Source organism: Bacteroides sp. HMSC067B03 (assembly GCF_001811315.1).
GTDB lineage: Bacteria > Bacteroidota > Bacteroidia > Bacteroidales > Bacteroidaceae > Bacteroides > Bacteroides faecis.
The window spans coordinates 1-57,671 of record NZ_KV804386.1 but is presented as its reverse complement, the minus strand read 5'-3'; the positions used below and the strand labels follow the sequence as shown (position 1 = coordinate 57,671).

Sequence of the window (57,671 nt, the reverse complement as noted above, 5' to 3'; positions counted from 1 at the left end):
TTGGGATGGTTCATGGAAATTTCGCCCAGACAATCGTTGGGGATTCTTCCCATCAGCGTCATTGGGTTGGCGTATTTCTGAAGAAAATTTTTGGAAAGAAAGCAAACTTGGTGAAATCGTTACTAACTTTAAACTACGTGGTTCATATGGAGAAGTTGGTGATGATGCCGTTTCTGACTATTCTGCTTTTGATTACCTACCTGGTTATAATTACAACAGTGGTGGTGCTGTAATTGATGGGAATTGGGTAGTAGGAACCTCTACTCGCGGACTACCTAACCAGACACTATCCTGGATGACAGCGAAGATTCTAGACATTGGCGTAGATTTAGGTTTTCTCAATAACCGTTTGAATGTTCAATTTGATTATTTTCGTCGTGTACGTGATGGAATTCCTGAAGCCCGTTATGATGTATTAATACCGAATGAAGCAGGTTTTAGTCTACCAAAGGAGAATCTGAAATCAGATATGCATAAAGGTTTTGATGCCTCAATTACGTGGACTGACCATATCAATGACTTCAATTATAGCATTGGTGGCAATATAACCTATTCCAGATTCTGGGATTGGGAACAGTATAAGCCACGTTTCAGTAATTCATGGGATGAATATCGTAACAGCATTTGGCACCGTGTAGGATACGTAAACTGGGGATACGAAGCTATCGGTCGTTTTCAAAACTGGGAACAAATTGCTAATTATCCAATTGATAATGACAGAAAAGGTAATCGTACGGTAGTTCCAGGGGATATTATGTATAAGGATCAAAACAATGATGGTGTAATCAATTATTTAGATGAACGTCCTATTGGATATCGTGTAGATAGTACTCCTACTCTTAATTTTGGAATTAATCTTTCCGCATCATGGAAAGGATTTGATTTGGCTATGGATTGGACTGGCTCTGGTATGACATCATGGAATCAGTGTTATGAGACAGCCCGTCCGTTTCAGAATGATGGAAACAGCCCTGATGAAGTGTTGAAAGACGCATGGCATTTATCTGATATATGGGATGCTAACAGCCCCTTAATTCCGGGTAAATATCCGATGATTCGTCTAAATACTGATGAAACTAGTGCTTATGATAAAAGTTCATATTGGTTACATAATGTAACTTATCTAAAGTTACGTAATCTGGAAGTTGGTTACACATTCCCCAAAACATGGCTAAACAAGACTGGCATTAGTAATTTAAGACTGTTCGTTTCAGGTACAAACTTACTGACTCTATCAAACCTTTCTGTCATGGATCCGGAATGTGCATCTGACAATGGTTTGGATTATCCTCCGATGCGAGTAATAAATATTGGCGTAAACCTAAAATTTTAATAAACAATGAAAAAATATTTATATACAATAATGACTGCTACAATGTTATCATTAGGTAGTTGTAGTGGATTCTTGGATACAAAGCCTGATACATTATTAACCCAAGATCAGACTTTTGGTGACCCTACATTGGTTAAATCAGTATTGGCTAATTTTTATGGACGTGTCACAATAGGACAACGCATTGATGACTGGGATCAATGGACGATGCTGGATGAAGTAATTCATTTCGACACAAATAGTGACGAGAATATTGACAGAAACAAATGGCGTACGTATGATTATACCCTAGTACATGATCTTAATCAGTTCCTAGAAGGCATTAAACCTTCAGACGCCGTAGATGAGGCCACGAAAACAGCTTATATAGGTGAAGTACGTTATATCCGTGCATGGCTTTATTTCTGTATGGGACGTACTTTGGGTGGTGTACCTATAATAAATGATGAGATATTCAATTATACTCCAGGTATGGATATCACAACTCTACAGGTACCTCGTTCTACTGAAGCCGATTTATACGATTATGTTATTTCAGAATGTCAGGAAGCGGCTAAAATGTTAACAAAGGATACTAATAAAAACTCCGCACGCGCTAATTACTGGGTAGCGAAAATGCTGGAGGCACGTGCAGCTTTGACTGCAGCTTCATTAGCGACCTATAATACTGCTGAAGCACATCCGCAATTGCGCACAAATGGCGGAGAAGTGGGGATACCTCCTTCCAAAGCTCAAGAATATTACAAAACAGCACTAGCAGCAGCAAAGGATGTCATAGAGAATGGACCTTACAAACTAATGTTAGCATCAGAACAGACTCACAAAGCATATGCAGACAATTTTTATAAAGCTGTATGTCAAAAAGATGGCAATACGGAAGTCATTTGGTGCCGTGATTATGTTTCTCCAGGACAAACGCATCAGTTTACAAAAGGAAACTTACCCAAAAGTATAGAGCAGGATACAGGAAGTGACCGTTTATCTGTTTTACTAAATCTAGTTGAGGCCTTCGAGCCGCTTGACGCTACGGAAGAGCAAAAAGGAACAAGTGTACCATTTGAAATTGGCACCCCTGAAAATCCGGAATTCTTTACCGAACCAACTGAGCTATTCATGGAGCGTGACCCTCGATTGATGGGCTCCATTATTGTGCCCGGAGCTACTTTTGACAGTAAGGTCATCGAATTACAAGCAGGACAGCTACGAAAAGAAAATGGTTCATGGTCTGAAGTCACTGGAGCCCGTAATTCTTATGACGAAGAAGGGAAGTTAATCACAGCAAATAATGGGCCTTTTGGTGGTAATGACCGCGAAATAAATCGTACTGGTTTCTATGTACGCAAATATCTGGATGCTACCCCTTCTGCAGGTACTATCGGACGTGGTTCTGAAATGTGGAATGTTTATTTCCGTATTGCAGAGGCTTATATGATTGCTGCTGAAGCTAGCTGGGAGCTATCACGAAATAATACTGATACAGAAGCACTGAAATATATTAATGCTGTGCGTAGTCGGGCTGGAATTCTTCCATTAAACACGATTGATCATAAAAAAATCATGCATGAATATCGGGTAGAATTTGCATTTGAAGGTAATCGCTGGTGGGACTTGAAGCGCTGGATGGAAGCGAGTAAAATATGGACTGGTGAACCAACAGCAAGAACTTCACAACGCCTAGGATTATGGCCATTTAAGGTGGTTGCTTCAGGTGATCCTAATGATGGGAAATGGGTATTCATTGAAAAAGATATGCAAAAATTGGATTTATGGCGTCGCCCGTTAAAATGTACAGACGCACAATATTATTCAGAAATTGATAATGGTTGGATTAATAATAATCCGAAGTTAGTGAAAAATCCTTATCAGTAACTTAAAAAGAAAAAATGAAGATGAAAACAATATCGAAAATATTTTCAATGGTCATCTTGTCGGCTTTCTCATTAATGAGCTGTACAAAAGATAATTATGATGAACCAACTTCTTTTATAAAAGGGCGTGTGGTTTATAAAGGAGAGGCTTTACAATTACGTGGCAATGAAGCCGTCAAACTGCAGTTATATCAGCGCGGCTATCAAAAGCATGACCCCGTAGAAGTTTTTGTAAACCAGAATGGAGAGTTCTCCATTTGTATTTTTGATGGGGAATATCAACTGATTACCAAGGCTGGTAATGGTCCTTGGAGCGATAAAGGTCGTGACACTATTGAAATAAAGCTGAATGGACTTGCTACACAAGATGTTGAAGTGACTCCTTATTATTTAGTAGAAGATGCTAAAATGACTCTAAATGGTAATAAGGTTAATGCTTCATTTAAAGTAAATAAAATAGCAGGTACTGGTATTGACCGTATGATCATGTTATTAAGTACCACACAATTTTTGAGTGATGCTGAACATAATGTAGATCGTTATGACGAAACAGAGGATCTTATACAATACGATGAAACTGGTAAAATATATACTTTTGCCACTAGAGACTATAGTAATAATAGTATGTTTCAAACAGCTTTAAAAAGGGGGACATTATTTGGACGTATTTGTCTATGGCCCCAAGGCTCTGATCAAGGAATATATTCGGAAGTATTCAGACTTAAATAGAATAAATTCTATATATGATAAATGAGAGGTTGTGTCAAAACGTTGGCACAACCTCATCTTATTAATATATCAATAAAGAATAAATGCAGCATACCATTCAGCATATATATAAGACACATGACAACGACGGGCTTCTCTATGCCTGGTTCTCATCCATGCATACACGCGTAGATATCATACTCAGTTGTCAGAAATCGGAGAAAGAATTAATGTCTGCAGTCAATCATATATACGACACGCTCTGCCAACTGGAAAGAACAGCCAATTATTATGATCCTTCAAGTGAACTGGCTTTAGTCAATCAGGCAGCTTCTACAACTCCCGTTGTGATAAGCCAGTCTCTCTTTTCGATGATCGCGCTGTGCATAGAATATCATAAAAAAACAATAGGATGTTTCGACATCACCATTCATTCGGAGAACTATAACCAAGATACAATACATTCAATACATCTATCACCTGAAGCATCAAGCATCTTCTTCCACCAAGCAGGTACTGCCATAAATCTATCAGGATTTCTTAAGGGCTATGCTTTGGACAGAATCAAGGAAATAGTAAATACTCATAGAATAGGAAATGCTTTGATAAGCATAGGAAACAGTTCTATACTCGCTTTGGGCAACCATCCTTCCGGTATGGGATGGAAAGTAGGCTTTAGAAATCAGACAAATAGTGTCCAAAGCGACAAAGACCAGTCTATACTCCTCAACAATGAATGCCTGACCACTTCCGGTAATGACTCATGTGAGCGTAAACACATTATTTCTCCTTGGAGTGGCCAGCCACTGGAAGGAGTCAGACAAGTAGCTGTAGTAACAAACGATGGAACAACAGGCGAAGTTCTTTCAACCAGTCTATTTGTGGCAAATCAAGAACAACGCAAAGTACTAACGGCCGAGTTTCTTCCCTCAATAATTATTGATTTGTAACCGTACCGGATGGCTTAGGCAACGGAGTATTCACAGGAAGAGGAATACCCAAATCCGGCATTCCGTTAGCATCCCATCCTATCTTCTGCAATCGTGGATTACGGGTTTCCGACTCTCCTGTATTCCCACTCGGGATGCTCCTCGCCTGATATAACACATACCATTCTGTTCCATCGGGCGAAGGTATAAACGAAAGACCAGCCGGTCCGTATACTCCATCTTCCGGCTTCTGCTGAAATACAGGAACAGGACTTTTCTTCCAAGAAGCAGGGTTCAACAAATCACTGTCCGCATCGGCAGTCAACATTCCGGTACAATAATAGGGAGACCAACAACCACTGGCTGAATAGTATACAATCACCGTTTGATTATCCTTGGAATGGAAATACTGAGGGCTTTCATTCACATAAATCGGATAAGCCGTCCGTCCGCCATCCGGATTAATCCATTGCCGTTCCCATTCATATTCCGGCTGCGAGATCATGACTCTTTTCGTAGCCAATGTCCAGGGATTTTCCATTCGGGCTATATAAATGCATTGTGTTTCACTGCCAATTCTGCGATTAGGCCAGCCTGACCACAGAAGATAAAGTTCCCCTTTATGCTCAAAAGTGGAAGGATGTATCCCCCAATTCCATTCCGGATTGGTCATGATCGCTCCTTTCATACGAAACTCCCCTTGCATTGGATCAGGAGAGTCATTTTCAATCACATAAATTTGGTGATTATCCGTATTCCCGTCATCAGCCGCAAAATAGATATACCATTTGCCATCGATATTTCGGATTTCAGGATTCCAGAGATGATAAGAGTTTGAAGGATCTTTGGGTACCCAAACTTCCTTACAGGTGGAGCGGGGCATGTCAGTAATGTCGGTAGTTACCCATAAGAATATTTGATCATTGGTCTCATGGGTATAATAATATTTTCCATCATGGTAAATCGCATTTGGATTAGGGCCTTCCGTAAACAATGGATTGACATAAGTATCTTTTTCAGCATCTTCTGTCTTCCCGGCATGTTTGGAATTACAAGAAATGTTCAACAGAACAGAGAAGGATAACAGGCATAAATAGATTCTCATAGTTACATTATTTTTAAGATGATACAAAGAAAAGACTTTTTTTCCATTAACCGTTAACAAAGCGAAAATAAAAATCGAATTTAGAATATCATTCTTCCGTCATGCCACAATCTGTTCAGATAATTGACACAAAAAGAGAAAAGATTCTCTGTAAATAAAAAACATTATATCATCAAAGACAAAAAGAATATTTTGAAGTCAGCGCTAGTATTTATTTAAAAAATATCAACCTATGCTGCGTTCATATCCAATCGTTTATTAATAAATTCTTTCATCGTTTATTATAAACGGTATCCAAGTTTATTATAAACATTCATATCTTTCCTACAGGAATAAATATCACTTTTTAGCAACAAAAAGGGCTGTAATCCCTATAAAGAATCACAGCCCTTAGCTTGTAGCAGACCAATCAGCAAGCATTACCCGAAGCAGAAATGCATGCCATCTGTTATTATATTATACTTAAATATACTAATTTTCCATCTATATTATCAATCTTATCGAATTTACAGTCTGTTGCTACTTACAAATATACAATATAAAAAACGGTTTGTCAAGTCCTGCCCCATCTTTCATTAACAGACCAGAATCAGACTTTAGGATCAGCATCCGAAGAAATCTCTGCTGATTCTCCTGAATTCAAAAGCTGGCTAATATATTCCTTAGGAAGAACACCATATTGTACCTTGAAACATTTGGCAAAATAGGAGGAGGAAGTAAATCCTACCTGTGCCGCAACCTCAGAAATACGTGTACCTCCCCGGATTAATTCAGCCGCCTTATTCATACGCAGAGCCTTCAGGTAATCATTGGGCGACATACCCGACAATGCCTTTATCTTTCGATAGAAATTAGAACGGCTCATGTTCATTTGCTCTGCAAGAGTATCAATGGAGAAGTTCTCGTCTGCCAGCTGGTCGGCAATGACTTCCTGTATCTTAGCAACAAATTCACAGTCTCTCTGAGACATCGCAAGCTCTGCTGAAGTCTGAGTCGCATTTCCGGATAAACTAGCCATCAACTTATGGAAAGACTGCCTCAACCGGAGCAGGTTCTCAATCTGCTTGTGCAGTTGCTTGATAGAGAATGGCTTCTCTATATACACATCGGCTCCACATTCAAGGCCTTCCACCTTAGACTCTAAGGTTGTTTTTGCCGTCAGCAGAATAACCGGAATATGTGAGTAATCTATTTCAGATTTTACTTTACTACAGAGTTCCAAACCGTTCATTTCCGGCATCATGACATCACTGACTATAACATCTACACTTTCTTGTTCAAGTATCTCAAGAGCTGCACGTCCATTCGAAGCTTTCAGCACACGGAACCAAGCCAGCAATGAATCGCGTGTCAGGTTCAATAGTTCGACATTGTCTTCCACCAACAATACAGTGAATTTCTTTCCCGAGAATTCCGAAGAAATATTCTCTGTCGTCCCCTCACTTTCAGAATGTACCTCAACGATGTCGGTAGTTTCTTCTACCGCCTCCTTGTTCAAAGGAAGAGATAACACAAACGAAGAGCCTTGCGGTTCGTTATCTTCAAGACGAAGGCTACCTTGATGAGCCTCTGCCAGAGATTTTGCAAAAGCCAATCCGATACCAGTACCTGTTGCCGTGGCTACCTTGTCATCCGGCATCTGATAGAAAGCTTCAAATATTTTCTCTTTCTGCGAGTCAGGTACTCCACGACCATCATCACTCACATATATTTCATACCCCGCATCATTTGCCACAAGTTTCAAATCAATGCGTGCATGGGCATATTTGATAGCATTACTTATCAGGTTCACCAAGATCTTACTCAGCTTTTCCCGATCAACCATCGATACCAATTCCTGATCGGGTACCGTCAACACCAATTCAATGCCTTTCAACTCCGCAGGACTAGTGAACTGGCTATATATATCATTCACAAGCTCCTTTATATCACAGCTTACCAAATTCAATTGCAAAGCTCCGTTTTCCATCTTCTGAAAGTCGAGCAGCTGATTCGTAATGCCTAAAAGGTAATTCACATTCTTATCTATCACAGACAGATATTTCGCTTCTTTTCCTTCATGCTCTATCTCTTGCAACTTTTCAAGAGGTAAACGTATCAGACTGAGAGGGGTACGTATCTCATGTACCAAATTAATAAAAAAGCCGATCTTTGATTTATAAACTTCCTGTTCTTTAGCAATCTGGTATTTCTCCATCCGACGTTTGTATTTGTGCTTGACACGGAGATTCCAACGCCAGGCAATCCAGGCAATCCACCCCATCAGCAGAAGGATATAAATAAAATAAGCGAAAGAACTACGCCACCAAGGGGGAGTAATCACTACCTTCAGAGTAGTGGTTTTCTCGTTCCACTGATGATCATTATTAGAGCCGCGCACTTCAAACTCGTATTCTCCGGGAGGCAGATTGGTGTAAGAAGCGGAGTTGTTCTCGGAATTGGTAATCCATTCCTTATCGACTCCTTTCAATATATAAGAATATCTGTTTCTTGCCGGGTCTTCATAACTAAGTGCCACAAAACGAATCGTGAAACTATTATTTTCATAAGACAAGGTTATCTTGTCAGCCATATAAACCGGTTTTCCCAGTTGAAGCAGTTTCTTCACTTCCTGTTCATCATTCAGGTAAGACAGACGGATATCAGTCACGTATACCGGAGGAATGTAGGCGTTATCGACAAAACGCTCCGGCTGGAAAACATTAAAACCATTAATTCCGCCAAAATACAATTTGCCTTCGGAGGATCTTAAAGAAGACCGTGCCATAAATTGATTTCCCTGCAAGCCATCATTAATCGTGAACTGCCGGAAATGAGCTCTGGATATTGGATTAATCTTAAAAATCCCCGCATTACTGGATATCCAGAAGTCCCCCGTCTGATCTTGTTCAATGGAGTAGATCACTTTGTTGGGAAGTGAAGAATCAAATTCGATGAATGCTTCTGTTTTAGGGTCGAAGGAACATAATCCTCCCCCATTCGTGCCAAACCACATCACCCCTTTATTGTCCTCAAACACGGTGATAACCGAGTTACTGGTAATGGTAGTCGAATCTTCCCGTTCATGCTGGAAATGTTTCCAATGTCCGCTAAGGGTATTGTAGGAGAACACACCGCTATTGGTAGTTGCTATCCACAGATTATTGTACATATCCTCATATATATCGCCAACGGAGATCATAGAACCGATACTGGTGATAGTCATAAAATTGTCGGCATCCGGATTATACCGGCATAAGCCCCAGCTTGTCCCGACGAAAATTTCACCTTTCCGATCCTTATACATGCACAACACATCATTACTACAAATCGTATTGGGGATTCCCCGAGAATGTGTATATTCTTTTATCGAGCCGGTACGTAGATTAAGAACACGTATTCCTTCTGCATAAGTACCAATCCAGAGACAATCACCGTCTAGCATTAAAGAACGAATATCGTATTTCTGCCCCTTTACGCCTCCGATAGGATGCTCCGAAAGTTCCCGTGTAACGGCATTGAAGAAATATAAACCACTCTGGGTACCAATCCAGATGTTTCCGTCCTTATTTTCACAGAATGGTCCGACCACCTCTCCCGCTCCCGGTATCCCCGACAGATAAGCGGGGGAATAGTAATCAAAACGTTTGGTCTGTTTAGACATGTAGTTGATACCGCCCAAGTTCGTCAATACCCATAGAGCACCTTCCGCATCCCACATCATACCGTTGATGGCCTGGTCACTTAAACTTCTCGGATCAGCCGGATTATCTGCACGAAGAAAAGTTTTCAACTCACGATTGAATAGATAGAGTCCGTTATCGGTTCCTACCAGCAATTCATTCTCGGTATATTTGAGGAGGCTGCGAACCGCACCGAAATTCAACGAAGGAGCCATGTAATTCTCTATGATTCCGGTTTCATGATTCAACCTCCCTAGCAAATTGTTACCTGCTCCCAACCATACTTCTCCCTCGATATCCAACACACAATTGATCTTGTAACTATCCGGAGAATTCACATCTGATGAAACTCTATACGATTGCAGAAATTTACCGTTTTCATCGAAACAAAGTAGCCCTTCCTGAAGTGAAGAAGCATATACTTTCTTCTTATCATAACTTTGGCAAACATCCCAGACAAAAGAAGTCTGAATGCTATTCTGAGTCAACACCTCAGTCTTGGGATCATAAATAAAAAGCCCCTGTCCTAACGTGGCAATCCAGAGAAGCCCGTTCTCTGTCTTTATAATCTTCTTGATCTCACTACTGACGTATACACCGTACTGAGTAGTCTTATCGAAATAAGAGAAACGGTCCGTTGCCCGATCATAAATATACAGTCCGGAGTTAGTTCCGACCCATATATTCTGATCTTCCTCAATCAACGCTTCAACGAAGTTGTTCTCCAATGAGAATTTATCGTTCAAGACATTCCGATAAACTTTGTTGCCCCGACCGTCATAGCGGTTCAGACCGTCACTGGTGCCCAGCCAGATAAATCCATAGCTATCCTGTATAGCACACCATACCGTATTATGTGACAAGCCATCTTCCACCTGATATTTCTTAAAGGAGAAATAGGGAGATGCAGACAATGGTTCGAGCCAAAAGGCCAGTAAAAGTATCAGTATTTTTGTTAACTTCATACTAAGTGTGTCTTATATTTAGATTAACGATTCAACCAAGGTTCCGGATTCAATTTTTCTTTCTCTCTGCGCAACTGGAAATGCAATACCGTTCGTCCGTTATCTGCGCCATCAGAAAATATCTGTCCGATAGCCTGCTTTGTACTCACTGTATCACCGGACTTCACCGAAGCAGAAGAAAGATTACAGTAAACGGAAATATAATTACCATGCCGGATCAGAACATTAAATAGTCCGTTCAACTGGAACACAGCTGCTACCTTACCATCAAAGATGGCACGAGCCTGTGCCCCCGGCTTTCCTTGAATATCAATTCCTTTGTTGTCCAGCTTCACATTACGAAGTCCTTCAACAGCGTACTGTCCATAACGGCTGGTTATGATGTAAGGTCCGGATATGGGCATCGGAAGTTTTCCACGGTTAGCAACAAAGCTACCGGACAGCTCACGATCCGCCTTACTCATCGTAAAAGCATCCAATGGTTCCGACTTCGGTCTGGCAACTGTTCCGGTTCCGGAGGAAGTTTTGTCCTTAGCATCTGCCTTCTTACGGGCTGCCGCTTCTCGGCGAGCCTCTTCCTGAGCACGTTTGCGGGCGCGTTCTATTTCTTCTGCGATCAATCGGTCGATACGGGCATTCAGTTGATTTGCTTCCCGTCTCTTCTTATTCACCTCACTCTGCAGCCCTTTCTGTTTCTTTTGCAGATTGGCCACCAGCGTACGCTTCTCTTTCTCCTGAGCCTCGAGTTTCGCCTTTTCGTTCTCACGTTCTTTCAGCAATCCCTCCTTGGCAGCTTTCACTTGCTCACGTTCCGCTTTTTTCTTCCGTATCTGCTCCTGTTTTTTTAAGATTTCCTCTCCCTGCAAACGCTGATAGGTAGCATATTCGCGCACATAACGTAAACGACGGTAGGTTTGCCCCAAATTCTTGGCAGAGAAAATAAACATCAGCTTTTCTTCAATTGATTTATTCTTATAGAGATACTGAACAGAAGCTTCGTACTTCTTCTTTTTCTCTTTCAGATCCTTTTCAAGACTATTCAACTGACGGTTCAGGGATACTAACTCACGTTCGATACTCTCCACATCATTATTGATGGCAAGTATATAACGTTTCCGCTCCTCAATCTGTCCCGTCAATGCCGCCAGACCATTCAACTGACTGCCTACATCCTTCTTTGTATTCTGCAAAATCGACTCTGTCTCGGCGATCTGCTTCTGCAGCGCACCGCGCTTACTCTCCAACTCACGAATCAACTTATTCGATTGGGCAGAAAGCGGAATTGCCAGCCAAAGGCTGCTTATCAGAATTACAAAGAGGCGTTTTTTCATAATAAAGTCATCAACATTTTCATTAGCTCTTCCAAAGAAACCTGACGGTATCTGGAAGTCAGTTCGGTCGGAGTGATCAACACTTCTTTGGTCGAAAACTCATATAATTGTACTTTTGCTTTCTCCAATTTGGGGATTCCCAAATCTTTTCCGGATAGTTCCGTCTTTCCACCGGGACGGGAAGCATCCGTCAGCAGTTTCTCCAACTGAGAAAATTCTACGTTCTTCGACAATATTTCTTTCAGCTCACTCTTGGTTGCACGTACAAACCGCTTGTTCATCCGGTCGACAAACAACAGTTCGGAGGGAGTAACCTCAATGCGCGCCACTTCCGTACGGATAATGGGCATCAACAAGGAGATCTGTACCCGTTCATGACTTTTCATCTTCATGGTACCGCCAACTGACATACTTCCGTTCTTACTTGGAATTGTCAGCTGGAGTTTGGAAGCCAGATAACTGGGTGCCGTCACTTCCGGCACCGTTGTCGTCAGATGCTTTGAGCTTTTACAACCTGCCAATACGACTGCAATCAACAAAAAATAAGCGATTCTTCTCATTCTGCAATGTATTTTTTCTTTTCTATTTTCTGTTTCAATGTTTTCGACTCACTGCCCATCTCCAGTGCTTTCTTCCAATAGGAAAGCGCGCCATCCACATCTCCAGTCATATAATAGATATCCCCGCAATGTTCTACGATCACATCACTCTTTTCATCATCACTTTTCATGGCATTATCTATGTAAATACGAGCTTCCGCATAATTTCCCTTTTCAAAAAGAATCCATGCATATGTATCCAGATAAGTAGCATTATTCGGTTCTGCCTTTACAGTCTTGTAACTCATTTCTTCCGCTTTATCCAGATCACGGCGCTCTACTGACAAGTAATAAGCATAGTTGTTCAACGCACCAATGTTGGAAGGATTGTAGACCAGTGCTGAGTCATAAGCAGCATAAGCCTCCTTCATCTGTTTCTGAGTATGATACATATCACCCAAAATAGAATAGAAGTCTGAGACGACCTCCTTCTTGCTGTCAGCTGTCGTATGTTCCAATGCTCTCTTACAAATACTGACCACACTATCCGGCTGTTCTGCCTGATTATAGGCAATGGCCAGATAATAATAAAATTCCAGCGCATCCGGAGTCGCTTCAATACCCGGCTCGCAAACCTTAATGATCTGCTTGTAATCCTCTTTTCTTACGGCAGTTCCAACCAACATCATACGAGCAGCTTTATTAGTAGGGTCTAAGTCAACCACTTGTTCCAAAACAGGAACTGACTCTGCCTCCATATTCTTCGACAACAGATATTGCGCATAAAGCATCGGGATTTGTGGATCATCCTGCTCCTGCTTCATGATCCGGTCAAACAGAGCTATGATTTGCGTACTGTCTTTATCAGCCTGTTCATTTTCCACAATCATCTGGCGCATGACGTTCACTTTAGTATCAGGTGTTACCTTCTTATTCAGCAATAAAGTATCCAGTTGCTGCTGATAAAGCCCCTCCTGCCCCGTCTGTTTGTAGTAAGAAGCCATCGAAAAGATAGCCATCGGATTATCCGGTTCTGCAGCCAGCACCTTCTGATAAACGTCATAAGCTTCCTGCTTCTTACCATTCTGAAGATATACGTCACCCAATATTACCTGATAACGCATGTCCATCGGATATTCCTGTACCAGACTTTCTATTTCCTGAAAAGCTTTCTTGTCATCCTTCATCTGAAGGTAGATCCGGAACTTCTCCATAGACAACTGTTCATTCTTGCCCATGTGCTTTTCAAGACGGTTCAATGTAGATATGACTTCATCATACTTCTCTTGTCTCCCATACAAGTCCAGAAGATTGAAAAGCGGGTCCTGTTTTCCCGGAAAACGCACTGCCATCTGTTCCAGCAGAGTGATAGCTTTATCCAATTCATTCTGCTGCTGATACAGCGATGCCAGTCCCTGACTATACCAATAGTTATCCGGAGCACTTGCCACCGCTTTTTCCAGCGCCTCCTGTCCTTGCGGCACCTGGCGGAGGAACATATAATACTGTGAAACCTCATAAAGTGCAGAAGCCGCATTCGGGTGAATATCCAGACAATGCTGCAACAATCCGAAAGCAGACGCATAATCTTTCTTCTCTTTCAAGCGCATGGCTTCCAGAAAGAAATAGTCATATTTCCGCTGCTGTTCGGGCGTTAGTGAAGACTGCGCCAAAACGACAGCTGGCTTTTCTTTTGCATTTTTCACCGTTCCGCACGAAACCAATGTCCATACAGCAACCAAAAGCCATATAATATTTTTCTTATTCATTTTCTCTTTTTATGGTACTTATCCTCGTCGGTACTTATCCTCGTCCTGTATGCCCGAAGCCCCCTGCTCCGCGCTCTGTCTCATCCAGCACTTCCACTTCCTGCCATACCGCTTGCTCATGCTTTGCAATCACCATCTGGGCAATACGCTCTCCATCCTCGATCACAAAAGATTCGGAAGAAAGGTTGATCAGAATGATACAGATTTCTCCGCGATAATCCGCATCAATTGTTCCCGGAGAATTGAGTACAGTAATGCCTTTTTTGATAGCCAGCCCACTACGGGGACGAATCTGGGCTTCAAATCCTTGTGGAAGAGCAATATAGATTCCAGTCGGCACCAGGCAACGCTGCAATGGCGCCAATGTGATAGGTTCAGAAAGATTAGCACGGATATCCATTCCTGCAGATAATTCAGTGGCATAAGCCGGAAGCGAATGCTTCGATTTATTGATTACTTGAACGTTCATAAATGCATGTTTACTATTTAACGGGCGAAAATACACATTTTGAACTGAAAATTAGTTAAGTTTGCAGTTAAATAATGTGGTAACAACCAATTTGCAAACTGTAACCTGTGAAATAGTAAATAAAATGATGAACTGGAATCAACTAATATCAGCCAAACGCTTCGGGATGGAAGAATTCCACGAAGAACGGCAAGAGAACCGTTCAGAGTTCCAACGGGACTATGACCGGCTCATATTTTCCGCACCGTTCCGCCGTCTGCAGAACAAAACACAAGTATTCCCGCTACCCGGTAGTATTTTCGTACACAACCGGCTAACACACAGCCTTGAAGTGTCCTGCGTAGGGCGGTCTTTAGGCAATGATGTAGCAAAAGCTATTTTAGAGCGTCAACCGGAACTTGAAAGTTCTTTCTTGCCGGAAATCGGCTCCATTGTATCGGCTGCTTGTCTGGCACACGACCTAGGCAATCCGCCTTTCGGACATTCCGGCGAACGGGCTATCTCGACTTTCTTTTCTGAGGGAAAAGGGCAAAGACTACAAGAAAAGCAACCGGACGGAGAGCAACTTTCTCCGATGGAATGGGAAGATTTGACACATTTTGAAGGAAATGCGAACGCTTTCCGCATACTGACCCATCAGTTTGAAGGACGTCGCAGAGGAGGGTTTGTATTAACATATACAACACTTGCTTCCATCGTAAAATACCCCTTTTCATCGAGCCTTGCCGGCAAAAAATCTAAATTCGGCTTCTTTGTCAGCGAGGAAGAGAGCTATCGCAAAATCGCGACAGACTTGGGCCTTATCCAGCTTAGTAAACATCCGTTAAAGTACGCCCGACACCCGCTAGTATATCTGGTGGAAGCCGCAGACGACATCTGTTATCAAATGATGGACATCGAAGACGCCCACAAGTTAAAGATCCTCACGACAGATGAAACAAAGGAACTTTTGATGTCTTTTTTCTCCGAGGACCGGCGGTCACGCCTTCGAAGCACCTTCCAAATTGTCAACGACACCAATGAACAGATCGCCTATCTGCGTTCTTCCGTTATCGGATTATTAGTCCGTGAGTGTACCCGTGTCTTTCTGGAACACGAGCAAGAGATACTGGCTGGCACTTTCGAAGGGCCACTTATCAAACATATCTCCGAAGATCCGGCAGCCGCCTATAACCATTGTGCGGAAATATCCCTGAAAAGGATATACCGTTCGCAGGACGTCCTGGACATTGAACTGGCCGGCTTCCGCATAATCAGCACCTTACTGGAACTAATGGTAGACGCTGTCACCCTACCCGGAAAAGAGAAAGCCTACTCCGAACTTTTAACCAACCGCGTTTCCGACCAATATAACATAAAATCGCCCGTACTCTACGAAAGAATACAGGCGGTACTTGATTATATATCTGGAATGACCGATGTCTTTGCGCTCGATCTTTACCGGAAAATTAATGGCAACAGCCTTCCTGCGGTGTAACAACCTTAGGAGTAAACACTCCTTCGCTCTCACAAGGCATCTTCAGCGCATCCGGATGACTCTCTATAAACGTCTGGATGTGTCTGATTCGCTTATCTTCAAGGATTTCATCCACAGCAATCAGAATACCAGTCTCTTCCACATCACCAAATTCATAGTTGATAGCTGTCCCGAACATACGCATAGTAGGACTTAAGCTCATATAGGCATTCACCAACGGTGGTATATTATACCCCAGTTTGCGTATCTCCGTATTCAATATCTTATAATCTTCTTTAAAGGTATCCTTGCAGAACAAAGCTTTCAATTCCTCATCAGAAGTTTCCAAAATCAACGGTTTCATCGGTGTAACCAGCTTTTCCCGATCATAAAAATGCTTTTTAAGGAAATACAGAATCATATCGCGTCCACGGCGATGATAACTGGGATACATGGTCACCTTACCAAAGAAATACTTCACATTCGGCATTACGACCGTCAGTGCCCCCAATCCATCCCACAGATTATCCAAAGCGAATAAGCCCTTACTGCCGGCACGTGTAGACTGATATTCCAACGTTACAAAAGAACGCCCCAGTTCAATTGTCTGAGGCAGATATTCCTTAATAAACGCATTCGAGAAATGGAACATGTGAGAAGTAGCCAGAATAGGCGCACCTGCTTCATCAAAGCGCACATCCGTTCCAAGCAAATACCGGTAACCACCTAATATTTCTTCCGCTTCCGGATTCCATACGATCAACTGCTTATATGGGTGTTCCATGGTATCATATTCGTCGATATCCATCGACATGCCTGTTCCTCCACCCGCAGCACGAAAGGCAATTTCCCTCAAACGACCAATTTCACGCATCACATTAGGAGCATTCTGATGGGTAATAATATAAATCTGATTATTACTTTTATTGGTCATTCGCAAGCGCCTATCTTCTGTCAACTCTGCTTTCAGCAGTTCTTTGCTTACCGGTTTAATAATCTCTTCCATATTCTTGTTATAGTGTTCTATCAGTTACAGTTTATATACAATGTCCTTCACATACTCCGCCCACTGAGCAGGAGTCTTCGACTTATCGAAAGTCTGCCAGGGAATCGGTTTACCAAAAGTGACAGTAAAGGTTTTGTGACGGTTCTTAAACATCTCATCCGCCAGATACAGCATAGCGATATTGAATTTAATACCCAATGCCTTACAAACATTCGCCAGATTGTAGAAGAAATCAGAGTTTCTGCCGCCAAAATGCACGGGAACTACGTCTCGCTTCGCCTGTATGCTTTTTATAATGAATGTTTTCTTCCATTCCAGATCCCGGATCACTCCGTTCTGACGCCGCGAGCAAAGCCCCGCAGGAAACATGATCATCTGGTCGTCAGACTGAAATCCGGCTTCCACCATCTTAGGAAAGTCTTTTGCCTGCTTTCCCGTCTTATTAATAGGAACACAAAGAGGAGCCAAACCACGCAAATTCATCAGCAGGTCATTCACCAGATACTTTACTTTCCCATTATAATGGCGTCCCAGCACATAGCCGAGTGCTACTCCATCCTGCCCTCCCAGCGGATGATTGGACACAAAGGTATACAAACCGTCTACAGGCAGGTTCTCAAGACCTTTCACCTCCACCTTCGCATCAAGGAACTCCATGCATGCCTCAAGGAAATCCACTCCCAGTTTATCTTTCGATTCATTCAGGAACACATTAATCTCGTCCTGATGAACAATTTTCTTCAAATAAGAAACCACAAACTTAGGGATGTACTTATATTGCTTCGGAGCTTTCGTCCGAAGTATCTTATCGACATCGATTAAAAATAAAGAGTCATCAGTCATTCTTTTCAAATAAAAATGATGCCACAAAATTAACGGTTCTTTTTTATTAATCGCAATAATTTGGCAGAAAATGCAGGATTTAAGTTCTCAACCTGAAAAAAGGACACCCAAAAACTATCAAATATAACCTAAAAACTATCCGCTGATAGTTTTTCCCCTAAATTTTGTCGGTTCATCCCCTATTCCATTCTCAAAAATGCCGTAAACTTGCATCACCGAAAAAAACAAACGAATATTCACTTTTTAAAAGCAACGTATATGAAAAGTTTAAGCTTCAGAAAAGATTTAGTAGGAGTACAGGAAGAACTGCTCCGTTTCGCATACAAACTGACAACCGACCGCGAAGAAGCAAACGATTTGTTGCAGGAGACATCACTCAAAGCATTAGATAACGAGGACAAATATATGCCCGACACAAATTTTAAAGGATGGATGTATACCATTATGCGCAATATCTTCATCAACAATTACCGTAAAGTAGTTCGCGACCAGACATTCATTGATCAGACAGATAATCTTTATCATCTGAATTTACCGCAGGATGCCGGTTTTGAAAGTACGGAAAGAACGTACGACCTGAAAGAGATGCACCGGGTAGTCAATGCACTCCCTAAAGAATACAGAGTTCCGTTCGCTATGCACGTTTCCGGCTTCAAATACCGCGAAATTGCCGAAAAGCTGAACCTCCCGCTAGGCACCGTGAAAAGCCGTATCTTCTTCACCCGCCAGAAACTGCAGGAAGAACTGAAAGATTTTCGCTAAACCTTTAACTATATTATTTATCAATTCCAAATTAGATATTTTAGTGCAGATTTTTAATTGTATTAGTTTAAGGCAGAAGAGTTACAATCTCTTCTGCCTTTTTTTGCTAATCTATTCTGCATGCCCCCTCCCTTACGAAAGAAAAAAACTCCCGCTCAATAAAAAAAGACTCTTCCTCAATACAAACAAAAAAGCATAGCATCTTTCCTGTTTTCCCCACTAATAAAGCATTTCCCAAACCACATCTTTTTCAAGTAAATAAGCATTTAACAATCGGTTGAAAACTTCTCTAAAAGATTTTTATGGAAAATTGTGGGGAATTGTGGGGAATTTCCTACTTTTACGGTCTCTTTATTATAATAAGGTAAATGATACGTTTTTTAGGCAATATTGAAGTCAGGGCGGACGCAAAAGGAAGAGTGTTCATCCCAGCCACCTTCAGGAAGCAATTGCAAGCTGCCTCCGAAGAGAGACTCATTATGCGTAAAGACGTATTTCAAGACTGCCTGACACTGTACCCCGAGAGCGTGTGGAACGAGGAGTTAAACGAACTCCGGAGCAGGCTGAACAAATGGAATAGTAAACACCAGCTCATTTTCAGACAGTTTGTGAGTGACGTCGAAATAGTTACGCCCGACAGCAACGGACGCATACTAATCCCGAAACGTTACTTACAGATTTGTAATATCCATGGAGATATACGATTTATCGGCATCGACAACAAGATAGAGATATGGGCAAAAGAACGGGCAGAACAACCGTTTATGTCTCCCGAAGAGTTTGGTGCAGCATTAGAAGAGATTATGAACGATGAAAATAGACAAGATGGAGAAAGATGATTTGACATACCACGTACCAGTATTGCTAAAGGAAAGCGTTGACGGAATGAATATTCGTCCGGACGGAACGTATGTAGACGTTACCTTCGGAGGAGCGGGACATTCGCGCGAGATTCTTTCACGCCTTGGAGAAGGCGGACGTCTGCTGGGATTCGACCAGGATGAGGATGCCGAACGGAATATCGTCAATGATACCCACTTCACCTTTGTACGCAGTAATTTTCGTTATTTGCAGAATTTCCTGCGTTATCATGGCATTGAGCAGGTAGACGCTATTCTGGCTGACCTTGGCGTATCCTCCCACCATTTCGACGACAGCGAACGCGGCTTCTCCTTCCGTTTCGACGGAGCACTGGATATGCGCATGAACAAACGTGCAGGAATCACGGCAGCCGACATCATCAACACATACGAAGAAGAACGGCTCGCAAACCTTTTCTACCTGTACGGCGAACTGAAGAACAGCCGTAAACTGGCATCTGTCATTGTAAAAGCCAGAAACGGACAGTCTATCCGGACAATCGGTGAATTTTTGGAAATCATCAAGCCGCTTTTCGGACGCGAACGGGAGAAAAAAGAATTGGCGAAAGTATTTCAAGCACTTCGCATTGAAGTAAATCAGGAGATGGAAGCACTGAAAGAAATGCTGTCAGCTGCTACCGAAGCGCTCAAACCGGGCGGACGCCTTGTGGTTATCACTTATCATTCACTGGAAGACCGGATGGTGAAGAATATAATGAAAACAGGCAACGTGGAAGGCAAAGCGGAAACCGACTTTTTCGGGAATCTGCAAACCCCGTTCCGGTTAGTCAACAATAAGGTGATTGTTCCCGGCGAAGCGGAGATAGAAAGAAACCCACGGTCGAGAAGTGCCAAATTACGAATAGCAGAGAAAAAATAGTCTCAGATATGGAAGAAGAAATAGTAGACAAAAAGACAGAAGAGGGCAAGAAGAAAAAACGCACCTCATTGAAAAGTATTCTGGGAGGAGATATCCTCGCCACAGACTTTTTCCGTCGGCAGACGAAGCTGTTGGTACTGATTATGGTATTCGTTATCTTCTATATCCACAACCGTTATGCCAGCCAGCAACAACAGATTGAAATAGACCGGCTGAAAAAAGAATTAATTGACATTAAATACGATGCGCTGACCCGTAGTTCGGAGCTGATGGAGAAAAGCCGTCAGTCACGTATCGAGGAATATATATCAAACAAGGAAAGTGATTTGCAGACTTCCACCAATCCACCTTATCTTATTAAATAAGGTGTGAGTTGGGAGTTTTAAAAGAAAATAGGCACTGTGGCAGTAAATAAGAAAAATATAATGACCCGTTACTTCTTTGTCATTCTGATAATGGCATTGATAGGAGTAGCAATTGTCGTTAAGGCAGGCGTGACCATGTTTGCCGAACGGCAGTACTGGCAGGATGTAGCCGATCGTTTCGTAAAAGAAAACGTAACGGTGAAGCCTAACCGTGGAAACATTATTTCTTCTGACGGTAAACTAATGGCCAGTTCACTGCCTGAATACAGAATCTACATGGACTTTATGTCCGGTGAAAAGGACGAAAAAAGAAGAAAGAAGGATCAGGCACGCCGGGATTCCATCCTCAAAGCAAATATGGATTCGATCTGTATCGGACTCCACAAGATATTCCCTGATAAGAGTGCGGCACAATTCAAGGCGCACCTTCAGAAAGGACGACAGGCAAAAAGCCGTAACTACCTGATTTATCCGAAGCGTATCTCCTATATACAATATAAAGAGGTGAAACGTCTGCCTGTTTTCTGTCTGAACCGTTATAAAGGAGGATTCAAGGAACTGGCATACAATCAGCGCAAGAAACCTTTCGGCTCATTGGCAGCCCGCACCTTGGGAGATGTATATGCTGATACAGCTCAAGGAGCCAAGAACGGTATAGAACTTGCATTCGATACGATTCTGAAAGGACGTGACGGGCTGACTCACCGCCAGAAAGTAATGAACAAATACCTGAATATTGTCGATGTCGCCCCTATCGACGGCTGCGATCTGATCACTACTATCGATGTAGGCATGCAGGATATTTGCGAAAAAGCATTGGTAGACAAACTGAAAGAGCTGAATGCTACCGTAGGTGTAGTCGTATTGATGGAAGTAACAACCGGAGAGGTAAAAGCCATCGTTAATATGACCCAAGGCAGAGACGGCGAATATTACGAGGTACGCAATAATGCAATCAGTGATATGCTTGAGCCGGGATCTACTTTCAAGACGGCATCTATCATGGTAGCTCTGGAGGACGGAAAAATCACTCCGGACTATATCGTAGACACCGGCAACGGACAAAAGCCGATGCACGGTCGTGTCATGAAAGACCACAACTGGCATCGCGGAGGATATGGCAAACTGACTGTTACCGAGATTCTGGGAGTATCATCCAATGTAGGAACTTCCAGCATCATTGAAAACTTTTACGGAAGTAACCCGCAGAAATTTGTAGACGGACTGAAACGGATGAGCATTGACCAACCTCTCCACCTGCAAATATCAGGAGAAGGAAAACCGAACATTCGCGGTCCGAAAGAACGCTATTTTTCGAAAACGACATTGCCGTGGATGAGTATCGGTTATGAAACTCAGGTTCCGCCGATCAATATTCTGACATTCTACAATGCGATTGCCAACAACGGAGTATCCATTCGTCCGAAGTTTGTAAGAGCCGCTGTCAGAGACGGAGAAGTGGTAAAGGAATACCCGACCGAGGTTATCAATCCGAAAATCTGTTCGGACAAAACGTTGGCACAGATACGGGAAATCCTACGGAAAGTAGTAGGCGAAGGACTCGCCAAACCCGCGGGAAGCAAGCAGTTCCATGTTTCCGGTAAAACCGGAACCGCACAGATTTCGCAGGGAGCAGCGGGATATAAGACGGGAAGAACCAATTATCTCGTCAGTTTCTGCGGATACTTCCCGTCGGAAAAGCCTAAATACAGTATGATTGTCTCTATCCAGAAACCCGGTCTGCCTGCTTCGGGAGGTTTGATGGCGGGTAGCGTATTCAGTAAGATTGCAGAAAGAGTCTATGCAAAAGACCTGCGCTTACCGCTCACCAGTGCCATTGATACAAATACGGTTGTCATCCCGAACGTCAAGGCGGGAGAAATGAGGGAAACGCAACGGGTACTGGAAGAACTGAATATAAAGATACAGGGAAAAATCACCGACTCGGGGAAAGAAGTATGGGGAAGCACTCATCCCGCTCCTCAAGCTGTGGTTCTTGAGAGCCGGGGTATCATGCAGAACTTCGTACCGAGCGTCGTAGGTATGGGAGCAAAAGATGCTGTTTATCTATTGGAAAGTAAAGGATTGAAAGTTAATCTGGTGGGAGTCGGGAAAGTAAAAAGCCAGTCGATAGCCAACGGCAGTGTCGTTAAGAAGGGGCAAACGATTACGCTTACGATGCATTAAGAATTAAATTAAGTAGGACAGATATGTTATTAAACGAGTTACTGAAAGCAATCCAGCCGGTGCAAGTGACCGGAGATTCAAAGATAGAAATCACCGGAGTCAACATCGACTCCCGTCTGGTGGAAGCCGGCCAACTATTTATGGCGATGCGTGGCACGCAGACCGATGGTCATGCCTATATTCCCGCCGCCATTCAGAAAGGAGCCACTGCCATCCTTTGTGAAGACCTTCCGGAGGAGCCCGTAGCAGGAATCACCTATATTCAGGTGAAAGACAGCGAAGATGCAGTAGGAAAGATTGCTACGACATTCTATGGAAATCCGACAGAACAATTCGAACTGGTCGGTGTCACAGGAACAAATGGTAAAACAACCATTGCCACCTTATTATATAATACATTCCGCTACTTCGGTTATAAAGTGGGATTAATCTCTACTGTCTGCAACTATATCGACGACCAGCCGATTCCGACAGAGCATACAACCCCCGACCCTATCACGCTAAACCGTTTATTGGGCCAAATGGCAGATGAAGGATGCAAGTACGTCTTTATGGAAGTCAGCTCTCATTCCATCGCTCAGAAACGTATCAGCGGATTAAAGTTTGCAGGAGGGATTTTCACGAACCTGACCCGCGACCATCTTGATTATCATAAAACCGTAGAGAACTATCTCAAGGCAAAGAAAAAGTTCTTCGACGATATGCCTAAAAACGCTTTCAGTCTCACCAACCTTGACGACAAGAATGGACTGGTGATGACACAGAATACACGTTCCAAGGTTTACACCTATTCGTTAAGAAGCCTCAGCGACTTCAAAGGACGGGTCATTGAGTCCCATTTTGAAGGGATGCTGCTCGATTTCAACAAACATGAACTAGCCGTTCAGTTTATCGGCAAGTTCAATGCCTCCAACCTGCTGGCAGTGTTCGGAGCAGCCGTATTATTAGGCAAAAAAGAGGAAGAGGTACTCATAGCACTTAGTACACTCCATCCGGTAGCCGGACGTTTCGATGCCATCCGTTCTCCGAAAGGAGTGACAGCAATCGTTGACTATGCACATACGCCGGATGCACTGATTAACGTATTGAATGCCATTCACGGAGTACTCGAAGGCAAAGGTAAAGTGATCACCGTAGTAGGTGCCGGCGGCAACCGTGATAAGGGAAAACGCCCTATCATGGCGAAAGAAGCAGCGAAAGCCAGCGACCGGGTGATTATAACATCGGATAATCCCCGCTTTGAAGAGCCACAAGACATCATCAACGATATGCTTGCCGGACTGGATGCGGAAGATATGAGAAAAACGCTTAGTATCGCCGACCGCAAAGAAGCAATCCGTACAGCTTGCATGCTTGCAGAGAAAGGAGATGTAATCCTCGTAGCCGGAAAGGGGCACGAAAATTACCAGGAGATCAGAGGAGTGAAACATCACTTCGATGACAAAGAAGTTTTGAAAGAAATATTTAATTGACAACCTATAATAATTTGCAACAGACAGCTCCTTATCAGGCGTGGGGCATCAATAAGAGACTGTAAATTGCAGACACTAAATTGTAAAGAGAAAAGAGATGTTATATTATCTGTTTGAATGGCTGCATAAGCTCAATTTTCCCGGAGCGGGAATGTTCGGTTACACCTCATTCCGTGCTTTGATGGCTGTTATCCTCGCATTGCTTATATCAAGCATCTGGGGAGATAAATTCATCAATCTGCTGAAAAAGAAGCAAATCACGGAAACACAGCGTGATGCCAAGACCGATCCGTTTGGCGTCAACAAAGTGGGTGTGCCAAGTATGGGAGGGGTTATCATTATCGTAGCCATCCTCATACCATGCCTGCTATTGGGTAAGCTGGACAATATATATATGATATTGATGCTGATAACCACCGTATGGCTGGGATCACTCGGTTTTGCCGACGATTACATCAAAATATTCAAGAAAGACAAGGAAGGTTTGCACGGCAAATTCAAGATCATTGGTCAGGTCGGTCTGGGACTGATTGTAGGACTGACTCTGTATCTAAGCCCGGATGTAGTCATCCGCGAGAACATCGAAGTTCATACGCCGGGACAGGAAATGGAAGTGATCCACGGAACGAATGATTTAAAATCAACCCAAACCACTATCCCTTTCTTCAAAAGCAATAACTTAGATTATGCCGATCTGGTTGGTTTTATGGGCGAACATGCACAGACAGCCGGATGGATACTGTTCGTGATTATCACGATTTTCGTTGTAACTGCCGTATCGAATGGTGCAAACCTCAACGACGGAATGGACGGCATGGCAGCCGGAAACTCCGCCATCATCGGTGCCACACTGGGAGTACTTGCCTATGTATCGTCGCACATCGAGTTTGCCAGTTACTTGAATATCATGTACATTCCGGGATCGGAAGAACTGGTAATTTACATTTGCGCATTTATCGGTGCGTTGATTGGTTTCTTATGGTACAATGCCTATCCGGCACAAGTATTCATGGGAGACACAGGTAGTCTGACCATCGGTGGTATCATTGCCGTTTTTGCCATCATCATCCACAAAGAGCTGCTGATACCGATTCTCTGTGGCGTGTTCCTGATAGAGAACCTGTCGGTCATACTGCAACGTTTCTACTATAAGATAGGAAAACGGAAAGGAGTGAAACAGCGGCTGTTCAAACGGACTCCGATACACGATCATTTCCGTACTTCCATGAGTCTGGTAGAACCGGGATGTACCGTAAAATTCACGAAACCCGACCAGCTGTTCCACGAGTCAAAGATTACCGTCCGTTTCTGGATTGTAACGATTGTACTGGCAGCGATAACGATTATTACATTAAAAATAAGATGAAAATTATCTGGCACGGATGACACGGATAACACGGTTTTAGTAAACCAATAGCTGTGTAAGACCGTGAAATCCGTGTAATCCGTGCCTAATTAAAATTTATTATATAAGAGAGTATTAACCCGATTATTAACTTTAAAAAGATGTGTGCAGCCGATGAGCGAAAAAGAAGGGATGAAAAGGAAGAGAGAAGAGTCTGCCTGTCGGACAGCAAAAGCACATTACTGTAAATGAAAAGAATTGTAATTTTAGGAGCCGGTGAAAGCGGTGCCGGTGCAGCCGTACTCGCCAAAGTAAAAGGACTTGAAACATTTGTTTCGGATATGTCCGTTATCAAGGATAAGTATAAAGAACTCCTTGACAGCCACCATATTGCCTGGGAGGAAGGACATCATACCGAAGAACTCATTCTGAATGCCGATGAGGTGATCAAAAGCCCCGGTATCCCGAATGACGCCCCGTTGATCCTGAAACTGAAAGCCCAGGGTACACCGATCATCTCCGAAATCGAGTTCGCCGGACGCTATACCGATGCCAAAATGATCTGTATCACCGGTTCTAACGGAAAGACAACGACTACTTCCCTGATCTACCATATCTTCAAGAGCGCAGACCTGAATGTAGGTCTCGCCGGTAACATTGGCAAGAGTCTGGCTTTACAAGTAGCCGAAGAACACCATGACTATTACATCATCGAGCTCAGTTCTTTCCAACTGGACAATATGTATAACTTCCGTGCCAATATCGCCGTACTGATGAACATCACACCGGATCATCTGGACCGATACGACCATTGCATGCAGAACTACATCGATGCCAAGTTCCGTATTACACAGAACCAGACCACCGATGACGCCTTCATCTTCTGGAACGATGACCCGATCATCAAACAGGAACTGGCAAAACATGGTCTGAAAGCACATCTGTATCCTTTCGCAGCCATGAAGGAAGACGGAGCCATCGCATACGTAGAAGATCATGAAGTGAAGATCACCGAGCCTATCGCCTTCAACATGGAACAGGAGGAACTGGCATTGACCGGACAGCATAACCTTTACAACTCGTTAGCTGCCGGAATCTCGGCAAACCTCGCAGGTATCACCAAAGAGAATATCCGCAAGGCACTTTCCGACTTCAAGGGAGTGGAACACCGCCTGGAGAAAGTGGCACGTGTACGCGGCATCGACTTCATCAACGATTCCAAAGCGACCAATGTCAACTCCTGCTGGTATGCCCTGCAAAGCATGACTACCAAGACAGTACTGATACTGGGCGGAAAAGACAAAGGCAATGACTATACGGAAATAGAAGATCTGGTACGGGAAAAGTGCTCGGCACTGGTTTACCTGGGACTGCATAACGAAAAGCTACACGAGTTTTTCGACCGCTTCGGACTGCCCGTAGCCGATGTGCAGACCGGAATGAAAGATGCAGTGGAAGCAGCCTATAAACTGGCTAAGAAAGGAGAAACCGTATTGTTAAGCCCCTGCTGCGCCTCTTTCGACCTCTTCAAGAGTTACGAAGACCGCGGCGATCAGTTTAAGAAATATGTAAGAGAGTTATAAAATGGATTTATTAAAGAACATATTTAAAGGTGACAAGGTAATCTGGATTATCTTCCTCTGTCTCTGCCTCATCTCGATTATCGAGGTGTTCTCGGCAGCATCGACGCTGACCTACAAAAGCGGCGATCACTGGGGACCGATTACACAGCACTCCATCATCCTGATGGTGGGTGCCGTAGTAGTAGTGTTTCTGCACAATGTCCCCTACAAATGGTTTCAGGTATTCCCAGTCTTCCTGTATCCGATCTCCCTCGTCCTGCTGGCATTCGTCACACTGATGGGTATCATCACAGGCGACCGTGTCAATGGAGCAGCCCGCTGGATGACCTTTATGGGACTACAGTTCCAGCCCTCGGAACTGGCAAAGATGGCTGTCATCATTGCCGTTTCGTTTATCCTGTCGAAAAGGCAGGATGAAGAAGGAGCCAATCCGAAAGCCTTTAAATACATCATGATTCTTACCGGACTGGTCCTCATTCTGATTGCTCCGGAGAACTTGTCGACAGCCATGTTGTTGTTCGGCGTCGTATTCATGATGATGTTCATCGGACGAGTAGCCGCAAAGAAACTCCTTCTGCTGGCAGGAGGGCTCATTCTGATCGGCGCGCTCGGTGTGGGTACGGTTGTAGCAATTCCTGCTAAGACGTTGCACAGCACCCCCGGACTTCACCGTCTGGAGACTTGGCAGAACCGTATCAAAGGCTTCTTCGATAAAGATGAAGTGCCCGCAGCCAAATTCGATATAGATAAAGACGCACAGATTGCACATGCCCGTATCGCCATCGCTACCAGTCATGTAGTGGGCAAAGGGCCGGGCAACTCCATACAGCGTGACTTCCTCAGCCAGGCATTCTCCGATTTCATCTTCGCGATAGTAATCGAAGAGATGGGACTGATAGGAGGCATATTTGTCGTATTCCTCTATCTCTGGCTGCTGATGCGGGCCGGACGTATCGCGCAAAAGTGCGAACGGACTTTCCCCGCCTTCCTTGTCATGAGCATCGCTTTGCTGTTAGTATCGCAAGCGATACTGAATATGATGGTTGCCGTGGGGCTGTTCCCCGTGACGGGACAACCTTTGCCTCTGGTCAGCAAAGGAGGTACAAGTACATTAATCAACTGCGCCTATATCGGAATGATATTGAGCGTAAGCCGATATACAGCTCATCTGGAAGAACAGAAAGCGCATGACGCACAGATTCAGATGCAGATAGAAGCCGGAACAGCGACTTCGGAGGCTCAGGCTGCTGCCGAACCGACTGCACAGATTCTGAACAGTGATGCCAAGTTCGAAGATGAACATGACAGCAATAAACGATGATGCACGGTTTACGATGAACCGTAAACGGTGAAGAACGGATAAAAAAGGATTATGATGGAAAAAGAACTTAGAATTATCATCAGCGGTGGAGGCACAGGAGGACACATCTTCCCTGCCGTATCCATCGCCAACGCTATAATGGAATTGCGACCGGATGCAAAGATATTGTTTGTAGGTGCCGAAGGCCGCATGGAGATGCAGCGGGTTCCCGATGCAGGCTACCGGATCATCGGACTCCCGATAGCCGGTTTCGACCGCAAACATTTATGGAAAAACGTAGCTGTACTGATTAAGCTGGCACGCAGCCAGTGGAAAGCCCGGAGCATTATCAAAAACTTCCGCCCGCAGGTAGCGGTAGGCGTAGGAGGATATGCCAGCGGCCCCACACTAAAGACTGCCGGTATGATGGGAGTACCGACCTTGATTCAGGAGCAGAACTCTTATGCCGGAGTCACAAACAAGCTGTTGGCACAAAAAGCAAAGGTTATTTGTGTTGCATACGATGGAATGGAAAAGTTCTTTCCTGCCGATAAGATTATAATGACCGGAAACCCCGTTCGCCAGAATCTGACGAAGGATATGCCGGAAAAGAATGCGGCACTGCGCTCCTTCAACCTGTTGCCGAATAAGAAAACAATTCTGATTGTAGGCGGTAGCCTTGGCGCGCGTACTATTAATAATACGCTGACCGCCGCATTAGCTACAATCAAGGCAAACGCCGATATACAGTTCATCTGGCAGACCGGAAAGTATTACTATCCACAGGTGACAGAAGCCGTACGGGCAGCAGGAAAACTTCCGAATCTGTATGTGACGGACTTCATCAAGGATATGGCAGCCGCTTACGCAGCCTCCGACCTAGTAATCTCACGTGCGGGAGCCGGTTCTATTTCAGAGTTTTGTTTGTTGCACAAGCCTGTTGTCCTGGTCCCTTCTCCCAATGTGGCAGAAGATCATCAGACTAAGAATGCACTGGCATTGGTGGACAAACAAGCCGCCATCTATGTAAAAGACAGTGAAGCGGAAGCCAAGCTGATGGATGTAGCACTGAAAACAGTAGCCGACGATCAGAAGCTGAAAGAACTAAGTGACAATATAGCCAAGCTGGCTTTACCCGACTCTGCACGGATCATCGCGCAGGAAGTAATCAAGCTGGCAGAAACAGAAAACAAATAATATTAATTAGGCACGGATTACGCGGATTACACGGTTTAAGAATGATATACGAGAAATTGACAAAAGAAATCATAAGTGCTTTTTATGAAGTACATAACACATTAGGATTTGGGTTCTTAGAACAAGTCTATCAGAATGCACTTTATAAAGAACTCCTAAGAAGAGGACTTTTCTGTCAATCTCAAAAAGAGATGGAAGTTTATTATAAAGGTGAAATGGTGGGAAGATACATTGCAGATATAGTAGTAAACGACGAAATCATTCTTGAGCTAAAAGCTGTAACAACCCTTCGTCCAGAACATGAGTGGCAATTAGTCAATTATCTAAAAGCAACAGGACTAGAAGTAGGTTTATTACTAAATTTTGGTGTAGCAGCTGAAGTAAAACGTAAAATATTAACACATCATTCTTAAACCGTGGAATCCGTGTAATCCGTGCCTAAAATTAATATAGAAACTAAAACAGTATAAAGAAATGAATATTGAAACGATACAATCAGTCTACTTTGTCGGTGCCGGAGGCATCGGTATGAGCGCACTTGTCCGTTATTTCCTTTCCAAAGGAAAAGTGGTAGCCGGATACGACCGTACCCCGACCCCATTGACTGAAAATCTCATCGCCGAAGGCGCACAAATACATTACGAAGAAAACGTCAGCCTGATTCCGGAAGCCTGCAAGGACCCCAAAAGCACTTTAGTCGTATTGACTCCCGCTGTCCCGCAGGAACACGAAGAATTAGTTTATTTCCGCAACAACGGATTCGAAATACAAAAGCGCGCACAAGTACTGGGAACCATCACTCATTCCAGCAAAGGACTGTGTGTAGCCGGTACTCATGGTAAAACGACTACTTCTACCATGACCGCCCACCTGTTCCATCAATCGCATGTAGAATGTACCGCATTCCTCGGAGGCATCTCCAAGAATTACGGCACCAACCTGCTCCTTTCCCAGAAAAGCCCTTATACAGTCATCGAAGCAGACGAGTTCGACCGTTCCTTCCATTGGCTGTCCCCATATATGTCCGTCATCACTGCCACAGACCCTGACCATCTGGACATCTACGGAACAGAAGAGGCATACCTTGAAAGCTTCGAACATTATACAACACTGATCCAGCCGGGTGGTGCACTGATTATCCGCAAAGGCATCTCGCTGCAACCGAAAGTGCAGTCCGGAGTCCGTGTCTATACCTATTCGCGCGACGAGGGCGACTTCCACGCAGAGAACATCCGCATCGGAAACGGTGAAATCTTCATCGACTTCGTTGCCCCCGACACCCGCATCAACGATATCCAGCTGGGAGTTCCGGTAAGCATCAACATCGAAAACGGCGTAGCCGCCATGGCACTTGCACACCTCAACGGAGTGACCGACGAAGAGATCAGACAAGGAATGAACAGCTTCCGCGGTGTAGACCGCCGGTTCGATTTCAAGATCAAGAATGACCAGGTAGTCTTCCTGAGCGACTACGCCCATCATCCTTCGGAAATCAAACAGAGCGTACTGTCTATCCGCGAACTCTATAAAGACAAGAAGATCACAGCCATCTTCCAGCCGCACCTTTACACCCGTACCCGCGACTTCTATCAGGACTTTGCCGATAGCCTGTCGCTACTGGACGAAGTCATTCTGACAGACATCTACCCGGCCCGTGAAACACCGATCCCCGGTGTCACCAGCAAGCTGATATACGACAACCTCCGTCCGGGTATCGAAAAAAGTATGTGCAAAAAGGAAGAAATACTGAACATTCTGAAAGATAAAAACATTGAAGTATTAATCACTCTAGGAGCCGGAGACATCGACAACTATGTCCCCGAAATAAAGAAAGAACTGGAAAGAATGAAGAATGATGAATGAAGAATTGGCTGCGCAACTATGCTATGCTGCATAGAAATTCTTCATTCTTCATTCCTCATTCTTAATTAAAAAAAAGTTATGGTAAAGAGAATCCTTCTATCTATCGTCATGTTGATGCTTATTGCCTACCTCGGCATAGCCATCACCGCTTTCAACCGCAAGCCTGCCGACCAGACCTGCCGTGACGTAGAACTGGTCATCAAGGATACCGCCTATGCCGGCTTCATCACCAAAGAAGAAGTAAAAGGCATCCTCCAGCACAAAGGTATCTACCCTATCGGGAAAAAGATGGAGCGCATCTCTACCAAGTCGCTGGAACGGGAACTGAGCAAACATCCGCTGATAGACGAAGCGGAGTGCTACAAGACCCCCAGCGGTAAAGTCTGTGTGGAAGTGACACAGCGCATACCGATTCTGCGTATCATGAGCGCTAACGGAGAGAATTATTATCTGGATAATAAAGGAACCGTCATGCCACCGGAAGCAAAATGTGTCGCTCACCGGGCAATTGTCACCGGAAACGTAGAAAAGTCGTTTGCAATGAAGGATTTATATAAGTTTGGTGTATTTTTGCAAAACAATAAGTTCTGGAACGCCCAGATAGAACAAATCCATGTGTTGCCCGACCGCAACATCGAACTGGTACCTCGTGTAGGCGACCACCTCGTCTATCTCGGCAAACTTGAAAACTTTGAAGACAAACTGGCACGCCTGAAAGAATTCTATCAGAAAGGACTCAATCAGGTAGGCTGGAACAAATATTCACGTATCAACCTTGAATTCAGCAACCAAATAATCTGCACGAAGAGAGAGTGATGAGATGTGAGTTCCGGGGGATGAGTGATGAGTTATGAGTGACAAGTCTCTCTAAATAGTAAATTGTAAATAATTAAATTGTAAATAAAGAGATGGCAACAACAGAATTTATCGCCGCTATTGAACTTGGTTCATCGAAGATAACCGGTGTGGCCGGAAGAAAGAACAGTGACGGAAGCATGCAAATACTGGCATATGCCCAGGAAGACTCCTCTACGTTTATCCGTAAAGGGGTAATCTTCAATCTGGACAAGACAGCGCAAAGCCTGACTTCTATCATCAACAGACTGGAAGGTGAGTTGAAAAACTCAATCGCCAAGGTATACGTAGGCATTGGCGGACAATCACTCCGCACAGTCCGCAACGTGGTAAGTCGCGACCTGGAAGAAGAAGCGATCATCTCAGAAGAGCTGGTAAGCGCTATCGGTGATGAGAACGTAGCTATTCCGGTAGTCGATATGGATATACTGGACGTAGCGCCGCAAGAATACAAAGTCGGCAATAATCTGCAAGCCAATCCGGTGGGACTGGTAGGAAGCCACATCGAAGGCCGCTTCCTCAATATCGTCGCCCGCTCTTCCGTACGGAAGAATCTGGAACACTGCTTCCAGCAGGCAAAGATCGATATTGCCGACCAACTGATCGCGCCACTGGTAACAGCCAATGCCGTGCTGACAGAGAGCGAACGCCGTTCGGGCTGCGCACTCATCGACTTCGGTGCTGATACCACCACTATTTCGGTTTATAAGAACAACATTCTCCGCTTCCTGACCGTATTGCCGTTGGGAGGAAACAGCATCACCCGCGACATCACCACCCTGCAAATGGAAGAGGAAGAGGCGGAACGACTGAAGAGAACTTACGGAGACGCCCTATACGAAGAAGACGAAAGCGAAGAGCCCGCTACCTGCAAGCTCGAAGACGAAAGCCGCACGATTGAACTGAGCAAGCTCAACAACATCATCGAAGCGCGTACCGAAGAAATCATCGCTAACGTATGGAACCAGATTCAAATCTCCGGCTACGAAGATAAACTGCTGGCCGGCATCATCCTCACAGGAGGAGCCGCCAACCTGAAAAACCTGGAAGAAATGCTTCGCAGACGTTCGAAGATAGAAAAGATGAGAATGGCGAAACTGCCCCGCAACACAGTTCATGCTCCGAGCAACATACTGAAGAAGGACGGTTCGCAGAACACATTGTTCGGACTTCTGTTTGAAGGCAACCAGAACTGCTGCCTGATTGAAACCGCTCCGCAGATACCGGCTACTCCCGTAACTCCCAAACCGGAGCCGGAAGTTCACAAGACCGCAGACATGTTTGAGGACGATCAGGAACTGAAAGAGCAAGCCCGGCTGGCACGCCTCAAAAAAGACGAGGAGGAAAAAGAAGCCCGGGCAGCTGCCAAGGAAGCCGAAAGACTCCGCAAGCAGAAGGAAAAAGAAGAGAAAGAAAGACGGAAGAGAGAAGCCGGTCCCAGCTGGATTCAACGCAAGATCGACTCCCTGACAAAGGAAATCTTCTCTGACGACGATATGAAATAAATTCAAAATTCAATAATATGGACGAGATAGTACAATTCGATTTCCCGACCGACTCACCTAAGATCATCAAAGTGATTGGTGTAGGTGGCGGTGGCGGTAACGCTGTGAACCACATGTACCGGGAAGGCATACATGACGTAACGTTCGTTCTCTGCAACACGGACAACCAGGCATTAGCCGAGTCACCCGTTCCGGTGAAACTGCAACTGGGCCGTAGCATCACACAAGGACTTGGAGCCGGCAACCGTCCCGAACGGGCACGCGACGCCGCCGAAGAAAGTATTGACGATATCAAAGAACAGTTGAACGACGGCACCAAGATGGTATTCATCACTGCCGGAATGGGAGGAGGAACCGGAACCGGAGCCGCCCCTGTCATCGCCCGCATTGCGAAGGAGATGGATATTCTGACAGTAGGTATTGTCACCATTCCATTTATTTTCGAAGGAGAAAAGAAAATCATTCAGGCACTGGACGGCGTCGAACGTATCGCCCAGCACGTAGATGCCTTGCTGGTCATCAACAACGAACGCCTGCGCGAAATATATGCCGACCTTACCTTCATGAATGCTTTCGGCAAAGCTGATGACACGCTTTCCATCGCAGCAAAAAGTATCGCCGAGATTATCACCATGCGTGGTACGGTGAATCTGGACTTTGCCGATGTGAAGACCATCCTGAAAGACGGTGGTGTAGCCATCATGAGTACCGGATTCGGAGAAGGCGAGAACCGTGTCACCAAAGCTATCGACGATGCCCTCCACTCTCCGTTGCTGAACAACAACGACATCTTCAACGCTAAAAAGGTGATGTTGAACGTATCCTTCTGTCCCACGTCCGAACTGATGATGGAAGAAATGAACGAGATACACGAGTTCATGAGCAAGTTCCGCGAAGGTGTGGAAGTAATCTGGGGAGTCGCCGTAGACAACTCTCTGGACACCAAAGTAAAGATCACCGTACTCGCCACCGGATTTGGTGTGGAAGACGTGCCCGGTATGGACACACTGCACGAAGCCCGCAGCCAGGAGGAAGAAGAACGCCAGTTGCAGCTTGAAGAAGAGAAGGAGAAGAATAAAGAGCGTATCCGCAAGGCATACGGTGAAAGTGCCGGCATCGGAAAGAAAAGCCTGCGCAGCCGTCGCCATATCTATATCTTCAATACCGAAGATTTGGACAACGACGACATCATCGCCATGATAGAGGAATCTCCTACTTACACGCGCGATAAAACGAAGCTGTTGAAAATCAAGACGAAAGCGGCTCTTGAAGAGGAAGTTGCCATGGAAGAGGCTACGGACAATGACGGGGTAATCACTTTCTAGATGGTTCTTCCCCTTGCTATTACAAATTGTAAATAATTAAAATATAAATATCATCATGGATTTATTTGACAAAGTCAGCGAAGACATTAAAAACGCAATGAAGGCAAAAGATAAAGTTGCCTTGGAGACTTTAAGAAACATAAAGAAATTCTTCATCGAAGCTAAAACAGCTCCGGGAGCCAACGATACACTGACAGACGAAGCAGCCTTGAAAATCATTCAGAAACTGGTGAAACAAGGTAAGGACTCTGCCGAAATCTATATCGGACAGGGACGCCAGGATCTGGCTGACGGAGAACTGGCACAGGTTGCCGTAATGGAAGCTTATTTGCCCAAACAAATGACTGCTGAAGAACTGGAAGCTGCATTGAAGGAAATCATTGCCGAAACAGGTGCTACCAGCGGAAAAGATATGGGTAAGGTGATGGGAGTTGCCTCCAAGAAGTTGGCAGGACTGGCAGAAGGCCGTGCTATTTCTGCAAAAGTAAAAGAGTTGTTGGGATAAGCCCCCACACCTCCTCCCCAGAAATAAAAAAAACTTTTTGGTCTCACGGTCTCATTCCATTAAGATAAGCCGTAGATAATCAGCAATATAAAGAGTGAGAGATCCTTTTCAAACAGGTGTCTCTCACTCTTTTCTTCATTCAAACAGCTATTTTTCACGTATCTCTCATTGTCTTTAGGGGTATCTCTCATTCATTTACGACTCATTTCTCATGTGCTTTCCGTTTACATTAGCAACACTCCGATTATGTACCGCTATTCTGTGTTTAAATGACCGGTTCTTTAGATGTTATGCTACTTATATCCTTCACTTAAGATACCTAGATCTGCATGTTTTCTTACCAATATCTTCATCGTTTCACCCGAGTGAACAGATCATTGCACTTAGGTGAACCGATCACGTCACGATAGTAAACAGATCGTATCACCCGGGTGAAACGATGAAGATGTCGGTAAGATAATTTAATAATACTAGTTGTAAGACAAGAGAACATAGGGTAGTTGACACTTTAAAGAGCGGCAAACAATAACTTCTTTACCATAAAACAGAATAAGAACAACTAATCGTTTCCCGTTTTTTGAGATTACATGATTTATAAAATCGCTTGATTTGCATCAAATTACAAGAATAAAAACCAAAGAGTATTACCCAAAGAACTATATATAATATTAAAGTAACTGGAAAGACCATATCCTAATAACATATATCTACTACCAATATAAAATATTAATATTTAGCTCGCTAAACTCCCAATTAGTCATAGCCAAGATAGATGTGCTTTCGCTAGCAATAACGATGCTAAGCGGGCTCCTACTACATAAATTATATTAAGCCAAAACGTTGTATTCGGCGACGAGATGATACTCTATCTGCTTTTCCCGAAATATACAGCTATTTTCTTTTAGTTTAATGCTTGAGTCTTACATAGACCATACAAAAATAGTGCAATAAACTTTGTACGTGCTAAATTCATATTCTTCCAAAATTTGTTTGTAGAATAGGAATTAATTCCGTATCTTTACTCCCATTCCTGTTTTTTGTGCAATTCATAGTCAAGAATTTAGCCGTTTAAAACTATAAAAGTACCTCAATTAGGAATTCACATTAATTTTCAAGTTATCTATTTCGCTGATTTTCATATATTTACTACCAATTTTAAGCTTTTATAATGAAGGAAAAGTTTATAATTAAAATTGTAGAAAATATAATCTAGATTTACTGTTTTAGAATAATTTGAATGCTGTGATGCAACTTTATTAGCAAAGATAAACAAACGTAGATACTGTCTGTTATTTAGATCAAATACGAATAACAACTAAGAGAGTGATGAGATTAGTTATATCAATGCGTTTTTTATTATATTTTCACACAAACTATAACATCTAATATTATGACAAAAAAAACTCAATTCTATGGATGCATTTTACTCGTACTTTTTTTATTTCTTACGGTTTCGTGCAAAAATGACAAGAAAGAGAAAAACACGAGCACGTGGGTAGGTAAACAAATTTATTTCCCTCAAAACACACCTTGTATTATGCATGGGAGAGACTCACTAACAAAATTTTGTAAAGATAGTCTTCGTAAAGAATATAAAATATTATTCTATGTTGATTCGACTGGTTGTAACAGTTGTAGAATGAAATTATTAGAATGGAAACAAATAATTTCTGAAGCAGAAATCTTATTTCCAAACAAAGTAGATTTTTTATTTTATTTTCAGCCTAAAAGCATATACGAATTGAAGAATATATTATCGGCTAATCTATTTGATTATCCTATTTTTGTGGATGATGCAGATTCTATTAATAGTTTGAACCAATTTCCTAAAACAAGAAGGTCACGTACAAATCAATTTTCGAAATCCATACAAAATGAATGTTTCTTATTAAATAAGGAAGATAAGGTTTTAGCTCAAGGAAATCCAACATCATCTTTACAAATTTGGGAGTCTTTCAAAGCTATAATTGGAGGGAATCAAAATACAGAAACAAAGATTCAAACAAGTGCTAGTTTAGACAGAACTATTCACAATTTTGGAACTATTACCAAAGATAGTATAAGTTCTACAGTTTTTAAAGTTACGAACAACGGGAATAAACCACTACTTATTACAAGAATATCGCTATCATGTGGGTGTACAGATGTTATATGGGATAAACAACCAATAAAGCCTGGAGAGAGCACAATCATTAAGGCTGAAATTAAGCCTAATGATATTGGGTATTTCAGTAAAAACTTAGTTATATATTGTAATTCTATTAACTCTCCTATTGTATTGACACTTAAAGGCATTGCAAATAACAACATTCAAAATAAACTTAATTAAATAATCTATTCAAATAATTAAAATTATGAAAGTAAACAAGCTATCTTTTTTTGTATTAGCAGTTCTTTGTTGTATTGCTGTAAGTTCTTGTAGCCAACAAGACTATGACATCCAAATTCCTGAAAGAGTTTATGGAGACATGAATCTCTTGAATAAAAATCTCACTAAGGATCTTAATAGTAGTAGTAATTTGTCATTTGAATATCAAATTTCAGATGCTAATGAATACATTAAATATAATGTTTATGTTGAAAACAATCAATTACACTCAAAACTTTCATACAAACAAAACGATGCAAAGTGGGTAGATATAAGCGAAATTGATTTCAACTTTAAAAAAGTGAATTATAAGAATGGAATGAATGATATAGTTGAAAAACATGCCGAAACCTTAAAAAAGAAGTTAGATATAGCAATAATTAATAGAGTAGGTAATATTTTAGAAGGATTGCCAGAAATACTTTATAAAAAATTAGGTAGAAATGAGTACAATAATGAACTTACACTATCTATCTTCTATCATTTGGCAGCATTTAATACATCAATACGAGCTTATGAAGACAAATCTAAAGATTGTCAATGCGGTGTTAACAATAGTTATCTGAGTGGAGAATCCCCATTTTTTTGTGCAGAGGATGTTATGGTTAGTGCCGATGAAGCCTATGATCTTATTAAAGAAAGGTCGATAATAAAAAAATCGGAGGGGTATGAATTTAATCCTAAATCATTATTGCAATATTTGAGCAATGAATCAGGAGAATTTGTTTCGGCAAGTAAACTAGATAGATTATTGAAACATGAATTTGGTTCTTATTTCAAAAAGTTAAATAAAAAAGAAAGATTGCGTATTCGTAATGACTACTATCAATCATCAAATATTATTATGACAAAAACACCTTCTGAATATGACGGTTGGCCTATAGATCCAACTTGTTGGTTATATGGTGCAAGAGCAGGAAGTGATTGTGGTTGCTGTGGCAATTATTCAGGTCCTTGTTATGGTTGTTCTCCCGCATGCTACTTACATGACAAGTCATGTGAAACATGTGAGCCTAGTTGGTATTGCTTGAGTGGATGTGTTCCTGGCCCATGTTAAACTATAAAATAGACTTTTAATCATAGATATGATAACTAAAATAATTTCGGAGAAGAAACTTTTTTGGGTAAGCTTTGCTGTAGTTGGATATTTTTGTTTACTATATTTAAATGCTTACTTCGTAACATCTGATTTAGTTTTTATAGGGTGGTTTCAAGAACTGCTAACGATACCATTTATACTTTTTCAGTTTATACTTTTGATCATATCAATTTTACACTGTATTAAAGACAAATTTCGAGTAAATAAATATTCGTTTTGGAGTTTTTTTATTTTATCGATAAATAATCTATTTGTTATCTGTAGTTTTATTTTCAGATAAAATATAGTTCAAAAGCGAAGTGTTTCCTAAAAACTAATTTACTGTCTAAATTAATGTTTGAAAACATATAGCAATTTAGACTGTGAGGATAATACTTCAAATATGATTAACAATGAAAGTACGTATATATTTGTATAATTCAACTAGAAAAACAATAGCTACTAATTTAGCTTTTGTTTTTCTATTGTTTTATGTGATGTTTCGCTCATCCCAAATATTTATTTCAGAGGAACTATCTAAATGGTATATATTTATTGCAGGAGGTTTGCTATTTTGCTTCTTGCTAATATTAGTTATAAAATCCACAAAAATAGATATTGATCTTGTGACAATATTTACTACTACTCTAGTAGGATATATTCTTATTTCAGAATTTTCTTCACAATCTATGCAGAGTAATATTTATTATTTGTCATTTGCAGTATTTATATTACTGTTTCTTTCATTTAGGATTGTCCCCCTTGATTGCATTGGGGATATTAATACTATAATACTTTCCGTATGTATAATACAAGCTGGCTATGGATTAATGCAATATTTTGGAATATTCCATACTTATAAAGTCTTTAATATAATTGGAAGTTTTGATAATCCTGCTGGTTTTGCAGCTTGTCTTGCAGTTGGATTTCCATTCTGTTTTTCGGCTTTAGATGGGAACAAGCAGAAACGTCACCTAGCCATTATAGCATTAGTAATTATTACACTATCTATTATTCTATCAGGTTCAAGAGCAAGCATTATAGCAATACTTGTTGTATCTAGTATATTTTTAGTAAGTAGATATCACCCTTGTTTTAATCACTATCGCAAATACTTACTTGGGGTTTGTATTGTGATTTTAGTTACAGGTGCTATATTGTTTTTCTTAAAAAAAGATTCTGCAATAGGCCGAATACTTATTTGGATCAATTCGCTTGAGATGATTCTTGATTATCCTATACTGGGAAGTAATTCAGGCTCCTTTTTACGAAACTATATGCTATACCAAGCAGATTATTTTAAGTTAAACCCAAATAGTCAATACATTATGCTAGCAGATAATGTTAAACATCCATTTAATGAGTACCTCCTATTAACTATAAAGTACGGCATTGGGGGATTATTAGCCTTAATTGCAGTTATATTTTCAGTCATAAAATCATTAAATAAAATAAATAATTACCATTTATGCTTGTTGTCTATTGGAATCGTTGCTTTTTTCTCTTATCCACTACGTTATCCTTTTATTGTAGTTATGATTGCATATTGCTTGGCAAATATCAAGTATAAAAGTTTTTTTGCGATTAAAGTAAGATTCGTGACCAAAGTGATAGTGACTGTATTTATTGGAGGTATGTTCTTAATTCTAGCACAGGATATACAATTTGAAAAACGTTGGGGACAAGTAGTACAGATTTCAAGATTCGGCAACTACAACAAACTTCTTGATGAGTACAAAGCACTATACTCTGAATGGAACGGGAATCCGATGTTTTTATATAACTATGGCGTAATTCTCAACAAATCTGAGCACTACAATGAGAGTAATACTATTTTGTTTGAATGCACAAAATACTTTAATGATTACGAAGTGCAGATGCTAATAGCAGATAATTACTCAAAACTAGAAAAATGGGACTATGCAGAAGCATTCTATTATTCTGCACACAATATGATTCCTAACAGATTCATGCCTTTATACAAGTTAATGCTGTTATATAAATACAGTGGGAATACAAAGCAAATCATAGATATTGCGAAAATTATAATTAATCAAGAAGTGAAGGTACCATCAGAAATTGTCAATATGATAAAAATGGAAGCTCAAAATATAGTTGAACAATCTTCTGGTCACACAGTAAGATAATATTTTAATTTAGTTATGAAAAGAAGAACACATACAATTATTTTAATAGTTATATTGGCATGTATTGCAACCCATTTTATTTATCAAACGAATAAACAGATGAGAATAAGTAAAGATTTATACCCTGTACTTCTTTATTTTCTCTACATTGATTGTAACTCTACAAAATATAATGCTGCTGTTTTCTTGTTAGAAAACATGAAGTACCATTATTCTAAAGGTCGAATAATTGAAGTCCCTGAAAATGTTGAGCGATGGCGTTATATGACAGATAGTATTTATTGGAATTTAATAAAGAACACAAGTAATCTTATAGATAATTACCCTTGGAAGGCTCTTAGAGAAATACAAACAGTAAATCGTAAACGGGTTGATAGTATAGAGATTTCTAAGATTCATACCGATGATAACTATTATCTGGATAGCGAACATATATCCTCTAGATTTCTGATTTCACATATTAATCATGCATTCAAAGTCTGGAAAGAATCGAAGTTTGCTCAACACTTAACATTTGATGAATTTAAGGAATATATTCTGCCATATCGTTCAATAAAAGGAGAAGGATATCATTGCAGTGGAGATCATTATTATTCCATCTTTGCTAAATATCTCTCCAAAGATAGTGTTCCATCTTTACGTGGAGTGGTAAATCATTATAATTTAACAATAAGTGCTTGGAGAGGATTAAATGGAAATTTTAGCGAAAGGGGGATAAAAGGAGAATATGCTTTATACGCACATGGCTTACATGATTGTATCGGAAATGCAAATTATGGGTGTAATGTTCTAAGAGCTTTTGGAGTACCCACTGTTGTAGAATACAATATATGCTACGATCGTTGGGCTGGTCGTCATTTTATGTGTGCTATTTATGATACTACTGGAACTTGGATGACATTTACTCCCGAGTTTGATCTTCCAAGTAATCCTAACTGGGAAACGGGAGCAGGGAAAAATACTCTGAACGCTTATAGACAACTTTATGGAGCACAAAAAGACACTCCTTTTTTTCTTAAAAGCAAAGAAGAGTTTGTTCCTGATATGTTAAATGACCCATGTATCAAGGATGTTACATCATACCTCAAGAAAGTTGTACCTATAAATCTACCTTTCAATAAGAAAACAACAAGTCGATTAGCATACCTTGCTACTTTTCATAAGGAAAACGAAGGAACTTTTCCTGTAACATGGGGAATTATAGATTCAGTTTCTAGCATGGTACATTTTAAAAATGTTATTCCTTATAAAATGTATTTTCCTATATATTATGATAATGGGAATATGGAAGCCTTTGGAGAACCATTTTACGTTACACTTGACAGTATAAATGTATCCATTTGTCCACTCACAGAGAATACCCCACAAAAAGATTCTTTAATTACATTAACTCTAAATAGAAAATTTGCAAGAAAGCCAAATATGATTAATGTCGCAGAAAGATTGATAGGTGGACGCTTTGAAGGTGCAAATAAACATGATTTTAGTGACGCAGAGCTCTTACATGAAATAAAAGAAGCTCCAGAGCCATACTTTATACAATATCTTTTTACCAACTATAAAGCATACCGATATTATCGTTTTATCGCACCAGAAAAACATCCAAATGCAAACATTTCTGAATTAGAATGGATTACATATAAACATTACAATTATTCTAATACAATGAAAGCAACTCGCCCTCATATAACAGCGCCCAGTTGTAAGGATATACTAAATAAAGAAAGTAAGTATGTTAAATTACTGGATGTAAAATCATGGGATGACATAACGTGGAAAGCAGAATATGATGGCAATATGCAAACAGCACCAAGTCCTTATAGGACAATACATTTTATGCTCACCTCTCCTCAAAGCGTCATAGGTGTTAGATTCTCACCACTCAATGCAGATAATGGGATTACAGCTGGAGATGAATTTGAACTTTATTATTGGGACAATGGGTGGCAATATGGTGGCTCTAGCAGAGCTGATTATGAATATATATCTTTTGAAAATATTCCTATAAATAAGCTATATTGGTTAGTAAATACAATTGATTGGAAGAGAAGAGTTACCATTTATTGTTATTAACGGAAAGCAGCATTTTGTATATTATGACATTCTCAATAAGTAATAAAGCACTTTGAGATGAATAACTAAATTAACTAGTTATCCATTCACCGCTTATCGTGAAATCTATATCCAATCCCCAGCATTAGATTGTTAGGGTCTTTAAACTTACTCAACTGATACCCCACGTGCAAAAACAAATGGCGGGTAACATAAGTTTTGAGAGCCAAAATTTGATAGAAACCTTCCGTATCATCGCCACTATATATCATATTTCGTCCGATACCGGCATTGATTGAGAAAATGGGCATTACCAATTCTGCCCGAAGCGACAACCCCACCGCAAATTGTTCGCGGAATGGAGGACGGTGAAACTTTATATCGTCCCCATAAGTTCCTACTAGCTTATAGTCCTTAATATTGGCACTCTCGTCAAATTGCGCATCTGCGGAAAGTCCTGCCCGGAAATAGTTATTGAAATTATACATCGGGGCAAAATTGAGACCAACGATTCCGAACGAACCGGGAACCAAAGTGGGTATCCCTTCTTTGACGAATCCTCTTTTGCGAGTGGCGCCGTATACCAACAAGTCGTAGCTGACGTGTGGCTTTATGTAAAGACGTTTGGGAGCAATTGCTCCGGACGCCTTATCTTCGGCATTAAAGGTACGTACAATGCCGACTCTCCCTCCGATAGTATTGAGACCTCCATTGGGATAATGCGTGTTTCCATTGGAGAAATGAGTGAAGTCCACACCTGCTGCAAGTTTCCACTGTGGATAAAACTGCCAGTTTAAGACAAAGCCCAGATTGATATACGCATTGATTTTAGAACCGATAGCATCATTGTACCAATTGCTGTGTTCGTCATATTGTTTCCAACCGAAAGAAGCACCGAAATTCCACTCATAATCCAACGATAAACGGGATGAAAACCGTACAATAGGTGCCCCTTGAAAAGCATATACCGCCACCGGATTTCCCAGTTCAGCGGAATTATAAAATGTATTATGCGAAACACCGATACCTTGATAAGCATGAGGATACAACCTCCCCAAATAGGAATCTTTGCTGAACTGGAAAGCATACTTCAAATGCAGGGAAAGTGACCGGTCAATTTTCTGCCGTTGTGCATTATCGCCTTCGAGGAAACTGTTTGTCGGAGCCACATAGCCCGGACGCACATCAAAACCTATCTGATGGATGAGAGCATGGCTGGTGCTGTCATTCTGTTGTCGGACAGGTTTCACTACTGTCTGAGCGTCCAATTTGTTGCCGACTGCTGAGAGCAGCAGCAAGCAGATTATATACAGAGACCGTCTGGTATTCATATTTCTAATCATTTGATATTCTCGCGTGCTATGTAACATTTTCCGGGCATTTTACTTTGTAACGTACCGGTTATAGTGCGCTGTCTCCCATTCTTAGGGTGAACAGCATAAAGGGTGTACTCTGTTTCGAACCACTCACATTCTAACAGCATAATGATACGTTGGGTAGTATTAGGCGGGATAGAAATCTCCTTCTTCTCCGTATCAGGGAAAGGCAAAGGCAGTGCCTGCTGCTCAGACGTATATTGCGCCTGTACACCGTTCATTCCCAACCATTCATTTTCCATGCTTGGTATCTCTACTGTCGGATGATCTCCTCCCAATAGCCGGAAAGCCTCAGGGTCATCGCTTTTGAACACCACCTCATGGTGGGCATCCTTGTAAGGGAACAACAGGCATGGATAGGGAATATCCCAATAATTAGATTGTATGAAACTCTTTGTTTCTTCCAATCTCCATTCATGAGAATACGCGTTTAAAGAATAAGTGATATGATCGAACACATATCTGTCCGATGGAGTTATTTCAACATATATCTCTTGCGATTCATAATCATTGCTCACTACAAGCATGAATCTAAAGTAGTCGTTGCGGACGTTTTCGCCCACTGTGATCTTTAGTTCTTTGGGATTACTGCGTTGAATGATAAAATCGGTCAGTTTCTCATTGCATACAATCTTACCTAATCCTTTTAGGTAGACATCCTGGTTTTTCATTATCAGATTGTCATCAACATCATAAACTTCATATTGATGGATAAAGTCACTATCGTAAGTATACATCCAAACCAAATCCCAATTGGAGGATGCAAAACGAATAGTTACAGCATCACCATTCCCATCCAAAGTAAATTCGGAATCGGAAATCCGGAAATCGTCGACAAATACATCATCGTTGCACCCATACAGAACTAAAAAGATGAGAATATATGCCGCTAAATTTGTGAATGTTTTCATATTAGTTAATAGCTAGTCATTTTGTTGACGACAAAAGTAATATATATTTTTAGAAGAGTGTTATTATCTACCCTCTTTTAGTTGCCACATAAAGGAAAATAAACTATTTTTGTTCTCAAGATAAAAGAGGGAGCAATTATGGATGCAGCAATAAAGAAAATACCTTATGGGATGACAGATTTCGAGAGAATAATTCTTGAAAACTATTATTATGTAGATAAAACACAATATATCGCCAAAATAGAAAAAGTGACCTCCTTCTTCTTCTTTGTCCGCCCACGTCGCTTTGGTAAGAGCCTTTTCCTAAATATGCTCGGTCTATACTATGACATTAACAAAAAAGATCGGTTTGAGGAAATATTTGGCAATCTTTACATAGGCAAGCATCCTACGCCTGATCGCAACAAATATCTGGTGCTTACACTCAATTTCAGTAGTGTAGCCGCCAATATGGATCGTTTGGAAGAAACATTCAACACCTATTGCAAAATCGTAATGGATGGATTTGCAGAACGAAATGCTCATCTGTTAGGGAAAGAAGCCGTCGAAAAGCTACATGAATTAAAAACAGGAGATGCCTTATTGGGATCACTGTGTCAAAGCGCCCAAAACAAGGGACAAAAGATATATCTGATCCTCGATGAATACGATAATTTTGCCAACAATATTCTGGTAGATTATGGCAATGAGCGTTATCGCAGCATCACTCATGGCAGCGGATTCTTCCGTAGCTTCCTTAAAGTGGTAAAAGACTATTCAAGTTCAGTGATCGAGCGCATCTTCTTGACAGGCGTAAGCCCCGTAACAATGGATGATCTCACCAGCGGATTCAACATTGCGGATAATTATAGCAGTTCACCTATCTTTAATAATATGATGGGATTCAATGAACAAGAAGTACGCACTCTAATCGATTATTACAAAAGTTACCGAGAACTACCGCATACTACAGATGAATTAATAACCATCATGAAGCCATGGTATGACAATTACTGTTTCGCCATAAAAGCACTAAAGGAACCGTCTATGTATAATTCAGATATGGTGCTCTATTTCATGAATCATTATATGCTGAATGAGGATATCCCTGACAATATGCTTGATGCCAATATCCGCACCGACTACAACAAGCTGCGCCACCTCATCCACGTTGACAAAACTTTCGGTGAAAATGCAAGTGTCGTACAAGAGATCGTAGAAAAAGGTGCTACTACCGGAATTATTGCAAATAGTTTTCCAACCGAAGACATTATCAAACCAGAAAATTTCAAAAGTCTGCTCTACTATTACGGTATGCTAACCATCAGCGGAATGGAAATGGGCGAGCCTGTACTGAGTGTCCCCAACTGGGCAGTACGCGAACAACTCTACGGTTACATGGCAGACATCTACAAAGATTCTGCCGGCTTATACCTGGAAACAGATAAGCTGGTAGACCGAATGAAGCGAATGGCATACAAAGGAGAATGGGAGAATTGCTTCACATACATTGCCGACCGCTTGAACGCCCAAAGCAGTGTTCGCGACTTCATAGAAGGTGAAGCTTATGTAAAGACCTTTATTTTGGCTTACCTCGGATTGACACATTATTATATCGCCCGCCCCGAATATGAGAGCAACAAAGGGTATGCGGATATCTTTCTGCAACCTCGGCTGCTACAACTTCCCGACATGGTATACAGCTACTGCATCGAAGTGAAATACGCAAAACGAGATGCTTCCGACACCGAGATAGAAAAATTGCTGTCCAATGCCAAAATACAACTGAAACAGTATGCAGCAAGCGAATGGATTCATCAAGACAAAGGGACTACAGAATTAAAGAGTATCGCATTAGTGTTCCAAGGCTGGAAACTGGTGAGAGTGGAAGAAGTATAAACAGCTAATCAAACAATTCTTTCAGTACATCCAGCGACTTTAATGCAGGAAAATCCGGCAGATGCAAACGATAATAATCATTCATAATCGTCAGGCAGCGAGTGCGTTCCGCACGGCTCATGCCAAATAAGTGCATCGTCTCATAATTCATGCGCATCAACTGGCGAAGACGTCCAGCCTCTTCGGAATTAATATAAGAAGAATGCAACTGCGGACGAGTGGAAGTGAAACAAGCATTCAGCAAGTCAAAGTAATCACCGGTGTGATAATCTTCCAGATTCGGATACAACCCCAAAAAACGGGAAAGACGCATCAGAAAAACCAGATGGAAATTGGCAAACCCTTCGCGACATTCGTCCAGCCAAATGACAGAATGCTGCAAATAAGCGAACAACGGACGATTCTCAGCCTCTTCACGGATAGCACGATACAGAAACTCTGCCAGAAAAAGTGCCATTGAAGACTTGTACGGGTCATAAGGAATAGAAGTGAAAGGATAAAAGGACTTTGCCTCTTTCACCCGGTAGAGTGTGGCATTCGGACGGTAGTCCGCCTCAAACTCGATAAAAGACAAGGGCTGGAAAAGCACTGACTTGACTGCTGACTTCCGCGAACGGGGGACGGGAACCAGAAAAGAAGTCCTGCCGGATAACTCCGTGTACATATCTACAATGATAGAAGTATCATTATATTTAAGCGTATGTAGAACTATTCCTTTCGTCTTTTGCAGCATAACGTGCTCCTCTTTTTATCATTCCGGAACAAAACTACAAAAAAATGTCTGGCAATTGAGAGCTTTTTAGAGGCGTTAACAACAAAAAAGATTGCTATTTTTGTTATACTCCCTGAATAACAAGTAAATATAAACAAGAACATGAAAAGAAAAAGTAATAAAAACAGCTTTATCGGATGCGCAAAAGCATACATCCGAAGTCTTCAAGAAGAAGGCCGTTACTCGACGGCACATGTATACAAAAACGCAATTCTTTCATTTACAAAGTTTTGTGATACTCCCGATGTGGCATTCGGGCAAGTCAACCGCGATAACCTGAGAAGGTATGGACAGTATCTTTATGACTGCGGATTGAAACCAAATACCGTATCGACTTATATGCGTATGCTGCGCAGTATCTACAACCGGGGCGTCGAAGCAGGCACTGCCCGTTTCATTCCCCGACTGTTTCGTGATGTATTCACCGGAGTAGATGTCCGCCAGAAGAAGGCGCTGCCCATCAACGAGCTGCACATGCTGCTCTACAAAGCGCCCAAGTCCAGACATCTGTGTCGTACACAAGCAATAGCACGACTGATGTTTCAGCTCTGCGGCATGCCGTTTGCCGACTTTGCACATCTGGAGAAATCTGCATTGACACACGGAGTACTGAGATATAACCGTATAAAGACGGGCACTCCCATGAGCGTTGAAATACTGGAAGCAGCCCAAAAGACAATCAACGGACTGCGCAACAATGAATCTTCCGCCGGCGATTATCCGGATTATCTGTTCGACATAATGAAAGGAGATAAAAAAAGGAAAGAAGAGGCAGGATATAAGGAATATCAGTCGGCTCTCAGACGTTTCAACAATCAGTTGAAGAGCCTCTCCAGAGAATTGCGCATCAAATCGCCCGTCACTTCATACACCATCCGGCATTCCTGGGCAACAAGCGCCAAATATCAGGGAATCCCTATCGAAATGATCAGCGAATCATTGGGACATAAATCGATAAAAACCACGCAAACTTATCTGAAAGGCTTTGGACTGGAAAAACGGACAGAAGCGAATAAATTGAATTGTTTTTACGTAGAGAACTACCTTACAGGCAAATAGAGAGAGACAAACTATTGAATATAAACAAATTACCTTATCTATTACTTCTTAGGTAACGGAAATAAATACAGCGCAAAGATATAGAAAAAGAACATCATACTCCAAATTAATTATACATTATTTTACTCCCTTTCTTTCAAAAAAAATAAAAAAGAATACAGGAGCATGAATTATATCTGTTTCATGTTCCAGACCGCTATTGTATCTGCCGGACTGTTTTTCAGCCGAAAACTCATATATACACTTTATAACTCAAAGACCGCTGCCTTTTTTACTTCTTTCCCCTCCACATACCGGTCACAAAACCGGATTTCCGTTACCTAAGAAGTAACAGAAACACATAAACAAAAGATTATGACACACAAACCCAATAGTAATAAAAAAAGGATATTGCCGATCAGCAGCATGAAGGGACTCACACCAGTCTTAAAATGCATGTTGGCAAGCATCCTCCTTTCCTGTCTTCTGCCCGCTTCCAGTCTATACGGGCAAAAGATAGCTGTCAAGAGCAATCTTCTCTACGACCTCACAACCACATTCAACATAGGGGGAGAGATAAGATGCGATGATACGCATACGCTCAGTCTCTCCGTCAACTACAATCCCTGGAACTTCGGAGGAAATAAAAAGATGAAGCATTTCATGCTCCAGCCGGAATACCGCAAATGGTTTAGCGGAACGTTTATGGGAAGTTATATCGGCTTTCAGGTTCATTATGCCCTGTTCAACTTTGGCGGTATGCTCCCCTGGGGATTCGGAAACGGTAAAATGCTGGGAATCGAAAACAAGCAGATTGCCAACAATCGGTATCAAGGCAATCTGGCAGGCTTCGGCATCTCCTACGGTTATCAATGGATGATCAGTCCGCAATGGAATCTGGAAGCAGGACTCTCACTGGGATATGCCCACCTCAACTACAAACGTTATGGACAACCCGAAGGCGCCGCCTTCATAGAAAAGTCCCACTGCAACTATTGGGGCCCCACGCAGATAGGAATATCACTCGTATATTTCATTCAGTAAATCAATTAAATCACAACATAACATGAAAACGAAAGTATTCATCTTTTTCAGTCTATTGATATGCAACTTGCTCCCGGCACAGAACGTTAAGCTGGATATCGTCCCTCACTTCTTCGGTGTCCGTGCAGATTCATTGCTTCTGTCCATGGACATTTCAATCCATATAGACGACATGGATTCCAAAAGTGCCTTTATGCTGACACCCGTACTGACCAGCCAGGAGAAAAAAGTACTGCTGCCACACATACAACTGAACGGCAAGCAGAAACAGAAGCTATATCTGCGCAATCAGATATTGCGCAAAAAGAATGACCGGAAAGAAGAGGATGCAAAAGCTTATCTCATTGCCGGCATTGACGAAAATCATTCACGTACCATTTCCTACCGGACTTCATTGCCGGCGGAGGACTGGATGAGCAACGCGACACTGACACTCAAAAGAACTATTGTACGTCCGGAAGGTGAACAATCTCTGAAAGATACGATCGTCATAACTCCTCAAAACATAGTGGCATCTTCCGGCACAATAGTTCCCTCCAGTACGGCTACCCAAGAAATAGTCTCCCTTCCTGCTGTCAATGAACGTTCGGTGACTCCGGCAGCCGGCAACAAGATGAAATACAAGGGTGCCTATGTTTCTCCCGAAACGGATGATGTGGATGCACGGAATCAGAAAGAACTGAATTTCAGCCTTGAAGAGGCAAAAATGATAGCGGAGATCAATCCGCAGATGTTATCGCTCCGCGAACTCTACACTGTCGCCCTGTCTTATACGGAAGATAAAGCCCGGTTTTACAAGATTATCAATATTAGTGTCAAACTGTATCCTGTACACCCGGTTGCCAACCTGAATGCAGCAGCTGCCGCCATCGAACAGGGAGACGTCAAATCGGCAGGTAAGTTCCTTTCAATGGCTCTCCATGACAGCCTTGCCTACAAAAACTGTCGCGGAGTATACGAACTTATGTCCGGAAATACCTATGAAGGTATCCGAATGCTGAAAGCCGCCAAAGCAGAAGGCTCCGAAGAGGCTGCATACAATCTGAATGCATTTTTTGAGAACAATAAACGCCCTTAATCAACGGATACAATGAAACGTTTCATATTCCTGCTCTTACTTCTTGGATGTCTGGACGCTTACTCGCAGAAAGTGGCCATCAGAGTGAATGCGCTTTCTGCCATAGACGGAGCCTTCGGAGGAGGAATCTCGTATGCCATAGGAAACAAGAACACCGTCGAACTCACCGGAAGCCTGCGACCCTGGAAGCGGAGCGAAGAATATGTCAACCGCTACTGGCTGCTGCAACCTGAATACAAATACTGGACTTGCCAGAAGTATAACGGCTTTTTCTTGGGGGCTTATCTGAACGGCGCACAATTCAACATCGGAGGCAAGAAACTGCCTTTCGGCGTATTCTCCCAACTGAAACGTTATCGGTACGAAGGCTGGCTGGCAGGCGGAGGTATCAGCTGTGGATATCACTGGATGCTGAACGACCACTGGAACATAGAAACAAGTGTGGGAGCAGGATACGAATATATCCATTACCGGCAATACAACTGCGTAGATAAATGCGCAAAGCTAAAGGAGGAAGGAAAGTATCATTACGCAGGACCTAATAAGGCCTCTATTAGTTTAATCTACCTATTTTAAGAAAAGAAGAAAAATGAAAAAATTATGGAAAGTCTGGTTCTCCAAAAGGAGGCATATTTACATGGAGATAGCACGCAAATACCGGTCTACACCGTGGAAAGTATATCACTTAGGACATGGCGGTAGAGGAAAAACACCGAAGGACATGAAGATTCTGGAAGAACTGCAACAACGCGGAATCATATCTTATATCTATCCTTGGTGAACAGGCTATTTCTACATATAGATTCATTGATTAGTATAATTATGAAACTGAGAGGATTTTTTATTATTGCGGTCATGGCATCGCTTTCCCTACAGGCACAGACGCCTGTAGAGAAAGATAACGGAACGATCCGCACCACCGCTTCCAGCCTCCACAAGGCAGGGGAAGAACTGGTGGTTTCTATTTCGGTAGAGATCACCCGGGACCTCTCGTCCAACGAATCGCTGGTTCTTGTTCCAGTTGTCACCGACAGTCTGGAGCACCGGATGGAACTGCCACCCATCTATATCAATAGCCGGAAACAACAAATCATATTTATGCGTGAGACGGGCAGAAAAGAGAAAGAAGCCCGGTCACTGCAAAGGAAAAACGGAAGTCAGCAAAGTATGCATTATCTGCAATCCGTTCCTTTTGAGAAATGGATGAACCATGCTACACTCTCACTGATAGAGAAAAGTTGCGGCTGCGGCATCCCCAGTGAAGAAGCTTTCACCTGTATCGCCCGTCTGCATCCGCAGCCGGTACCTATTCCGCAACTCGTATTTCTCACTCCGCAAGTGGAAGCGCTGAAAACCAGAACCGAGAAAGGGTGTGCATTCATCGACTTCCCTGTAAACGATGTGATCATACACGAAACATACAGCAACAATGCAACAGAACTGAATAAGATCGTTCAAACAATAGATGCTATCAAAAATGATACGAATGTGACAATCACACATATCAGCATTCATGGTTATGCATCACCCGACGGACCTTATAAACTCAACGAGAGATTATCCCGCGAACGTACTCAGGCATTGAAGGAATATGTATGCCGGTTATATACATTCGACCAAACGGATATCCAGACCTCACATACTCCCGAAGATTGGGAAGGATTCGAAGCTCTTCTCACCGATACAGCCTTTCAGCAAAAAGAGGCGGTCATGAGAATCGTGACAGGCAGTCTGCACCCCGACCGCAAGGAAGAGAAGTTGAAAAAACAATTTCCGGCATTCTATCGCTTTGTACTCGAACATTGGTTCACGCTGCTCAGGCATTCCGATTATACCATCGAATATCATGTACGTCCTTTCAGCGTAGAAGAATCACGAAATATTTTCGTGACCAACCCCAAGAATCTGAGCCTTGAAGAGATGTTCCGCCTCGCACTTACCCACACACCGGGGAGTGAAACATACAACAAGATATTTATGACTGCCGTGCAATTGTTTCCGGATAATCCCGTAGCCAATCTGAACGCAGCCTGCATCTCACTGATGCAAAGAGACGTGAAATCCGCCGGGCATTATCTGGAGAAAGCACCGGAAGTACCGGAAACGGCACTGGCAAAAGGCGTCCTGTACCTTCTGAAGAACCAGTATGAAGAAGCGGAATCATTCTTCAGACAAGCCAAAGCTGCCGGACTTTCACAAGCCGATGACAATCTGAAACGAATATTAGAACTTAAATAAATGTTTAATTAAAATCAATGGTAAGATGAAACAATTTACAAAACTAATGGCAATGCTCCTGTTTACAGCAGCCACACAGTACAGTTGCATCAACGATGCAGATGTAATCTCCGACAAAACTCACTCGGATTCGAACGGCAACGTAGCCCTGTTTCTTGAAATTCCGAATGTTCCCGTCAGCCGAAGTGCCGAATCATCAGGCGTAACTGAAGAAGGTTCGAAAGAAGAATACGCAGTAAAAAGCCTTACTGTCTACTTCTTTGACTCGGTTACCAAAACTTTTGTTGAGTCGCAGCCTCTTGAAAACATCACACTGGCAGGAACAAGCGGACAAAAAATACAATACACCGCCAACAAAATCACAATGAAACCGGGAACCTACAATGTATTCGCCATCGCCAATGGTGAAGCAATCACAGGGGACATCGCAACACAGGACAAATTCCTCGGAGCCATCGACAAGGTGACTTACAGCACAGGAAAGATTCCAAGTGTACCCGAAGAAGGATTTGTAATGACCAACCGTGGTGCTGCCAACCTGAACGTTGAAGTCAGCAAGCCCACAGACTCTGACAAAGTAACCAACATCTCCATCAGCCTGGAACGTGTAGTTGCCAAAATTGAAGTGACACAGACACAGGAAACCTTCCCCCTGAAAGACCCGGCAGGAAAGACTTACTGTACTATCAAACTCAATAACTTCAGAATGCTGAACCTGGCAACTCAGTTCTACACCTTCCGCCATACAGCCGTACTGACCAGCCTTCAGGAACCGGACTCATACACTGATGAGAACTTCGGCAACATAAACGATAACGACGGTTATGTAATAGACCCTTACTTCTTCAAGAAAACCGTAGAAGGTGCCGAAGACTTTAAGAATGAGGACGGTTTCTTTGCACAGGCACTGGTGCAACTTAATATAAACGACAGCAACTGGGCAGGCATGGCTCCGGCAAATAGCTGGTCACGCATCTACTGTCTGGAGAACTGTATGTTCCGTCCGGCCCAGATGAATGCCTATACCACAGGAGTGATGTTCAAAGCAAGCCTCGACATTGCTACCGACCGTGTATTCGACGAAAGCGGAGAAACAGTCAGCAACCCGTCCAACTGGCCGACCAACCTGTTTTACTTCAACTACAATTTCTACACCAGTGTAAATGCAATCAGAAAACTGGTACTTAACAACCTGCCCGGAGACATTACCGACGACTCTACAACGGAAGAGCTTGCCAAATATAGCATCAAACGTTTTGGCAAGACTGAAAACTATGCATGCTACTATAACTATTGGATCAAGCACGAAGACAACAACAATGACACTGAGATGGGAGTAATGGAATTCGGTATCGTACGCAACAACATATACAGGCTGTCAGTCAATAAGGTTGCAGGTCTGGGCAGCGGCGAACCGTTTATCGAACCGGAACAACCGGATGAATACAAGGCAGAACTGAACATCAACATTGATGTTTTTCCGTGGGCCGTACGTAACCAAGATGTAGAACTTGAATAAGTATCGGCCACTTTGAACTAAATTTATTACCAATGCGTCCATTTTTACTACATATTATCTGCGTTATCACGCTGTTCTCATCCTGCAACTGGGTGAACGATGATCTGTCAGACTGCCCTACCGGGACCTGGTTGAAAATCTCGTATACCCATAATATACTGGATGTGGATGCCGCTTCCTCACAAGTAGGAGACATCACCATTTTTGCTTTCGACAAGAACAACAAGTATGTGGACAGACTGGACGTAGACAGTATCACATTACATCAAGGCTACTGCATGGTAAGAGTGCCGTTTCCCGAAGGGAGCTATCATCTGCTTTTGTGGGGAGGAGCTTCCGACCGTCAATACCGGTTCCCTTATCTCAAAACCGGTCAGACGGAACGGGAATCATTGCTCCTGTCATTGATATGTGACAATGACAAACAGATGAACGGGAAATTGAACGGCCTCTTTTACGGTAGCCTTGAAAATATGACGGTCAGCAGTGATTATCAGGTATGGGACGCCCCTTTAGTCAAGAACACCAATTATTTCTCATGTATCCTTCAGGATGAAAACAATAACCTTCTGAACCGGGAAGATTTTACTTTCACGCTGGAAGCTGCTAATGGGGTAATGGATTATACAAATACTCCATCGGATACAGAGCCCGTTTACTATCGCCCATACCGGCAGGAGGTCAGTGTACTCTCTGATGATATTCCTGTCATTCATGCGCGATTGAACACATTGCGCATCATGAAAGGAGATCAGACCACATTGTCCATAAAGCATATACCCAGCGGACAGGAAATTCTGCGTCTTCCGCTCACCCAGTATTTATTGTTATCTAAAATCTACAGTTATACCGGTGATGAGATGGACGACCAGGAATATCTTGACAGGCAGGATTCATATACACTTTTATTTTTCATCCAATCATCGGATATGGGGATTCCGAAGATATGCCCGAAAATAATGGTAAACGGATGGACTGTGCGGCTGAATGATTCAGAACTGGAGTCTTAAGAATACATGGCTGATTGTATGTATACGGAATTTAGGTGAGATGTTCTACAGAAAAGGCTACTGTGAAGTATCCGAGTGGTATGATATACCCTTTTTTTCGCATGTTTTGTTTCCCACAACATGCCAAATTTCCTTATAAAACGGCACTTCATTGAAGGACTGTTTTATTAATTGTTTGTTTTGTTTGTGTTGGTGCACTTGTCCGAGCGAGGACAAGTGCACTTTCGTTATCTATTAAAACAATCAGAATCACGCACTCTATCCGTCACAATGAAAAAGTTGCCATTTTCTATACTGCAATTTATATAGGGAGCAGTAAGAAGGATACCATTGAACAGAAACCCGACCTGCGTTCTTATCGTTTTTTCGAAAACGATGTAACAACCAAGAGCTAAGTACGTAAAGTCTATTATATATAATAAGGTGTAAACATAGGCTATTATCCATAGCACTATGGAAAGAGATTTTTTTTTCGACAAATCGCAACTTCATATTTAGCTGAAAATCAAGTAGCATAAGCCTACCACAAGAAAAAAAAGAAGGAAAAACAGATATTTTTTTCAAGAATTGTTTGTCAGTTTCAAAAAAGTTCCTACCTTTGCATCCGCAATCGAGAAACAAACACTGATTCGAGAGAGCAAAAAGCAGAAATGCAACAATAGGATGGCCCGTTCGTCTATCGGTTAGGACGCAAGATTTTCATTCTTGAAAGGGGGGTTCGATTCCCCCACGGGCTACAAGTAAAAAAGAATAAAGAACTAAAAAATAGATTAGTCGAAATGGCAAATCACAAATCATCACTGAAGAGAATCAGACAAGAAGAGACAAGAAGACTTCATAACAGATATTATGGTAAGACCATGAGAAACGCTGTTAGAAAACTTCGTGCAACTACTGACAAGACAGAAGCTGTTGCAATGTATCCTGGCATCACCAAGATGTTGGATAAGTTAGCTAAAACAAATGTTATTCACAAGAATAAGGCTAACAATCTGAAATCTAAGCTGGCTCTTTACATCAACAAGCTCGCTTAATAATAGAAAAATAACAATTCTATATAGCATTCAGGCTGAACTTTTAAGTTCGGCCTTTTGTGTTTATAATCCACTGAATATCAGACCGCTTTCCCAACCGCTAATTCCGGATCAATGTAAAAACCTGAGGGATTTTCATTT

Annotated in this window: 46 protein-coding genes and 1 tRNA gene (1 of these 47 running past the window's edge); 36 read left to right on the top strand and 11 right to left on the bottom strand. The window is 42.2% G+C overall.

The window, feature by feature from the left end; translation table 11 throughout:
* The 4 genes from HMPREF2794_RS16210 to HMPREF2794_RS16195 form a co-directional block, all read left to right on the top strand.
* Positions 1-1,333, top strand: partial view of a SusC/RagA family TonB-linked outer membrane protein gene (locus tag HMPREF2794_RS16210; RefSeq protein WP_029425216.1) — the 3' end only. The gene continues 1,865 nt to the left of window position 1, outside the view; only the last 1,333 of its 3,198 coding nucleotides appear in the window; the start codon falls outside the window, past its left edge; it ends in the stop codon at positions 1,331-1,333.
* 6 nt (positions 1,334-1,339) lie between these two features.
* Positions 1,340-3,202 carry a RagB/SusD family nutrient uptake outer membrane protein gene (locus HMPREF2794_RS16205; protein ID WP_055269354.1) on the top strand — a complete coding sequence of 621 codons (1,863 nt, stop codon included), beginning with the start codon at positions 1,340-1,342 and terminating at the stop codon, positions 3,200-3,202.
* Between the two features lie 20 nt (positions 3,203-3,222).
* Positions 3,223-3,930 carry a DUF3823 domain-containing protein gene (locus HMPREF2794_RS16200; protein ID WP_022301413.1) on the top strand — a complete coding sequence of 236 codons (708 nt, stop codon included), beginning with the start codon at positions 3,223-3,225 and terminating at the stop codon, positions 3,928-3,930.
* Between the two features lie 83 nt (positions 3,931-4,013).
* The gene (locus tag HMPREF2794_RS16195; RefSeq protein WP_010536200.1) at positions 4,014-4,859 is read left to right on the top strand and encodes an FAD:protein FMN transferase; all 846 of its coding nucleotides are present in this window, start codon (positions 4,014-4,016) and stop codon (positions 4,857-4,859) included.
* Here the strand turns inward: HMPREF2794_RS16195 and HMPREF2794_RS16190 are convergent.
* The 6 genes from HMPREF2794_RS16190 to dut form a co-directional block, all read right to left on the bottom strand.
* Complete coding sequence (locus HMPREF2794_RS16190) at positions 4,846-5,943, bottom strand: glycoside hydrolase family 43 protein (RefSeq protein ID WP_010536199.1); 1,098 nt, start codon at positions 5,941-5,943, stop codon at positions 4,846-4,848. The two genes, HMPREF2794_RS16195 and HMPREF2794_RS16190, sit on opposite strands and share 14 nt — an antisense overlap.
* A 589-nt stretch (positions 5,944-6,532) precedes the next feature.
* Positions 6,533-10,570 (bottom strand): hybrid sensor histidine kinase/response regulator transcription factor, encoded by a 4,038-nt coding sequence (locus HMPREF2794_RS16185; protein WP_070751929.1) that lies wholly within the window; start codon positions 10,568-10,570, stop codon positions 6,533-6,535.
* Positions 10,571-10,593: 23 nt separating this feature from the next.
* Complete coding sequence (locus HMPREF2794_RS16180; protein ID WP_010536197.1) at positions 10,594-11,901, bottom strand: murein hydrolase activator EnvC family protein; 1,308 nt, start codon at positions 11,899-11,901, stop codon at positions 10,594-10,596.
* Positions 11,898-12,461: a lipoprotein insertase outer membrane protein LolB1 gene (locus tag HMPREF2794_RS16175; protein ID WP_022301416.1), complete on the bottom strand. Its 564-nt coding sequence runs from the start codon at positions 12,459-12,461 to the stop codon at positions 11,898-11,900. The genes HMPREF2794_RS16180 and HMPREF2794_RS16175 overlap by 4 nt, the downstream gene beginning before the upstream one ends.
* Positions 12,458-14,209 (bottom strand): tetratricopeptide repeat protein, encoded by a 1,752-nt coding sequence (locus HMPREF2794_RS16170; protein WP_022301417.1) that lies wholly within the window; start codon positions 14,207-14,209, stop codon positions 12,458-12,460. Before HMPREF2794_RS16170 ends, HMPREF2794_RS16175 begins: the two co-directional genes overlap by 4 nt.
* Positions 14,210-14,243: 34 nt before the next feature.
* A complete protein-coding gene (gene dut / locus HMPREF2794_RS16165; protein WP_010536194.1) occupies positions 14,244-14,678 on the bottom strand; it encodes a dUTP diphosphatase in 435 nt (144 codons plus the stop codon).
* Positions 14,679-14,802: 124 nt separating this feature from the next.
* On the opposite strand from dut, the gene HMPREF2794_RS16160 reads away from it, so the two are divergent.
* A complete protein-coding gene (locus HMPREF2794_RS16160; protein WP_055269350.1) occupies positions 14,803-16,155 on the top strand; it encodes a deoxyguanosinetriphosphate triphosphohydrolase in 1,353 nt (450 codons plus the stop codon).
* Here the strand turns inward: HMPREF2794_RS16160 and HMPREF2794_RS16155 are convergent.
* Together HMPREF2794_RS16155 and HMPREF2794_RS16150 are read right to left on the bottom strand one after the other, a co-directional pair.
* Complete coding sequence (locus tag HMPREF2794_RS16155) at positions 16,127-17,140, bottom strand: glycine N(alpha)-acyltransferase GlsB (protein WP_010536192.1); 1,014 nt, start codon at positions 17,138-17,140, stop codon at positions 16,127-16,129. The genes HMPREF2794_RS16160 and HMPREF2794_RS16155 overlap by 29 nt on opposite strands.
* Positions 17,141-17,164: 24 nt before the next feature.
* Positions 17,165-17,983 carry a lyso-glycine lipid O-acyltransferase GlsA gene (locus HMPREF2794_RS16150; RefSeq protein ID WP_010536191.1) on the bottom strand — a complete coding sequence of 273 codons (819 nt, stop codon included), beginning with the start codon at positions 17,981-17,983 and terminating at the stop codon, positions 17,165-17,167.
* A gap of 258 nt (positions 17,984-18,241) precedes the next feature.
* On the opposite strand from HMPREF2794_RS16150, the gene HMPREF2794_RS16145 reads away from it, so the two are divergent.
* The 20 genes from HMPREF2794_RS16145 to HMPREF2794_RS16050 all read left to right on the top strand — a co-directional run bounded on the left by HMPREF2794_RS16145 (position 18,242) and on the right by HMPREF2794_RS16050 (position 43,653).
* The gene (locus HMPREF2794_RS16145) at positions 18,242-18,745 is read left to right on the top strand and encodes an RNA polymerase sigma factor (protein ID WP_010536190.1); all 504 of its coding nucleotides are present in this window, start codon (positions 18,242-18,244) and stop codon (positions 18,743-18,745) included.
* Between the two features lie 368 nt (positions 18,746-19,113).
* Positions 19,114-19,584: a division/cell wall cluster transcriptional repressor MraZ gene (gene mraZ / locus HMPREF2794_RS16140; RefSeq protein ID WP_010536189.1), complete on the top strand. Its 471-nt coding sequence runs from the start codon at positions 19,114-19,116 to the stop codon at positions 19,582-19,584.
* Positions 19,571-20,485: a 16S rRNA (cytosine(1402)-N(4))-methyltransferase RsmH gene (gene rsmH / locus HMPREF2794_RS16135; RefSeq protein ID WP_010536188.1), complete on the top strand. Its 915-nt coding sequence runs from the start codon at positions 19,571-19,573 to the stop codon at positions 20,483-20,485. The genes mraZ and rsmH overlap by 14 nt, the downstream gene beginning before the upstream one ends.
* A gap of 8 nt (positions 20,486-20,493) precedes the next feature.
* Positions 20,494-20,850, top strand: a complete 357-nt coding sequence (locus HMPREF2794_RS16130; RefSeq protein WP_022301421.1) for an FtsL-like putative cell division protein — start codon at positions 20,494-20,496, stop codon at positions 20,848-20,850.
* 60 nt (positions 20,851-20,910) lie between these two features.
* Positions 20,911-23,037, top strand: a complete 2,127-nt coding sequence (locus HMPREF2794_RS16125) for a penicillin-binding protein (RefSeq protein WP_010536186.1) — start codon at positions 20,911-20,913, stop codon at positions 23,035-23,037.
* A gap of 23 nt (positions 23,038-23,060) precedes the next feature.
* Complete coding sequence (locus tag HMPREF2794_RS16120; RefSeq protein ID WP_010536185.1) at positions 23,061-24,509, top strand: UDP-N-acetylmuramoyl-L-alanyl-D-glutamate--2,6-diaminopimelate ligase; 1,449 nt, start codon at positions 23,061-23,063, stop codon at positions 24,507-24,509.
* Positions 24,510-24,606: 97 nt separating this feature from the next.
* Positions 24,607-25,875 carry a phospho-N-acetylmuramoyl-pentapeptide-transferase gene (gene mraY / locus HMPREF2794_RS16115; RefSeq protein WP_022301423.1) on the top strand — a complete coding sequence of 423 codons (1,269 nt, stop codon included), beginning with the start codon at positions 24,607-24,609 and terminating at the stop codon, positions 25,873-25,875.
* A 227-nt stretch (positions 25,876-26,102) separates the two neighbouring features.
* Positions 26,103-27,437, top strand: coding sequence for a UDP-N-acetylmuramoyl-L-alanine--D-glutamate ligase (murD, locus tag HMPREF2794_RS16110; protein ID WP_022301424.1), 1,335 nt, complete (start codon positions 26,103-26,105; stop codon positions 27,435-27,437).
* A 1-nt stretch (position 27,438) separates the two neighbouring features.
* Entirely contained in the window at positions 27,439-28,758 is a 1,320-nt protein-coding gene (locus tag HMPREF2794_RS16105) for an FtsW/RodA/SpoVE family cell cycle protein (RefSeq protein WP_010536182.1), read from the top strand.
* Between the two features lie 54 nt (positions 28,759-28,812).
* Positions 28,813-29,934 carry an undecaprenyldiphospho-muramoylpentapeptide beta-N-acetylglucosaminyltransferase gene (gene murG, locus HMPREF2794_RS16100; protein ID WP_070751931.1) on the top strand — a complete coding sequence of 374 codons (1,122 nt, stop codon included), beginning with the start codon at positions 28,813-28,815 and terminating at the stop codon, positions 29,932-29,934.
* A 41-nt stretch (positions 29,935-29,975) separates the two neighbouring features.
* Positions 29,976-30,347 carry a GxxExxY protein gene (locus HMPREF2794_RS16095; protein WP_022301426.1) on the top strand — a complete coding sequence of 124 codons (372 nt, stop codon included), beginning with the start codon at positions 29,976-29,978 and terminating at the stop codon, positions 30,345-30,347.
* Positions 30,348-30,408: 61 nt separating this feature from the next.
* A complete protein-coding gene (murC, locus tag HMPREF2794_RS16090) occupies positions 30,409-31,797 on the top strand; it encodes a UDP-N-acetylmuramate--L-alanine ligase (RefSeq protein ID WP_070751927.1) in 1,389 nt (462 codons plus the stop codon).
* A gap of 78 nt (positions 31,798-31,875) precedes the next feature.
* The gene (locus tag HMPREF2794_RS16085) at positions 31,876-32,613 is read left to right on the top strand and encodes a cell division protein FtsQ/DivIB (RefSeq protein ID WP_022301427.1); all 738 of its coding nucleotides are present in this window, start codon (positions 31,876-31,878) and stop codon (positions 32,611-32,613) included.
* A gap of 92 nt (positions 32,614-32,705) precedes the next feature.
* On the top strand, positions 32,706-34,157 hold the full coding sequence (ftsA, locus tag HMPREF2794_RS16080) for a cell division protein FtsA (protein ID WP_010536177.1): 1,452 nt from the start codon (positions 32,706-32,708) through the stop codon (positions 34,155-34,157).
* 17 nt (positions 34,158-34,174) lie between these two features.
* Complete coding sequence (ftsZ, locus tag HMPREF2794_RS16075; RefSeq protein WP_008763706.1) at positions 34,175-35,482, top strand: cell division protein FtsZ; 1,308 nt, start codon at positions 34,175-34,177, stop codon at positions 35,480-35,482.
* A 55-nt stretch (positions 35,483-35,537) separates the two neighbouring features.
* On the top strand, positions 35,538-35,987 hold the full coding sequence (locus HMPREF2794_RS16070) for a GatB/YqeY domain-containing protein (protein ID WP_008763705.1): 450 nt from the start codon (positions 35,538-35,540) through the stop codon (positions 35,985-35,987).
* A gap of 1,639 nt (positions 35,988-37,626) precedes the next feature.
* Complete coding sequence (locus HMPREF2794_RS16065; RefSeq protein ID WP_168166609.1) at positions 37,627-38,316, top strand: DUF1573 domain-containing protein; 690 nt, start codon at positions 37,627-37,629, stop codon at positions 38,314-38,316.
* Positions 38,317-38,341: 25 nt separating this feature from the next.
* Positions 38,342-39,412, top strand: a complete 1,071-nt coding sequence (locus HMPREF2794_RS16060; protein WP_070751923.1) for a hypothetical protein — start codon at positions 38,342-38,344, stop codon at positions 39,410-39,412.
* A 434-nt stretch (positions 39,413-39,846) separates the two neighbouring features.
* On the top strand, positions 39,847-41,580 hold the full coding sequence (locus tag HMPREF2794_RS16055; protein WP_083312107.1) for an O-antigen ligase family protein: 1,734 nt from the start codon (positions 39,847-39,849) through the stop codon (positions 41,578-41,580).
* A gap of 15 nt (positions 41,581-41,595) precedes the next feature.
* Positions 41,596-43,653, top strand: a complete 2,058-nt coding sequence (locus HMPREF2794_RS16050; protein ID WP_139147268.1) for a hypothetical protein — start codon at positions 41,596-41,598, stop codon at positions 43,651-43,653.
* Positions 43,654-43,739: 86 nt separating this feature from the next.
* Here HMPREF2794_RS16050 and HMPREF2794_RS16045 read toward each other — a convergent pair whose 3' ends face one another.
* Entirely contained in the window at positions 43,740-44,975 is a 1,236-nt protein-coding gene (locus tag HMPREF2794_RS16045; protein ID WP_070751916.1) for an acyloxyacyl hydrolase, read from the bottom strand.
* On the bottom strand, positions 44,972-45,919 hold the full coding sequence (locus HMPREF2794_RS16040) for a hypothetical protein (RefSeq protein WP_070751914.1): 948 nt from the start codon (positions 45,917-45,919) through the stop codon (positions 44,972-44,974). Before HMPREF2794_RS16040 ends, HMPREF2794_RS16045 begins: the two co-directional genes overlap by 4 nt.
* A 138-nt stretch (positions 45,920-46,057) precedes the next feature.
* Between HMPREF2794_RS16040 and HMPREF2794_RS16035 the strand changes: the two genes are divergently transcribed.
* On the top strand, positions 46,058-47,797 hold the full coding sequence (locus HMPREF2794_RS16035) for an ATP-binding protein (protein WP_070751912.1): 1,740 nt from the start codon (positions 46,058-46,060) through the stop codon (positions 47,795-47,797).
* A 4-nt stretch (positions 47,798-47,801) separates the two neighbouring features.
* On the opposite strand, the gene recO is transcribed toward HMPREF2794_RS16035, so the two are convergent.
* Positions 47,802-48,530, bottom strand: coding sequence for a DNA repair protein RecO (gene recO, locus HMPREF2794_RS16030; RefSeq protein WP_070751910.1), 729 nt, complete (start codon positions 48,528-48,530; stop codon positions 47,802-47,804).
* Positions 48,531-48,671: 141 nt separating this feature from the next.
* On the opposite strand from recO, the gene HMPREF2794_RS16025 reads away from it, so the two are divergent.
* The 10 genes from HMPREF2794_RS16025 (at position 48,672) to rpsT (ending at position 57,530) form a co-directional block, all read left to right on the top strand.
* Positions 48,672-49,628, top strand: a complete 957-nt coding sequence (locus HMPREF2794_RS16025) for a tyrosine-type DNA invertase cluster 3b (RefSeq protein ID WP_070751908.1) — start codon at positions 48,672-48,674, stop codon at positions 49,626-49,628.
* 405 nt (positions 49,629-50,033) lie between these two features.
* The gene (locus tag HMPREF2794_RS16020) at positions 50,034-50,651 is read left to right on the top strand and encodes a DUF3575 domain-containing protein (protein ID WP_010536164.1); all 618 of its coding nucleotides are present in this window, start codon (positions 50,034-50,036) and stop codon (positions 50,649-50,651) included.
* Between the two features lie 22 nt (positions 50,652-50,673).
* Positions 50,674-51,729 carry a DUF3868 domain-containing protein gene (locus HMPREF2794_RS16015; protein ID WP_070751906.1) on the top strand — a complete coding sequence of 352 codons (1,056 nt, stop codon included), beginning with the start codon at positions 50,674-50,676 and terminating at the stop codon, positions 51,727-51,729.
* 12 nt (positions 51,730-51,741) lie between these two features.
* Positions 51,742-52,305: a DUF3575 domain-containing protein gene (locus HMPREF2794_RS16010; RefSeq protein ID WP_055269344.1), complete on the top strand. Its 564-nt coding sequence runs from the start codon at positions 51,742-51,744 to the stop codon at positions 52,303-52,305.
* A gap of 13 nt (positions 52,306-52,318) precedes the next feature.
* Positions 52,319-52,510, top strand: a complete 192-nt coding sequence (locus tag HMPREF2794_RS16005; protein WP_010536161.1) for a hypothetical protein — start codon at positions 52,319-52,321, stop codon at positions 52,508-52,510.
* Between the two features lie 41 nt (positions 52,511-52,551).
* Positions 52,552-53,967, top strand: coding sequence for a DUF3868 domain-containing protein (locus tag HMPREF2794_RS16000; RefSeq protein WP_055269343.1), 1,416 nt, complete (start codon positions 52,552-52,554; stop codon positions 53,965-53,967).
* A 25-nt stretch (positions 53,968-53,992) separates the two neighbouring features.
* The gene (locus HMPREF2794_RS15995) at positions 53,993-55,486 is read left to right on the top strand and encodes an Mfa1 family fimbria major subunit (protein WP_055269342.1); all 1,494 of its coding nucleotides are present in this window, start codon (positions 53,993-53,995) and stop codon (positions 55,484-55,486) included.
* Positions 55,487-55,518: 32 nt separating this feature from the next.
* On the top strand, positions 55,519-56,496 hold the full coding sequence (locus HMPREF2794_RS15990) for a FimB/Mfa2 family fimbrial subunit (RefSeq protein ID WP_070751904.1): 978 nt from the start codon (positions 55,519-55,521) through the stop codon (positions 56,494-56,496).
* A 665-nt stretch (positions 56,497-57,161) separates the two neighbouring features.
* Positions 57,162-57,233, top strand: a tRNA-Glu gene (locus tag HMPREF2794_RS15985).
* A 42-nt stretch (positions 57,234-57,275) separates the two neighbouring features.
* On the top strand, positions 57,276-57,530 hold the full coding sequence (gene rpsT, locus HMPREF2794_RS15980; RefSeq protein ID WP_008763686.1) for a 30S ribosomal protein S20: 255 nt from the start codon (positions 57,276-57,278) through the stop codon (positions 57,528-57,530).
* Positions 57,531-57,671 lie beyond the last annotated feature (141 nt).

Coding starts and splice junctions, on each gene's coding strand:
- murC (WP_070751927.1), top strand. CDS start 30,409: ATGAATATTGAAACGATACAATCAGTCTACTTTGTCGGTGCCGGAGGC.
- ftsZ (WP_008763706.1), top strand. CDS start 34,175: ATGGACGAGATAGTACAATTCGATTTCCCGACCGACTCACCTAAGATC.
- HMPREF2794_RS16175 (WP_022301416.1), bottom strand. CDS start 12,461: ATGAGAAGAATCGCTTATTTTTTGTTGATTGCAGTCGTATTGGCAGGT.
- HMPREF2794_RS16025 (WP_070751908.1), top strand. CDS start 48,672: ATGAAAAGAAAAAGTAATAAAAACAGCTTTATCGGATGCGCAAAAGCA.
- HMPREF2794_RS16085 (WP_022301427.1), top strand. CDS start 31,876: ATGGTAAAGAGAATCCTTCTATCTATCGTCATGTTGATGCTTATTGCC.
- HMPREF2794_RS16045 (WP_070751916.1), bottom strand. CDS start 44,975: ATGATTAGAAATATGAATACCAGACGGTCTCTGTATATAATCTGCTTG.
- HMPREF2794_RS16055 (WP_083312107.1), top strand. CDS start 39,847: ATGAAAGTACGTATATATTTGTATAATTCAACTAGAAAAACAATAGCT.
- HMPREF2794_RS16050 (WP_139147268.1), top strand. CDS start 41,596: ATGAAAAGAAGAACACATACAATTATTTTAATAGTTATATTGGCATGT.
- HMPREF2794_RS16125 (WP_010536186.1), top strand. CDS start 20,911: ATGACCCGTTACTTCTTTGTCATTCTGATAATGGCATTGATAGGAGTA.
- dut (WP_010536194.1), bottom strand. CDS start 14,678: ATGAACGTTCAAGTAATCAATAAATCGAAGCATTCGCTTCCGGCTTAT.
- HMPREF2794_RS16145 (WP_010536190.1), top strand. CDS start 18,242: ATGAAAAGTTTAAGCTTCAGAAAAGATTTAGTAGGAGTACAGGAAGAA.
- murG (WP_070751931.1), top strand. CDS start 28,813: ATGGAAAAAGAACTTAGAATTATCATCAGCGGTGGAGGCACAGGAGGA.
- mraZ (WP_010536189.1), top strand. CDS start 19,114: ATGATACGTTTTTTAGGCAATATTGAAGTCAGGGCGGACGCAAAAGGA.
- HMPREF2794_RS16130 (WP_022301421.1), top strand. CDS start 20,494: ATGGAAGAAGAAATAGTAGACAAAAAGACAGAAGAGGGCAAGAAGAAA.
- HMPREF2794_RS16195 (WP_010536200.1), top strand. CDS start 4,014: ATGCAGCATACCATTCAGCATATATATAAGACACATGACAACGACGGG.
- HMPREF2794_RS16000 (WP_055269343.1), top strand. CDS start 52,552: ATGAAACTGAGAGGATTTTTTATTATTGCGGTCATGGCATCGCTTTCC.
- HMPREF2794_RS15990 (WP_070751904.1), top strand. CDS start 55,519: ATGCGTCCATTTTTACTACATATTATCTGCGTTATCACGCTGTTCTCA.
- HMPREF2794_RS16065 (WP_168166609.1), top strand. CDS start 37,627: ATGAAATTATTAGAATGGAAACAAATAATTTCTGAAGCAGAAATCTTA.
- HMPREF2794_RS16155 (WP_010536192.1), bottom strand. CDS start 17,140: ATGGAAGAGATTATTAAACCGGTAAGCAAAGAACTGCTGAAAGCAGAG.
- HMPREF2794_RS16205 (WP_055269354.1), top strand. CDS start 1,340: ATGAAAAAATATTTATATACAATAATGACTGCTACAATGTTATCATTA.
- HMPREF2794_RS15995 (WP_055269342.1), top strand. CDS start 53,993: ATGAAACAATTTACAAAACTAATGGCAATGCTCCTGTTTACAGCAGCC.
- HMPREF2794_RS16200 (WP_022301413.1), top strand. CDS start 3,223: ATGAAAACAATATCGAAAATATTTTCAATGGTCATCTTGTCGGCTTTC.
- HMPREF2794_RS16035 (WP_070751912.1), top strand. CDS start 46,058: ATGGATGCAGCAATAAAGAAAATACCTTATGGGATGACAGATTTCGAG.
- HMPREF2794_RS16040 (WP_070751914.1), bottom strand. CDS start 45,919: ATGAAAACATTCACAAATTTAGCGGCATATATTCTCATCTTTTTAGTT.
- HMPREF2794_RS16020 (WP_010536164.1), top strand. CDS start 50,034: ATGAAGGGACTCACACCAGTCTTAAAATGCATGTTGGCAAGCATCCTC.
- mraY (WP_022301423.1), top strand. CDS start 24,607: ATGTTATATTATCTGTTTGAATGGCTGCATAAGCTCAATTTTCCCGGA.
- HMPREF2794_RS16060 (WP_070751923.1), top strand. CDS start 38,342: ATGAAAGTAAACAAGCTATCTTTTTTTGTATTAGCAGTTCTTTGTTGT.
- HMPREF2794_RS16190 (WP_010536199.1), bottom strand. CDS start 5,943: ATGAGAATCTATTTATGCCTGTTATCCTTCTCTGTTCTGTTGAACATT.
- HMPREF2794_RS16160 (WP_055269350.1), top strand. CDS start 14,803: ATGATGAACTGGAATCAACTAATATCAGCCAAACGCTTCGGGATGGAA.
- HMPREF2794_RS16015 (WP_070751906.1), top strand. CDS start 50,674: ATGAAAACGAAAGTATTCATCTTTTTCAGTCTATTGATATGCAACTTG.
- HMPREF2794_RS16010 (WP_055269344.1), top strand. CDS start 51,742: ATGAAACGTTTCATATTCCTGCTCTTACTTCTTGGATGTCTGGACGCT.
- HMPREF2794_RS16005 (WP_010536161.1), top strand. CDS start 52,319: ATGAAAAAATTATGGAAAGTCTGGTTCTCCAAAAGGAGGCATATTTAC.
- HMPREF2794_RS16170 (WP_022301417.1), bottom strand. CDS start 14,209: ATGAATAAGAAAAATATTATATGGCTTTTGGTTGCTGTATGGACATTG.
- HMPREF2794_RS16120 (WP_010536185.1), top strand. CDS start 23,061: ATGTTATTAAACGAGTTACTGAAAGCAATCCAGCCGGTGCAAGTGACC.
- murD (WP_022301424.1), top strand. CDS start 26,103: ATGAAAAGAATTGTAATTTTAGGAGCCGGTGAAAGCGGTGCCGGTGCA.
- rsmH (WP_010536188.1), top strand. CDS start 19,571: ATGGAGAAAGATGATTTGACATACCACGTACCAGTATTGCTAAAGGAA.
- HMPREF2794_RS16105 (WP_010536182.1), top strand. CDS start 27,439: ATGGATTTATTAAAGAACATATTTAAAGGTGACAAGGTAATCTGGATT.
- HMPREF2794_RS16070 (WP_008763705.1), top strand. CDS start 35,538: ATGGATTTATTTGACAAAGTCAGCGAAGACATTAAAAACGCAATGAAG.
- HMPREF2794_RS16150 (WP_010536191.1), bottom strand. CDS start 17,983: ATGACTGATGACTCTTTATTTTTAATCGATGTCGATAAGATACTTCGG.
- HMPREF2794_RS16095 (WP_022301426.1), top strand. CDS start 29,976: ATGATATACGAGAAATTGACAAAAGAAATCATAAGTGCTTTTTATGAA.
- rpsT (WP_008763686.1), top strand. CDS start 57,276: ATGGCAAATCACAAATCATCACTGAAGAGAATCAGACAAGAAGAGACA.
- recO (WP_070751910.1), bottom strand. CDS start 48,530: ATGCTGCAAAAGACGAAAGGAATAGTTCTACATACGCTTAAATATAAT.
- HMPREF2794_RS16185 (WP_070751929.1), bottom strand. CDS start 10,570: ATGAAGTTAACAAAAATACTGATACTTTTACTGGCCTTTTGGCTCGAA.
- HMPREF2794_RS16180 (WP_010536197.1), bottom strand. CDS start 11,901: ATGAAAAAACGCCTCTTTGTAATTCTGATAAGCAGCCTTTGGCTGGCA.
- ftsA (WP_010536177.1), top strand. CDS start 32,706: ATGGCAACAACAGAATTTATCGCCGCTATTGAACTTGGTTCATCGAAG.